Origin of the sequence: Serratia sp. CY44782 (genome assembly GCF_052168715.1) — a bacterium.
GTDB classification, from domain to species: Bacteria; Pseudomonadota; Gammaproteobacteria; order Enterobacterales; family Enterobacteriaceae; genus Serratia; species Serratia nevei.
Genome location: NZ_JBJNME010000007.1, coordinates 168711 through 224286, shown reverse-complemented (window position 1 = coordinate 224286; position 55576 = coordinate 168711). Strand labels below are relative to the sequence as shown.

At 59.6% G+C, this 55576-nt stretch carries 57 protein-coding genes and 1 other RNA gene (2 of these 58 only partly in view); 35 read left to right on the top strand and 23 right to left on the bottom strand.

Annotated features, from left to right (window positions below; genetic code table 11):
* Positions 1 to 98, bottom strand: the 5' portion of a protein-coding gene (locus tag ACJ8HT_RS15310; RefSeq protein WP_155296937.1) for a hypothetical protein. It extends 70 nt beyond the left edge of the window; 98 of the gene's 168 nt are visible here — the first part of the coding sequence; it begins with the start codon at positions 96 to 98; its stop codon lies off the left edge, out of view.
* A gap of 77 nt (positions 99 to 175) precedes the next feature.
* Here ACJ8HT_RS15310 and ACJ8HT_RS15305 point away from each other — a divergent pair, with 77 nt between their 5' ends.
* From ACJ8HT_RS15305 to ACJ8HT_RS15255, 11 genes are all read left to right on the top strand, one after another.
* Positions 176 to 1474 carry an MFS transporter gene (locus ACJ8HT_RS15305; protein WP_070915401.1) on the top strand — a complete coding sequence of 433 codons (1299 nt, stop codon included), beginning with the start codon at positions 176 to 178 and terminating at the stop codon, positions 1472 to 1474.
* 119 nt (positions 1475 to 1593) lie between these two features.
* Positions 1594 to 2370: a transcriptional regulator ExuR gene (exuR, locus tag ACJ8HT_RS15300; protein WP_033636102.1), complete on the top strand. Its 777-nt coding sequence runs from the start codon at positions 1594 to 1596 to the stop codon at positions 2368 to 2370.
* 186 nt (positions 2371 to 2556) lie between these two features.
* Positions 2557 to 3003, top strand: a complete 447-nt coding sequence (locus ACJ8HT_RS15295; RefSeq protein WP_194571712.1) for a hypothetical protein — start codon at positions 2557 to 2559, stop codon at positions 3001 to 3003.
* Positions 3004 to 3139: 136 nt separating this feature from the next.
* Complete coding sequence (locus tag ACJ8HT_RS15290) at positions 3140 to 3820, top strand: DedA family protein (protein ID WP_049198505.1); 681 nt, start codon at positions 3140 to 3142, stop codon at positions 3818 to 3820.
* A complete protein-coding gene (gene mzrA, locus ACJ8HT_RS15285; RefSeq protein ID WP_004937130.1) occupies positions 3817 to 4191 on the top strand; it encodes an EnvZ/OmpR regulon moderator MzrA in 375 nt (124 codons plus the stop codon). The genes ACJ8HT_RS15290 and mzrA overlap by 4 nt, the downstream gene beginning before the upstream one ends.
* Before the next feature lie 241 nt (positions 4192 to 4432).
* Positions 4433 to 4804: a DUF1090 domain-containing protein gene (locus ACJ8HT_RS15280; RefSeq protein WP_033636105.1), complete on the top strand. Its 372-nt coding sequence runs from the start codon at positions 4433 to 4435 to the stop codon at positions 4802 to 4804.
* A 164-nt stretch (positions 4805 to 4968) separates the two neighbouring features.
* Positions 4969 to 5274, top strand: coding sequence for a DUF883 family protein (locus tag ACJ8HT_RS15275; RefSeq protein WP_004937125.1), 306 nt, complete (start codon positions 4969 to 4971; stop codon positions 5272 to 5274).
* Between the two features lie 2 nt (positions 5275 to 5276).
* Positions 5277 to 5678, top strand: coding sequence for a phage holin family protein (locus ACJ8HT_RS15270; RefSeq protein ID WP_015379160.1), 402 nt, complete (start codon positions 5277 to 5279; stop codon positions 5676 to 5678).
* A complete protein-coding gene (locus ACJ8HT_RS15265; RefSeq protein WP_004937121.1) occupies positions 5675 to 5962 on the top strand; it encodes a YqjK-like family protein in 288 nt (95 codons plus the stop codon). The genes ACJ8HT_RS15270 and ACJ8HT_RS15265 overlap by 4 nt, the downstream gene beginning before the upstream one ends.
* 294 nt (positions 5963 to 6256) lie before the next feature.
* Positions 6257 to 6652 (top strand): DoxX family protein, encoded by a 396-nt coding sequence (locus ACJ8HT_RS15260; protein WP_004937119.1) that lies wholly within the window; start codon positions 6257 to 6259, stop codon positions 6650 to 6652.
* A gap of 70 nt (positions 6653 to 6722) precedes the next feature.
* Positions 6723 to 7709, top strand: coding sequence for a glutathione S-transferase family protein (locus tag ACJ8HT_RS15255; protein ID WP_049198508.1), 987 nt, complete (start codon positions 6723 to 6725; stop codon positions 7707 to 7709).
* 51 nt (positions 7710 to 7760) lie between these two features.
* Here the strand turns inward: ACJ8HT_RS15255 and ACJ8HT_RS15250 are convergent, their stop codons facing one another.
* A complete protein-coding gene (locus ACJ8HT_RS15250) occupies positions 7761 to 8657 on the bottom strand; it encodes a LysR family transcriptional regulator (RefSeq protein WP_004937113.1) in 897 nt (298 codons plus the stop codon).
* 107 nt (positions 8658 to 8764) lie between these two features.
* Between ACJ8HT_RS15250 and ACJ8HT_RS15245 the strand changes: the two genes are divergently transcribed.
* Positions 8765 to 9466 (top strand): pirin family protein, encoded by a 702-nt coding sequence (locus tag ACJ8HT_RS15245; RefSeq protein WP_060424694.1) that lies wholly within the window; start codon positions 8765 to 8767, stop codon positions 9464 to 9466.
* 57 nt (positions 9467 to 9523) lie between these two features.
* Here ACJ8HT_RS15245 and rnpB read toward each other — a convergent pair.
* An RNA gene (gene rnpB, locus ACJ8HT_RS15240) (RNase P RNA component class A) lies at positions 9524 to 9901 on the bottom strand.
* 41 nt (positions 9902 to 9942) lie between these two features.
* Positions 9943 to 10806, bottom strand: coding sequence for a 16S rRNA (cytidine(1402)-2'-O)-methyltransferase (gene rsmI, locus ACJ8HT_RS15235; RefSeq protein WP_074026945.1), 864 nt, complete (start codon positions 10804 to 10806; stop codon positions 9943 to 9945).
* A 62-nt stretch (positions 10807 to 10868) separates the two neighbouring features.
* Between rsmI and ACJ8HT_RS15230 the strand changes: the two genes are divergently transcribed.
* The 4 genes from ACJ8HT_RS15230 to dolP are packed head-to-tail and all read left to right on the top strand — an operon-like array spanning position 10869 to position 14485.
* Positions 10869 to 12908, top strand: coding sequence for a penicillin-binding protein activator (locus ACJ8HT_RS15230; RefSeq protein WP_197653034.1), 2040 nt, complete (start codon positions 10869 to 10871; stop codon positions 12906 to 12908).
* Entirely contained in the window at positions 12905 to 13258 is a 354-nt protein-coding gene (locus tag ACJ8HT_RS15225; RefSeq protein ID WP_197653035.1) for a YraN family protein, read from the top strand. The genes ACJ8HT_RS15230 and ACJ8HT_RS15225 overlap by 4 nt, the downstream gene beginning before the upstream one ends.
* Before the next feature lie 51 nt (positions 13259 to 13309).
* Positions 13310 to 13900, top strand: coding sequence for a DnaA initiator-associating protein DiaA (gene diaA, locus ACJ8HT_RS15220; protein WP_004937103.1), 591 nt, complete (start codon positions 13310 to 13312; stop codon positions 13898 to 13900).
* A gap of 9 nt (positions 13901 to 13909) precedes the next feature.
* Positions 13910 to 14485, top strand: coding sequence for a division/outer membrane stress-associated lipid-binding lipoprotein (gene dolP / locus ACJ8HT_RS15215; protein WP_126180312.1), 576 nt, complete (start codon positions 13910 to 13912; stop codon positions 14483 to 14485).
* Between the two features lie 40 nt (positions 14486 to 14525).
* On the opposite strand, the gene mtgA is transcribed toward dolP, so the two are convergent.
* The 4 genes from mtgA to ACJ8HT_RS15195 all read right to left on the bottom strand — a co-directional run bounded on the left by mtgA (position 14526) and on the right by ACJ8HT_RS15195 (position 19515).
* Entirely contained in the window at positions 14526 to 15257 is a 732-nt protein-coding gene (gene mtgA, locus ACJ8HT_RS15210) for a monofunctional biosynthetic peptidoglycan transglycosylase (protein ID WP_197653036.1), read from the bottom strand.
* Positions 15254 to 15907: an isoprenoid biosynthesis glyoxalase ElbB gene (elbB, locus tag ACJ8HT_RS15205; RefSeq protein ID WP_070915403.1), complete on the bottom strand. Its 654-nt coding sequence runs from the start codon at positions 15905 to 15907 to the stop codon at positions 15254 to 15256. The genes mtgA and elbB overlap by 4 nt, the downstream gene beginning before the upstream one ends.
* A 237-nt stretch (positions 15908 to 16144) precedes the next feature.
* Positions 16145 to 18484 (bottom strand): aerobic respiration two-component sensor histidine kinase ArcB, encoded by a 2340-nt coding sequence (gene arcB / locus ACJ8HT_RS15200; protein WP_197653037.1) that lies wholly within the window; start codon positions 18482 to 18484, stop codon positions 16145 to 16147.
* Positions 18485 to 18576: 92 nt separating this feature from the next.
* Positions 18577 to 19515 (bottom strand): TIGR01212 family radical SAM protein, encoded by a 939-nt coding sequence (locus tag ACJ8HT_RS15195; protein WP_197653038.1) that lies wholly within the window; start codon positions 19513 to 19515, stop codon positions 18577 to 18579.
* A 692-nt stretch (positions 19516 to 20207) separates the two neighbouring features.
* On the opposite strand from ACJ8HT_RS15195, the gene gltB reads away from it, so the two are divergent.
* The 3 genes from gltB to ACJ8HT_RS15180 all read left to right on the top strand — a co-directional run bounded on the left by gltB (position 20208) and on the right by ACJ8HT_RS15180 (position 26746).
* Complete coding sequence (gene gltB, locus ACJ8HT_RS15190) at positions 20208 to 24668, top strand: glutamate synthase large subunit (RefSeq protein WP_197653039.1); 4461 nt, start codon at positions 20208 to 20210, stop codon at positions 24666 to 24668.
* Between the two features lie 14 nt (positions 24669 to 24682).
* Entirely contained in the window at positions 24683 to 26101 is a 1419-nt protein-coding gene (locus ACJ8HT_RS15185) for a glutamate synthase small subunit (protein ID WP_063988608.1), read from the top strand.
* A 165-nt stretch (positions 26102 to 26266) separates the two neighbouring features.
* Positions 26267 to 26746 (top strand): hypothetical protein, encoded by a 480-nt coding sequence (locus ACJ8HT_RS15180; protein ID WP_049198519.1) that lies wholly within the window; start codon positions 26267 to 26269, stop codon positions 26744 to 26746.
* A gap of 64 nt (positions 26747 to 26810) precedes the next feature.
* On the opposite strand, the gene sspB is transcribed toward ACJ8HT_RS15180, so the two are convergent.
* The 5 genes from sspB to zapE all read right to left on the bottom strand — a co-directional run bounded on the left by sspB (position 26811) and on the right by zapE (position 30512).
* A complete protein-coding gene (sspB, locus tag ACJ8HT_RS15175) occupies positions 26811 to 27311 on the bottom strand; it encodes a ClpXP protease specificity-enhancing factor (RefSeq protein WP_194572151.1) in 501 nt (166 codons plus the stop codon).
* A 5-nt stretch (positions 27312 to 27316) separates the two neighbouring features.
* Complete coding sequence (gene sspA / locus ACJ8HT_RS15170) at positions 27317 to 27958, bottom strand: stringent starvation protein SspA (RefSeq protein ID WP_004937082.1); 642 nt, start codon at positions 27956 to 27958, stop codon at positions 27317 to 27319.
* A gap of 325 nt (positions 27959 to 28283) precedes the next feature.
* Positions 28284 to 28676 (bottom strand): 30S ribosomal protein S9, encoded by a 393-nt coding sequence (gene rpsI, locus ACJ8HT_RS15165; RefSeq protein ID WP_004937080.1) that lies wholly within the window; start codon positions 28674 to 28676, stop codon positions 28284 to 28286.
* Positions 28677 to 28691: 15 nt separating this feature from the next.
* The gene (gene rplM / locus ACJ8HT_RS15160; protein WP_004937079.1) at positions 28692 to 29120 is read right to left on the bottom strand and encodes a 50S ribosomal protein L13; all 429 of its coding nucleotides are present in this window, start codon (positions 29118 to 29120) and stop codon (positions 28692 to 28694) included.
* Between the two features lie 264 nt (positions 29121 to 29384).
* Positions 29385 to 30512 (bottom strand): cell division protein ZapE, encoded by a 1128-nt coding sequence (gene zapE, locus ACJ8HT_RS15155; RefSeq protein ID WP_197653040.1) that lies wholly within the window; start codon positions 30510 to 30512, stop codon positions 29385 to 29387.
* A 231-nt stretch (positions 30513 to 30743) separates the two neighbouring features.
* Between zapE and zapG the strand changes: the two genes are divergently transcribed.
* From zapG to ACJ8HT_RS15130, 5 genes are all read left to right on the top strand, one after another.
* Positions 30744 to 31145 (top strand): Z-ring associated protein ZapG, encoded by a 402-nt coding sequence (zapG, locus tag ACJ8HT_RS15150; protein WP_004937074.1) that lies wholly within the window; start codon positions 30744 to 30746, stop codon positions 31143 to 31145.
* Positions 31146 to 31326: 181 nt separating this feature from the next.
* On the top strand, positions 31327 to 32697 hold the full coding sequence (degQ, locus tag ACJ8HT_RS15145) for a serine endoprotease DegQ (RefSeq protein ID WP_049198522.1): 1371 nt from the start codon (positions 31327 to 31329) through the stop codon (positions 32695 to 32697).
* Between the two features lie 88 nt (positions 32698 to 32785).
* Entirely contained in the window at positions 32786 to 33844 is a 1059-nt protein-coding gene (gene degS, locus ACJ8HT_RS15140) for an outer membrane-stress sensor serine endopeptidase DegS (RefSeq protein WP_086580605.1), read from the top strand.
* A gap of 395 nt (positions 33845 to 34239) precedes the next feature.
* Positions 34240 to 35982 carry a ShlB/FhaC/HecB family hemolysin secretion/activation protein gene (locus ACJ8HT_RS15135; protein WP_341534860.1) on the top strand — a complete coding sequence of 581 codons (1743 nt, stop codon included), beginning with the start codon at positions 34240 to 34242 and terminating at the stop codon, positions 35980 to 35982.
* A 67-nt stretch (positions 35983 to 36049) separates the two neighbouring features.
* Complete coding sequence (locus ACJ8HT_RS15130; protein ID WP_197653041.1) at positions 36050 to 38842, top strand: two-partner secretion domain-containing protein; 2793 nt, start codon at positions 36050 to 36052, stop codon at positions 38840 to 38842.
* Positions 38843 to 38916: 74 nt separating this feature from the next.
* Here the strand turns inward: ACJ8HT_RS15130 and murA are convergent, their stop codons facing one another.
* The 7 genes from murA to mlaF form a co-directional block, all read right to left on the bottom strand.
* Positions 38917 to 40176 carry a UDP-N-acetylglucosamine 1-carboxyvinyltransferase gene (murA, locus tag ACJ8HT_RS15125; RefSeq protein ID WP_004937068.1) on the bottom strand — a complete coding sequence of 420 codons (1260 nt, stop codon included), beginning with the start codon at positions 40174 to 40176 and terminating at the stop codon, positions 38917 to 38919.
* Positions 40177 to 40231: 55 nt separating this feature from the next.
* Positions 40232 to 40486: a BolA family iron metabolism protein IbaG gene (gene ibaG / locus ACJ8HT_RS15120; RefSeq protein WP_004937066.1), complete on the bottom strand. Its 255-nt coding sequence runs from the start codon at positions 40484 to 40486 to the stop codon at positions 40232 to 40234.
* A gap of 140 nt (positions 40487 to 40626) precedes the next feature.
* Positions 40627 to 40929: a lipid asymmetry maintenance protein MlaB gene (gene mlaB / locus ACJ8HT_RS15115; RefSeq protein WP_194572447.1), complete on the bottom strand. Its 303-nt coding sequence runs from the start codon at positions 40927 to 40929 to the stop codon at positions 40627 to 40629.
* A complete protein-coding gene (gene mlaC / locus ACJ8HT_RS15110) occupies positions 40929 to 41558 on the bottom strand; it encodes a phospholipid-binding protein MlaC (RefSeq protein WP_038879639.1) in 630 nt (209 codons plus the stop codon). Before mlaC ends, mlaB begins: the two co-directional genes overlap by 1 nt.
* A gap of 14 nt (positions 41559 to 41572) precedes the next feature.
* Positions 41573 to 42121, bottom strand: coding sequence for an outer membrane lipid asymmetry maintenance protein MlaD (gene mlaD, locus ACJ8HT_RS15105; RefSeq protein ID WP_187321792.1), 549 nt, complete (start codon positions 42119 to 42121; stop codon positions 41573 to 41575).
* 4 nt (positions 42122 to 42125) lie between these two features.
* Positions 42126 to 42908, bottom strand: a complete 783-nt coding sequence (mlaE, locus tag ACJ8HT_RS15100; protein WP_004937059.1) for a lipid asymmetry maintenance ABC transporter permease subunit MlaE — start codon at positions 42906 to 42908, stop codon at positions 42126 to 42128.
* Between the two features lie 4 nt (positions 42909 to 42912).
* On the bottom strand, positions 42913 to 43728 hold the full coding sequence (gene mlaF / locus ACJ8HT_RS15095) for a phospholipid ABC transporter ATP-binding protein MlaF (RefSeq protein WP_038879647.1): 816 nt from the start codon (positions 43726 to 43728) through the stop codon (positions 42913 to 42915).
* Between the two features lie 303 nt (positions 43729 to 44031).
* On the opposite strand from mlaF, the gene ACJ8HT_RS15090 reads away from it, so the two are divergent.
* The 11 genes from ACJ8HT_RS15090 (at position 44032) to npr (ending at position 52066) form a co-directional block, all read left to right on the top strand.
* Positions 44032 to 45009, top strand: a complete 978-nt coding sequence (locus ACJ8HT_RS15090) for a calcium/sodium antiporter (RefSeq protein ID WP_004937053.1) — start codon at positions 44032 to 44034, stop codon at positions 45007 to 45009.
* A 16-nt stretch (positions 45010 to 45025) separates the two neighbouring features.
* Positions 45026 to 46012, top strand: coding sequence for an arabinose-5-phosphate isomerase KdsD (gene kdsD / locus ACJ8HT_RS15085; protein WP_038879650.1), 987 nt, complete (start codon positions 45026 to 45028; stop codon positions 46010 to 46012).
* Between the two features lie 17 nt (positions 46013 to 46029).
* Positions 46030 to 46584 (top strand): 3-deoxy-manno-octulosonate-8-phosphatase KdsC, encoded by a 555-nt coding sequence (gene kdsC, locus ACJ8HT_RS15080; RefSeq protein WP_021505108.1) that lies wholly within the window; start codon positions 46030 to 46032, stop codon positions 46582 to 46584.
* Positions 46581 to 47159: an LPS export ABC transporter periplasmic protein LptC gene (lptC, locus tag ACJ8HT_RS15075; RefSeq protein ID WP_004937047.1), complete on the top strand. Its 579-nt coding sequence runs from the start codon at positions 46581 to 46583 to the stop codon at positions 47157 to 47159. Before kdsC ends, lptC begins: the two co-directional genes overlap by 4 nt.
* Complete coding sequence (lptA, locus tag ACJ8HT_RS15070) at positions 47128 to 47667, top strand: lipopolysaccharide ABC transporter substrate-binding protein LptA (protein ID WP_025304377.1); 540 nt, start codon at positions 47128 to 47130, stop codon at positions 47665 to 47667. The genes lptC and lptA overlap by 32 nt, the downstream gene beginning before the upstream one ends.
* Positions 47668 to 47673: 6 nt before the next feature.
* Positions 47674 to 48399: an LPS export ABC transporter ATP-binding protein gene (gene lptB, locus ACJ8HT_RS15065; protein ID WP_004937040.1), complete on the top strand. Its 726-nt coding sequence runs from the start codon at positions 47674 to 47676 to the stop codon at positions 48397 to 48399.
* Between the two features lie 52 nt (positions 48400 to 48451).
* Complete coding sequence (gene rpoN / locus ACJ8HT_RS15060; protein ID WP_049198529.1) at positions 48452 to 49885, top strand: RNA polymerase factor sigma-54; 1434 nt, start codon at positions 48452 to 48454, stop codon at positions 49883 to 49885.
* 23 nt (positions 49886 to 49908) lie between these two features.
* Positions 49909 to 50196 (top strand): ribosome hibernation promoting factor, encoded by a 288-nt coding sequence (gene hpf / locus ACJ8HT_RS15055; protein ID WP_004937038.1) that lies wholly within the window; start codon positions 49909 to 49911, stop codon positions 50194 to 50196.
* Positions 50197 to 50351: 155 nt separating this feature from the next.
* The gene (gene ptsN / locus ACJ8HT_RS15050) at positions 50352 to 50813 is read left to right on the top strand and encodes a PTS IIA-like nitrogen regulatory protein PtsN (RefSeq protein ID WP_016930212.1); all 462 of its coding nucleotides are present in this window, start codon (positions 50352 to 50354) and stop codon (positions 50811 to 50813) included.
* Positions 50814 to 50942: 129 nt separating this feature from the next.
* Complete coding sequence (gene rapZ / locus ACJ8HT_RS15045; RefSeq protein WP_015379177.1) at positions 50943 to 51797, top strand: RNase adapter RapZ; 855 nt, start codon at positions 50943 to 50945, stop codon at positions 51795 to 51797.
* Entirely contained in the window at positions 51794 to 52066 is a 273-nt protein-coding gene (npr, locus tag ACJ8HT_RS15040) for a PTS phosphocarrier protein NPr (RefSeq protein WP_004937034.1), read from the top strand. The genes rapZ and npr overlap by 4 nt, the downstream gene beginning before the upstream one ends.
* Before the next feature lie 46 nt (positions 52067 to 52112).
* Here the strand turns inward: npr and ACJ8HT_RS15035 are convergent, their stop codons facing one another.
* The 3 genes from ACJ8HT_RS15035 to dagF form a co-directional block, all read right to left on the bottom strand.
* Positions 52113 to 54029, bottom strand: coding sequence for a BglG family transcription antiterminator (locus ACJ8HT_RS15035; RefSeq protein WP_194572448.1), 1917 nt, complete (start codon positions 54027 to 54029; stop codon positions 52113 to 52115).
* Between the two features lie 51 nt (positions 54030 to 54080).
* On the bottom strand, positions 54081 to 55295 hold the full coding sequence (locus ACJ8HT_RS15030; RefSeq protein WP_195873711.1) for a lactonase family protein: 1215 nt from the start codon (positions 55293 to 55295) through the stop codon (positions 54081 to 54083).
* An 87-nt stretch (positions 55296 to 55382) separates the two neighbouring features.
* On the bottom strand, positions 55383 to 55576 hold the 3' end of the coding sequence (dagF, locus tag ACJ8HT_RS15025; protein WP_194572449.1) for a 2-dehydro-3-deoxy-phosphogluconate aldolase. Its footprint extends 547 nt past the window's final position; only the last 194 of its 741 coding nucleotides appear in the window; the start codon falls outside the window, past its right edge — the gene reads right to left on this strand; the stop codon is at positions 55383 to 55385.

Here is a 55576-nt window from a genome sequence, read left to right as displayed (position 1 = left end):
TTTTCGCTCGTTTTTACGACAGATGTGCGGCATAAACGCCCTATTTCACCGGCGACAGTATCGCTCAGGCGAATAATTCCTTTTGTGATATCACTCAACTTTTAAACCTGTATGACAGGTTATTGTCTCGCCAGCCGCATCGCCGGCCATACCTTCAAACGGGGAGACATTTCGGATGCGTAAAATTAAAGGGTTACGCTGGTACATGATCGGGCTGGTGACCGTCGGCACCGTGCTGGGTTACCTGACCCGCAACGCCATCGCCGTGGCGGCGCCGACGCTGGAAGATACGCTGCACATCACCACCCAGCAGTATTCCTATATCGTCGCCGCCTATTCCGCCTGCTACACCGTGATGCAGCCGGTGGCGGGCTATGTGTTGGACGTGCTCGGCACCAAGGTCGGTTACGCCATGTTCGCCATTCTTTGGGCGGTGTTCTGTATGGGCACCGCGCTGGCCAACAGCTGGGGCGGACTGGCGTTGGCGCGCGGCGCGGTCGGCATGGCCGAGGCGGCGATGATCCCCGCCGGGCTGAAGGCCAGCAGCGAGTGGTTTCCGGCCAAAGAGCGTTCGATCGCCGTCGGTTATTTCAACGTCGGTTCGTCGATCGGCGGCATGATCGCCCCGCCGCTGGTGGTATGGGCCATCGTGGCGCACAGCTGGGAGATGGCGTTCATCATCACCGGCGTGCTGAGCCTGATCTGGGCCATCTGCTGGCTGCTGTTCTACAAGCACCCGAAAGATCAGAAGAAACTGAGCCAGGAAGAGCGTCGTTACATCCTCGAAGGCCAGGAAGCGCAGCACCAGACCTCAAACGCCAAAAAGATGTCCGCCTGGCAGATCGTGCGCAACCGCCAGTTCTGGGGCATCGCGCTGCCGCGCTTTCTGGCGGAACCGGCCTGGGGCACCTTCAACGCCTGGATCCCACTGTTCATGTTCAAGGCCTACGGCTTTAATCTGAAAGAGATCGCCATGTTCGCCTGGATGCCGATGCTGTTCGCCGATCTCGGCTGCATCGTCGGCGGCTACCTGCCGCCGCTGTTCCAGAAGTATTTCAAGGTCAATCTGATCGTCTCGCGCAAGCTGGTGGTGACGATGGGGGCGGTGTTGATGATCGGCCCCGGCATGATCGGCCTGTTCACCAGCCCTTATGCGGCTATCGCGCTGCTGTGCGTCGGCGGCTTCGCCCATCAGGCGCTGTCCGGCGCGCTGATCACCCTCTCTTCCGACGTGTTCGGCCGCAATGAGGTGGCGACCGCCAACGGCCTGACCGGCATGGCGGCCTGGACCGCCAGCACGCTGTTCGCCCTGGTGGTCGGCGCCCTGGCGGACACCCTCGGCTTCAGTCCGCTGTTCGCCGCGCTGTCGGTCTTCGACATTCTCGGCGCCATCGTCATCTGGACGGTGTTGCAAAACCGCCCGGCCGCCGAACCTCAACCCGCCACGCTGCAACCGTCCCCGGCGCGCAGCTGATCCCGCCGCCCGGCCGCCGGGCCGGGCCTTTTGCTCCTCTGGCAGCGGTGCCGAATAAGTGGTATAACAAATCCGATGGCCACGCGCCCCCTCCCACCGCACCGTATAGAGCATTCACTATGGAATTCACCGAAACCAGACGCCTGTATCAGCAACTGGCCGCCGAGCTTAAGCAACGTATCGAAAGCGGCCGCTACCCGGTAGGCGACAAGCTGCCGGCCGAGCGATACATCGCCGAAGAGATGAATGTCAGCCGCACCGTGGTGCGCGAAGCGATCATCATGCTGGAAGTGGAAGGCTATGTGGACGTGCGCAAGGGATCCGGGATCCACGTGGTGTCCAACCAGCAAAAACACCTGGTGGTGCCGGGCGACAGCATCGAGTTCGCCACCGCGGGCCCGTTTGAGCTGCTGCAGGCGCGCCAGCTGATCGAAAGCAACATCGCCGAATTCGCCGCCACCCAGGTGACCAAACAAGATATCGTGCAGTTGATGGAGATCCAGGAGCACGCCCGCAAAGAGGATCGCTTCCGCGACTCGCAGTGGGATCTGAAGTTCCACGTGCAGGTGGCGCTGGCCACCCAGAACACCGCCATGGCCACCATCGTGGAAAAAATGTGGGTGCAGCGGGTCAACAACCCTTACTGGAAGAAACTGCACGAGCATATCGACGAACGTTCGATCGCCAGCTGGTGCGACGATCACGATCAGATCCTCAAGGCGCTGATGCGCAAAGATCCTTACGCCGCCAAACTGGCGATGTGGCAGCACCTGGAAAACACCAAGCAGATGCTGTTTAACGCCACCAGCGACGACTTTGAATACAACGCCGATCGCTACCTGTTCGCCGAGAATCCGGTGGTGCATCTAGATGGCGTGAGCCACGAGCCGAAATAGCCCCGGCGGTCAAAAACCGTCGGCTTATGTCAGGTAATGTAAAATCCGCTGAATCGATGCCGGAACCGCCGTTTGCCGTGTACTATTTCACCGTCGGCAACGTAGATTTCCCTGTTGCCAATCGTGCTATTTTGGTAGAGTTAGCCCACTTTTTTACCCATTGCTGCGGGGGCGGGACGCGAATAAATGCGCTGGTTGTTTGCCATGCTGATTGCTGTTTTCTGCTGGACCGGTTCGGTCTCCGGCCAACAGCTATGCGTGGCGTCACCCAAGCCAACCCCCAGCGCGCTGAGCAGCCTGCCGCTGCTGGCGGAGCCGGCGCTTTCCCCCTATGATCATGTGTATCGGGCGCCGGCCGAAGCGCGCCGCAAAGCCCCCGGCAAGTTGCCGCTGCTGCTGCCCAGAGCGCACTCTTTCCCCGGTTCGCTGCTCGCGTCCTCCCTGCCGGCACCGGTCTATACCCTGGCCGCAGAGCCGGGCTACCGAATTCGTTTCCCCCGCCAGGACACCCCGGCCCCCAACCGGCTTGCCCAGGTCGACTGGACGCTGGACGCCTCCAGGCAACAGAGCCGGCAGGCCGGCTGGAAAGAAAGCAACATGCAGTACCGTGGCACGCTGACTTACCACCTATGACCGGTGTCGCACCGCTTAGAAATCTTAAAGCAACGCCGTTTCATCGTTATCAGCATTCAGGATCGCCGCGCGCTTTCAGCCCACGCCCGCTCCGCCGCTGAGATAAAAATAAACAATGACGTTTTAGGAACACCGGATGGATATCATTAAAGAACTGATACATGCCTTGTGGCAGCAGGATTTTGAGACGCTGGCGAACCCTTCGTTGGTGTGGACCCTCTACATTCTGCTGTTCATGATCCTGTTTTTGGAAAACGGCCTGCTGCCAGCCGCTTTCCTGCCGGGCGACAGCCTGCTGATCCTGGTTGGCGTGCTGATCGCCAAAGGCACCATGGGCTTCCCGCTGACCATCGTCATCCTGACCGTCGCCGCCAGCCTGGGGTGCTGGGTCAGCTATATACAGGGCCGATGGCTCGGCAATACGCGAACGGTGCAAGGCTGGCTTTCGCACCTGCCGGCCCACTACCATCAGCGCGCTCACAACCTGTTCCACCGCCACGGGCTTTCCGCCCTGCTGGTCGGCCGCTTCCTGGCCTTCGTGCGCACCCTGCTGCCGACCATCGCCGGCCTGTCCGGCCTGAGCAACGCGCGCTTCCAGTTCTTCAACTGGATGAGCGGCCTGCTGTGGGTCTTGATCCTGACGACGCTGGGCTTCGCGCTGGGGAAAACCCCGGTGTTCCGCAAGTATGAAGATCAGCTGATGTTCTGCCTGATGATGTTGCCGCTGGTGTTGCTGGTGGTCGGGCTGGTCGGCTCGCTGATCGTGCTGTGGCGCAAAAAACGCGCCGGCAGCCAGAATCCGGGGAAAGGGGCGTGACAGCAAAGCGCCCGCGCTGGCAATACGTCTTGATGATCGCGCTCGCCCTGCTGGCGTTGGCGACGCTGTTGGTGCCCTGCATGGTGCGCACCGAGAGCGAGCTGCGCATTCGCGCCAGCCAGCAAGGGCTGTCGCTGCCCGACGGTTTTTACGTCTATCAGCGCCTGGATGAGCGCGGCATCCGCATCAAAAGCATTACGCCGGAAGGCGATGGCCTGGTCATCCGTCTGGATTCGCCGGAGCAGCAATTGCTGGCGCGCGAAGCGCTGCAAACCATCCTGCCGCCCGGTTACCACATCGCGTTGAGCGAGTCCCCCGTGCCGTCGCATTGGGTACGCGAATTTGCGCGTTCCCCACTCAATCTGGGATAATCCCCTTCATATGAAGGGGTTTCCTTTCATTGCCATTATCTTCATTTTCATTCGCATCGATTAGCTCAAGAATTAATCAGTCGGCACTGAGTCACGGCTGATTCTTTGGGGGCACGCCGGTTTCATGACTATGCTGAAGGGTAACTTCAGCCGGCGATGAACGCCCTCCTCTCGCGCTGCCGCCTTCGGCAGTCAGGAAAGCGGATGCCTGTTCAGGCATCCCATGAAAAGGAACTGAAAGATGAAATTACGCCACTCACTGTTACTGCTGTTGCCACTCTGCACGCTGCCGGCGCTCGCTTCGGCCGCTGAGGGCGGCTGCGCCGCCAAAGCGCAAGACATCCAGCAGCAAATCGACTATGCCACCCAACACGGCAACACCCACCGCGTGGACGGGCTGAAAAAAGCGCTGAGCGAAGTGCAGACTCACTGTACCGAAGCCGGCCTGCAGGCCGAACGCCAGAAAAATATCGCGGAGAAGCAGCGCAAGGTCGACGAGCGCCGACAGGAGCTGAAAGAAGCGCAGCAAACCGGCAAGCTGGACAAGGTCGCCAAGAAGCAGCAAAAGCTGGCGGAAGCGCAGGCTGAGCTGAAACGCGCCCAGGCGGAATAATTTTTTTACACCAGCGGATTTATCGATGAGAGCCCCATCACACGGGATTTCTTAAGCATATGGAATTGATGTCTGGTGTTATCTGCTGGCCATCACCCCTTTGCTCCGGCGAAAAAATCCGCTATGTTAAAAGTCTGTCGAAATAAACGTTAAGGAATAATCACATGGCACATGATTCAAATGCAGAAAACTTACGCGCTGAACTGAAGTCCTTAGCCGATACGCTGGAGGAAGTGCTGAACTCCTCCACCGACAAGCCGAAAGCCGAGCTGGAGAAGCTGCGTTCGAAAGCGGAAGGCGCGCTGAAAGAGACCCGCGCTCGCCTGAGCGACGCCGGTGACAAGCTGGCTTCGCAAACCAAACAGATCGCCGGTCAGGCCGATGATTACGTGCGCGACAACCCGTGGACCGGCATCGGTATCGGCGCGGCGGTCGGCGTCGTGCTGGGCGTGCTGCTCGCGCGTCGTTAATCATGGCTGAACAACCGCAAGTGCGCGCGCAGGGCCCCGCTAAAGGGGTCCTGGATATCGGTCAGCGCATCATCACGATCCTGGTCGGCATGGTGGAAACCCGTGTCCGGCTGGCGGTGGTCGAGCTGGAAGAGGAGAAAGCCAACCTCATTCAGCTGCTGATCATGGCCGGTATGACGCTGCTGTTCACCGCCTTCGGTTTGATGAGCCTGCTGATCCTGATCTTCTGGGCCATCGATCCGGTCTACCGGCTGGTGGCGCTGGGCGCCACGACCGGCGTGCTGCTGTTCCTGGCCGTGGTCGGCACCATCTGGACGCTGGTCAAGGCCCGTCGCACCACGCTGCTCGGCGCCACGCGCAAGCAACTGGAACTCGACCGCGCCGAACTGGAGCGCGAGCCATGAGCCGCCGCCGCTACCTGGAATGGAAAAAAGAGAGGCTGATTCGCCAGATCCAGCAGCAACGCCTGGATCTGGCCGAACACAAGTCTCTGTGGTTGGAGAAGACCGAACGCATCGACCGCGGCTGGCAGACGGTGTTTGGCCTGCGTCGCTATCTGGTGCTCGGTTCCAGCGTCATGGCGCTGTACGGCATTCGCCACCCCAGCAAGATGATCCGCTGGTCGCGCCGCGCTTTCGGTGCCTGGAGCGCTATCCGCCTGTTTAAAAAGACCTTCTCCGCCAAGTAAGCCCCACGCCTTTCCTTCAAACATCCTGTTGCTCCGCCCTCGTTTTCCCCCTAAAACAGCGCTGCTTATCCCGAGGGCCGGGCAACCTGCTGACAAGCGTCAGTTTATTAGCACGCTAAAGATTCAGATTTTTTGAAAAATTACGACAGTTTTACTTGCTAACAACCTGAGCACTTCCCGCTTAACATTCACTCCATCAATACGATATGGGCCGGACAGGGTGAGAGACCCGATATACCGCCCGTTGATATGACTACCGCCGAACAGGCGCACAAAAACACTTTGGAGTAGATGATGAAAAAATTAGAAGATACAGGTTTGCTGGTTGCTCGTATTCTGATGCCAATCCTGTTTATCGTGGCAGGCTACGGCAAAATGGGTGACGCTTATGCCGGTACCCAACAGTACATGCAATCGATGGGCGTGCCTGGCTTCTTGCTGCCGCTGACCATCCTGCTGGAATTTGGCGGCGGTCTGGCGATCCTGTTCGGTTTCCTGACCCGCACCGTAGCGCTGTTCACTGCCGGCTTCACCATTCTGACCGCGCTGCTGTTCCACACTGACTTTGCGGAAGGCGTAAACCAGCTGATGTTCATGAAAAACCTGACCATCGCCGGCGGCTTCATCGTGTTGGCGGTTGCAGGCCCGGGCGGCTTCAGCATCGACCGTCTTCTGAACAAGAAATGGTAATCTAAACTGTCATTCAGGGCCCGGCATGCCGGGCCCTGTCGCTTTTCACTCGGACACCAAGGAGATTCCCATGGGACAACTCGTCGATGGCGTTTGGCAAGACATCTGGTATGACACGAAATCTACCGGCGGCCGTTTCAAACGTTCAACCGCTCAGTTTCGCAATTGGGTGACTGCCGACGGTCAGCCGGGCGAACACGGCGCGGGCGGCTTCCAGGCCGAAGCGGGCCGTTATCACCTGTACGTTTCTCTCGCCTGCCCCTGGGCGCACCGCACGCTGCTGATGCGCAAACTGAAGGGGCTGGAGCAGATCATTCCGGTCTCGGTGGTGCACCCGCTGATGCTGGAAAACGGCTGGACCTTCGGCCAGGATTTTCCTGAAACCACCGGCGATCCGCTGTATCACGCCGACTTCCTGTATCAGATCTACCTGCAGGCCGATCCGCACTACAGCGGGCGCGTGACCGTGCCGGTGCTGTGGGATAAACAGCGGCAAACCATCGTCAGCAACGAATCCGCCGACATCATCCGCATGTTCAACAGCGCGTTTGACGGCGTGGGCGCCCGCGCGGGCGATTACTACCCGGCCGAGCTGCGCGGCAAAATCGATGAGCTGAACGGTTGGATTTACGATCAGGTGAACAACGGCGTGTACAAGGCCGGTTTCGCCACCAGCCAGGAAGCCTATGACGAAGCGGTCAACGGGGTCTTCAACGCGCTGGAGCGCCTGGAGCAGATCCTGGGGCAGCACCGCTACCTGACCGGCGATCGGCTGACCGAAGCCGACCTGCGTCTATGGACCACGCTGGTGCGCTTCGATCCGGTGTACGTCACCCACTTCAAGTGCGATAAACACCGCATCAGCGACTACCTGAACCTGTACGGTTTCCTGCGCGACATCTACCAGATGCCGGGCATCGCCGAAACGGTCAGCCTGCCGCACATTCGCAACCACTACTATCGCAGCCACGCCACCATCAACCCGCACGGCATCATTTCCATCGGGCCGGCGCAGGATCTGGACGAGCCGCACGGCCGCGATCGGCTCTTCGGCTAAGGCAAAAAAAATCCCCTTGCCGCCCGGCAAGGGGATGTCATCCCACCGACGTTAGCGCTGCGCGAACAGGCGCGGAATTTCGCGCAGGAACCAGGCTTTCGCCTCCCCCATGCTGTCGCGCCGCCAGGCCATGATGATATCGGCTTCGCGGCTGTATTCCGGCCCCACCACGCGCAGCCGCCCGGCCTCGATATCTTTCTCCACCATCGGATACGGCATGGTCGCCACCCCCAGCCCGGCCAGCAGCGCCAAACGCTTGTCTTCGATGGTGCTCACCGTCAGACGCTGCTGCTTATCCAGCAGTTGCACGGTCAACACCGGGCGCTCGCGGGCGGTATCCGCCACCGCGATGCCGCGGTACTTCACCCGGGTCACCTCGGACAGCGGCTCCGGCTCCTGGTGGATAGGATGATCCGGCGCGGCGACGTAGACGCTCATCACCTTGTACAGTTTGCGGGTGTTGATCTCCGACGATGCGCGAAAATGCATATCCGGCGCGATCACGATGTCGGCGCGTCCCTGTTCCAACCGCTCCCAGGCGCCCGCCAGCACCTCGGTGAAAATCGACACCTGGGTGTTGGCCTTCAGCGCCAGCTTGTCCACCAGCGGAAACAGCAGGCTCGGCGGCGACAGCGCTTCGCTGACGATAGTCAGGTGGGTTTCCCAACCGCGCGCCAGCGCCTCGGCGTCGGTGGTCAGCTTGTCGGCCGCTTCCAGCAGCACCCGCCCGCGCTCCAGCAACATGCGCCCCACGTTGGTGAACTTGGTGCGGTGGCCCGAACGGTCGAACAGCACCACGTCCAATTCTTCTTCCAATTTTTGCATGGTGTAGCTGAGTGCCGACGGCACCCGGCCCAATTCGTCGGCGGCCGCGGCGAAGCTGCCGCGCCGGTCGATCGCGTCCATCACTCTCAGCGCCTCAAGCGTGAGCGCCCGATCTCTGGCCATCACATCCCTCTGTCAGGAAATTTGAATATGCCGACCAGATTAACTGGCTAACAATCCGGCGTCCAGATGCTTACCATTTGGATAATGAATTTAGAGAGCCGATTGCCATGATTACATGCAGAACAGCACAACAATGCGGGCAAGCTGACTTTGGTTGGCTGCAGGCTCGCTACACCTTTTCCTTTGGTCACTACTTCGATCCCAAACTGATGGGCTATGCGTCGCTGCGGGTGCTGAATCAGGAGGTGCTGGCGCCGGGCGCGTCGTTCCAGCCGCGCACCTATCCCAGCGTGGATATCCTGAACCTGATCCTGCAGGGCGAGGCGGAATACCGCGACAGCGACGGCAACGCCGCGCGCGCCAAAGCCGGCGAAGCGCTGCTGCTGGCCACCCAGCCGGGCCTGAGCTACAGCGAACAGAACGTCAGCAGCGATACGCCGCTGACCCGCCTGCAGCTGTGGCTGGACGCCTGCCCGGAACGCAACAACGAGCGGGTGCAGCGCCTGACGCTGCCGGCGGCGGGCAACCTGCTGCTGGCCTCGCCGGACGGTGCGCAGGGCAGCCTGCAGCTGCGCCAGCAGGTCTGGATCCACCATCTCGACCTGCAGCCGGGCGAAGAACAAACGCTGACGATTAACGGGCCGCGCGCCTATTTGCAGTCGATTCACGGCACCATCGCCGCCACCGGCGAGCGCCACGAAGCGCAGCGCCTGACCTGCGGCGACGGCGCCTTCGTGCGCGAGGAGAACCGCCTGACGATTCGCGCCGAGACCCCGCTGCGCGCGCTGCTGATTGACCTGCCGGTGTAAGCCGGCCGGAAAACGAAAAACCCCGCGCAACTTGCGTTGCGCGGGGTTTTCTTTTGTCGAGGGAGTTGACCGGTAAGCCGGGTTCTGTCGTGGACAGTCATTCCTCTAGGCCAGCAATCGCTCACTGGCTCAAGCAGCCTACCCGGGTTCAGTACGGGCCGTACCATGTGAACCCCTATTTGGCCTTGCTCCGGGTGGAGTTTACCGTGCCACGAACTGTTGCCAGCCGCGCGGTGCGCTCTTACCGCACCCTTTCACCCTTACCTGATCCCGCTTGCGCGGGCCATCGGCGGTTTGCTCTCTGTTGCACTAGTCGTAGGCTTGCGCCTCCCAGGCGTTACCTGGCACCCTGCCCTATGGAGCCCGGACTTTCCTCCCCTCCATCTGTCTCCCCGAAGAGGACGGCAATGAAGCGGCGACTGTCTGGTCAACTCCGGCGCGGATAGTAGCGTCGCGGCGGCGGCAGGTCAACCGCTTTACGGCTGTTGTTGCTCCAGCGCGTGCTTATACAGCGCATTTTTCTTCACGCCGTGGATTTCCGCCGCCAGCGCCGCCGCCTTTTTCAGCGGCAGCTCTTTTTGCAGCAGCGCCAGCGTGCGCAGCGCCTCGAGCGGCAGCGCATCCTCCTGCACCTTGTGGCCTTCGACGATCAGCACCATCTCGCCGCGGCGGCGCACTTCATCTTCCTGCACCCACGCCAGCAGTTCGCCCACCGGTGCGCCGTGGATAGATTCCCAGGTTTTGGTCAGCTCGCGCGCCAGCACCACATAGCGCTGCGGGCCCCAGACGGTGACCATGTCCTGCAGGCTTTCCAGCAGGCGGTGAGTGGATTCGTAGAAAATCAGCGTGCGCGGTTCCTCCGCCAGCGCCATCAGCGTATCCTTGCGCCCCTTGGTTTTCGCCGGAAGGAAGCCTTCGTAGCAGAAGCGGTCAGAAGCGACGCCCGCGGCGCACAGCGCGGTGGTGGCGGCGCAGGCGCCCGGCAGCGGCACCACGCGAATGCCGGCCTCGCGGCAGCGGCGCACCAGGTGATAACCGGGATCGTTGATCAGCGGCGTGCCGGCGTCGGACACCAGCGCGATGCTCTGGCCTTCCTGCAGTTTCGCCAGCAGCTGATCGGCCTTTTGCTGTTCGTTGTGGTCATGCAGCGCGAACAGACGCGCGTTGATCGCGAAGTGTTGCAGCAGCAATCCGGTATGGCGCGTGTCTTCCGCCGCGATCAGATCAACGCTTTTCAGTACCTCTAACGCACGGTGAGTGATATCGCCCAGATTGCCGATGGGGGTGGGCACCACATACAGCGTTGATGCAGAAATGACTGATTGTTGGTGTTGATTCATTGTTTCATCCGGGTTGCCGATTTAATATTGAGCATCTTGAAAAAAACATCACTGGATACAGTATGCTTTCCTCAACATTCGTTCGTACCAAAGCAGGGCGTTCCAAGCCTGTCCGACTTACCGCAGTCATCGCGGCCGCCCTTTTCCTGGCAGGCTGTCCAAGTCGGGCCCCGCAAACGCCGCCCGCCAATATACAGGACGAAGCGAGCGCCAGCTCCGATTACTACCTGCAGCAGTTGCAGCAAAGCAGCGATGATAACAAGGCTGACTGGCAATTACTTGCTATTCGCGCCTTGCTGCGTGAAGGAAAACTGCCGCAGGCCGGCGACCAGCTGAATCAGCTGCCGAAAAACCTCAGCGGTGCGCAGCAGACTGAACGCCAGTTGCTGACCGCCGAACTGCAGATCGCCAACAAGAGCTACGTCAGCGCCCGCAGCACGCTGGGCCATCTGGACAGCGGTTCGCTGTCGCCGAATCAGAAGGTGCGCTACTACCAGGCGCAGATTGCCGCCAATCAGGGCAAAGCGTCGCTGCCCTTGATCCGCGCCTATATCGCCCAGGAGCCGTTGCTGACCGGCAAACCGCACCAGGACAACCTGGATCAGACCTGGCAGGCGCTGCTGCAGCTGACGCCGCAGGAGATGAACAGCCTGGTGATCAACGCCGACGAGAACGTGCTGCAAGGCTGGCTGGATCTGCTGCGCGTCTATCAGGACAACAAGCAGGATCCCGATCTGCTGAAGGCCGGCATCAAAGACTGGCAGAACCGTTATCCGAAGAACCCGGCGGCCAAAACGCTGCCCGCTCGCCTGAACCAGGTGCTGAACTTCACCCAGGCCTCCACCTCGAAAATCGCCCTGCTGCTGCCGTTGAACGGCCAGGCGAAAGTGTTCGCCGACGCCATCCAGCAAGGCTTCGAAGCGGCGAAAAACGGCGGTTCCATGCCGGCGCCGCAGCCTCAAGCCGCGCAACCGGCCAGCGCACCGGCCCCAACGACGCCGGCCGATCAGGCCGCCACGGGTGACATCAACGCCAACGGCGCGGTCAGCCCTTCGGCGCAAGAGAGCCAGCCTGCCGTGACCGCCGCGCAACCGGCGGCGCCGTCCAGTGCGCCGATAACGCCGCTGCAGGCCGCTAACGCACAGGTCAAAGTGTACGATACCACCAGCCAGCCGCTGGCCGCCTTGCTGAGCCAGGCGCAGCAGGATGGCGCCACCCTGGTGGTCGGGCCGCTGCTAAAAGAGAACGTCGATCAGCTGTCCGCCAGCACCACCACGCTGAACGTGCTGGCGCTCAACCAGCCGGAAACGCCGAAGGACAACCTGAACATCTGTTACTTTGCCCTGTCGCCGGAAGATGAAGCGCGCGACGCCGCACGCCACATCTGGGAACAGCAGAAGCGTCAACCGCTGCTGCTGGTGCCGCGCGGCGCCTTCGGCGATCGCGTCGCCAAGGCCTTTAACCAGGAATGGCAGAAGCAAGGCGGGCAAACCGTGCTGCGTCAGGACATCGGCTCCGCCGGCGAACTGCGCCAGATGGTCAACAGCGGCGGCATCCGCATGACCGGCACGCCGATATCGAGCGCCCCGGCGCCGCAGAGCGTGACCATCGCCGGGCTGACTATTCCGGCACCGCCGAGCGACGTGCCCGCCGCGACCGGCGGCAGCGTCGACGCGGTGTATATCGTCGCCACCCAGTCTCAGTTGACGCTGATCAAACCGATGATCGACATGGCCACCAGCTCGCGCGGCAAGCCGGCGATGTACGCCAGCTCGCGCAGCTATCAGGCCGGTGCCGGCCCGGACTTCCGCCTGGAAATGGAAGGCCTGCAGTTCAGCGACATCCCGCTGCTGGCCGGTTCAAACCCTCAGCTGTTGCAGCAGGCCAGCGCGCGCTTCCGCAACGACTACTCGCTGGTGCGCCTGTATGCGATGGGGATGGATGCCTGGACATTGGCCAACCACTTTGCTGAAATGCGCCAGCTGCCGGGCTTCCAGGTTTCCGGCACCACCGGTACGCTGAGCGCGTCGCCGAACTGCGTGATCAACCGCAAACTGCCTTGGCTGCAATACCGTCAGGGTACGGTCGTTCCGGTCTCTTGAACTCACGCGCCTCAGGGGTGGGCTATGAGTTACTGGCCCGCCGTCACCTGGAATACGCCGGACTCACCTTCTGCGCCGCCAACGTCGCGGTGCGCGGCGGTGAGCTCGACCTCATCATGCGCGACGGCGCCACCTGGGTGTTCGTCGAAGTGCGCTACCGCCGCAACGACGCCTTCGGCGGCGCGGCCGCCAGCGTCACCTTTCGCAAACAACAGCGGTTGCTGCATGCCGCCGCCGTCTGGCTGGCGGGGCGCGGAGCCAGTTTTGACACATCATCTTGCCGTTTTGATGTTTTGGCCATTACCGGTAGCCAGTTAGAATGGATACCCAACGCCTTCAATGCGGATTAATCGGGGTTTTGCGGCGCAGACCGGCCCTTTGACTTAGTGGATTAATACAACGTGCTGGATAGAATTAAAGTCTGTTTTACCGAAAGCATCCAAACCCAGATCGCGGCGGCGGAAGCATTGCCGGACGCCATTTCCCGCGCTGCGATGACGCTGGTTCAATCCTTACTCAACGGCAACAAAATCCTGTGCTGCGGCAACGGCACCTCGGCGGCCAACGCGCAGCACTTCGCCGCCAGCATGATCAACCGTTTTGAAACCGAGCGCCCCAGCCTGCCGGCCATCGCCCTCAACGCCGACAACGTGGTGCTGACGGCGATCAGCAACGATCGGCTGCACGACGAAGTGTACGCCAAGCAGGTGCGCGCGCTCGGGCACACCGGCGACGTGCTGCTGGCGATTTCCACCCGCGGCAACAGCCGTGATATTGTGAAAGCGGTCGAGGCGGCCGTCACGCGCGATATGACCATCGTCGCGCTCACCGGCTACGACGGCGGCGAGCTAGCCGGGTTGCTCGGCCAGCAGGATGTCGAGATCCGCATTCCGTCGCACCGCAGCTCGCGCATTCAGGAAATGCATATGTTGACCGTAAACTGCCTGTGCGATCTGATAGACAATACGTTATTCCCCCACCAGGACGATTAAGGAACTGAGATGAAGCTAAAAGCCACATTTGCAGTGCTGTCCAGCGCCCTGCTGTTGCAAGGCTGTATCGCCGGCGTCGTCGTCGGCAGTGCGGCCGTCGCGACCAAAACCGCCACCGACCCGCGCAGCGTCGGGACCCAGGTGGATGACGGCACGCTGGAAGCCAGGGTCGAAAGCGCTCTGAGCAAAGACCAGCAGCTGAAGAAAGACGCCCGGGTGGTCGCCACCGCCTATCAGGGCAAAGTGCTGTTGACCGGCCAATCGCCTAATGCCGATCTCACCTCGCGCGCCAAGCAGATCGCCATGGGCGTGGAAGGCACGACCGAAGTGTATAACGAAATCCGTCAGGGCACGCCGGTCAGCCTGAGCACCGCGTCCTCCGACACCTGGATCACCACCAAGGTGCGTTCGCAGCTGCTAACCAGCGATACGGTGAAATCGTCCAACGTGAAGGTCACCACCGAAAATGGCGAAGTGTTCTTGCTGGGCCTCGTCACCCAACAGGAAGGACAGTCGGCGGCGCAGATCGCCAGCCAGGTCAGCGGCGTGAAGCACGTCACCACCGCCTTTACCTATGTGAAGTAATCCGTTCTGGCGGGAGCGGCGCCGTGCCGTTCCCGTCCGTTTAATCCAGCTTGTTCTCGCTTAAAAACGCTTCCCCGCCCAGCTGCCGCATCTGGCGCATGATCCACTGCTGTCGCTGTATCACATAACCGGAAGGCGCATCGGCCCTGAAGCGATGCGGATTCGGCAATACCGCCGCCAACAGAGCGGCCTCCGAGGCGGTCAGGCGCTTGGCCGGTTTATTGAAGTAGCGCTGTGACGCTTCCTCCACGCCAAACACCCCGTCGCCGAACTCGACGATGTTCAGATACACCGTCAGAATGCGCCGCTTGGTCCACACCAGCTCGATGCCCGACGTCAATCCGGCCTCCAGCCCTTTGCGTAGCCAGCTGCGGCCATCCCACAGAAACAGGTTCTTGGCGGTTTGCTGCGACAGCGTGGACGCGCCGCGGATGCGCGTCGGGCGCTTCTCGTTGTGGCTGAGCGCCTTTTCAATGGCCGCCACGTCGAAGCCCCAATGGTCTGGAAACTTCTGATCCTCCGCCGCCATCACCGCCAGCGCCATCTGCGGCGAGATGTCGTCCATCGACACCCAATCCGAATGGGCGACGTAGCCAAAGTCGCCGCTCAGCCAGGCGCTGACTTGCCGCTCCACCATCACGGCGGAAAACGGCACCGGCAGGAAGGCAAAGGCCACAATGCCCAACACCCACAGGCCGAGAATCGCGATGACCCCGCGCTTCAGCCAATACCACGGGCGCAGTCGCCGCCATCCGCCGAGCGATTTTCTCATTCAGCCATTTCCAGTACCCGCGCCACCAGCTTATCGATACCGAGGGCCGCCTGTGCGATAGACGGTGCCAGCATATAGGCCGGCGTGGTCACGACTTTGTGCTCGCTGTCCACCACGATGTCGTCCACCGGGCAAATCACCGGCTCGCCGCCCATGGCGTCAATCACTTCTCCCAGGTCCGGATCGTTGCCAATGGTCAGCCGCGCTTGTTGATCCAGCAGTTTCGGCAACAGCGCCGGCGCGATGCACATCAGGCCAATTGGTTTGCCGGCCTTATGCATCTCGCGCGTCAGACGCGCCAAATCCTCATCGACCCAACATTCCGCGCCGGCTTCGGCGAAATTGCTGAGGTTCTTGGCGGCGCCGAAGCCGCCGGGCACGATCAGCGCATCCAGCTGCGCGGCCTCCGCCAGCGCCAGCGGCTGCACCGCGCCGCGGGCAATGCGCGCCGACTCAATCAGAACATTGCGCGACTCCGCCATCTCCTCACCTGATAAGTGATTAATAACATGGCATTGTGGTTTATCGGGCGCAAAGCACACCGCCTGCGCGCCGGCACGGTCCAACGCCAGCAGCGTCAGCACCGCTTCATGGATCTCCGTACCGTCATAAACGCCGCTGCCGCTGAGGACGACACCCACCTTTTTCATCACTCTTACTCCTGTCGCTGCTGTCAACTGGTTCGTGCTCGGAGTTGACAAACACTAATCTACATCACACATTTTAATGAATCTTCTAACAAGAGCGCTTACATTTGCTATGTTGTTGGCTGTATGATGTTTAGGAATTCGCTACAACCTGCTCGACCAGAACACTGAAACCAATACGCAGGTTCACAATTTCCCTGGTGTTGGCGCAATATTCGCGCACCCCGGCTTAGGTCGGGGTCATTTTTTTTCAGCGTTCTCAACCCAAGCCCGCAGTACCTGCACGTCGTTGCGCCACTCTTGCTTCAACTCATCCACCCAATCCTGCACGTTATCCCACCAGGCCGGCAGCGTCGGCGTTTGAATCTGTTGCGCCAGCTGCTGCAGGTGACGCAGACCGACCGAACCGGCGGCGCCTTTGATCTTGTGCCCTTCCTCGGTGATGCCTTTCTGATCGCGCGCCGTCATGTTGGAGTCCAGCACCGCCAGATAGCCCGGCATCATCTGTTCAAACATCTCCAGGCTTTGGTGGATCAGCTGCGGGCCAACCAGGTCCATGTACTGTTCCAGCATCGCGGTATCGAGTAACGACTCATTAATCTGCATCGCCTTGTGCTCCGTTTTCTTTGAAGTGTGAGAAGGTTGATGATCCCAATAGTGTTTGATGACCTTAGTCAGCGCCGGCACCGACAACGGCTTGCTCAGCACATCGTCCATGCCCGCCTCGAGATACTCTTTTTTGTCTTTCAGCACGTTGGCGGTCAAAGCCACCAGCGGCGGCAGCGCCTGCCCGGCATAGCGTTCGCGCAGCGCCCGGGCGATATCCAGCCCGGTCATGTCCGGCAGTTGGATGTCCAGCAGTACCAGATCGAACTCGTCCGGGTCGAACATCGCCAGCGCATCGTGGCCGTTCATCGCCACATCGACGCTGTTGCCCAATTTCTCCAGCACCGATCGCGCCACGATCACGTTCAGTTCGATATCCTCCACCAGCAGGATGTGCAGCGCCGGCAACGGCAGCTCCTCTTCCTCCGATACCTCGCTGACGGCTTCCTGCACCGCCGGCGCCTGGATGGTCAGAGTGAAGCAAGAACCGTGCCCCTGTTCGCTGCGCACGGTGATGTCACCCCCCATGCTCTGCGCCAACCGCTTGGAGACCGCCAGCCCGATACCGGTGCCGGTGGCCGGACGGCCGCCGCGCTGATCTTTCACCTGGTAATACATGGCGAAGATCTTGTCCTGCTCGTCCTGCGGGATGCCCATGCCCGAATCTTCCACCTCGAACACCAACTTCTCCTGCGCCTCGCGCCGCACGCGCACCACGATTTTCCCCTGTTGGGTAAATTTCACCGCGTTGCCGATCAGGTTCCACAAGATCTGCCGCAGGCGCGTGCCGTCGGTCACGATCTGCTGCGGCAGCGGCGTCTGCGGATCCATGATGAACTGCAGCCCTTTCGGCTGCGCCAGCAGGCCGGAGAGGTTCTCCAGATCTGCCAGGAAACCGGTGAAGTCCACCGGCTGGTTGTCGAGCTGCACCTTGCGCCGCTCGAGCTTATCCATTTCGATAATGTCGTTGAAGATATTGCCGAGGGTGATGGCGCTGACGTGGATGGTCTTCAGGTATTTCAGTTGCTCGTCATTCAGCTCGGTATCGAGCAGGATGCGGCTCAGGCCGACGATGCCGTTAAGCGGCGTACGCAGCTCGTGGCTGATGGTGGAGATAAAGGTGGTCTTCTCCCTGCTGGCGTTCTCCAGCGCGTCCTGGTAGCGCTTACGCTCGGTAATATCGCGGCCGAAGCCCATCAGCCCGTGGCGTTTGCCCACCCGGTCGTAAAACGGGACCTTGCGCAGCTCGAAACAGGCCTTGCGGCCGTCGGGATACACCAGCCATTGTTCGTAGGTCAGCGAAACGTTGTGGCGGAACACCTTCTCGTCGGTCTCAATGACCTTTTCGGCGATCTCCTGGCCGTAGACGTCGAACGGCGTCAGGCCGATCAGCTGCTTCTCGCTTTTGCCGGTCAGCAGCTCCATCGCGCGGTTGCAGCCGGAGAACTCTTTGTCTTCGTTGCGGTAGTAGACCAGATCCGGCGAGGCATCGAGGAAGGAACGCAACAGCGCCGATTGCTGGCCCAGCTCAATCTGCGCCAGCTCGCGCTGTTCCATCTCTTCGGTCAGCTTTTCCATCACCTGCAGGCGCTCTTCTTCCGCCTTGATACGGTCGGCAATCTCCTGATTCAGCTGGCTGATATTGTCTTTGAGCTGCTGATTGAGCTCCAGATCGCGGTGGCGCATCTCTTCGAGCTTGTCCACCAGCCGCGCCAGCCGTTGGCGCGACTCTTCCAACTGTTCCACCACCACCGAGAGAAAATAGACCGCCCACGGGGTGATCAACAGGCCGAAGAAGATCGAACGCACCACGTCGATGCTTTCCACTTCGCCGCGCAGCAGCATGGTCACCGCCATCTGCACCACCATCGCCAGCACCACCAGCGCCGAGGCCAGCAGCAGCGAGAAGCGCACCAACCCCAGTTTCACCATTAAATCAACGTAGTACTGGGCCAACACCCGGATTTGCTTCATAGCGGCTCCCATCAGACACAATCTTTTGAATCATACCGTAAAACCGCGGTGAGATAAGGCGGCAAACGCCGAAGTGTGGCAAAGATTGCACTTCAGAGCGGCATTCCAGGGCGGTAGCGCCACTTTTCATCCAGCGCGCTGCCCTGCCCACCGCGCTGTTGCAGATAAGCACCGACCGCCTGCATGCCACTCCAGCGGTTTTCGCACCACAGCGGCGCCAGCAGCGTCGGCCGACGGGCGCTGGCGGAAAGACGGTGATACACCACCTCGCTCGGCGTGTGGCGGATCATCTCCCCGGCGCTGACGGCGTAGTCCTCCAACGCCAGTTCGGACAATCGCCCGGCGCGCCACGCGCGGGCCAGGGTACTGCCGGTAACGACGTGCAGCGGATGCAGTTTGATGCCATCCACGCCAGTCTCCACCACCCGCTGCAGCGTGAGCAGATGATCGCGCTGAGTTTCTCCCGGCAGCCCGACGATCAGATGGCAGCACACCTTCAGCCCGCGCTGCCGGGCCAGCCGCGCCGTCTGCTGATAACAGCGAAAATCATGGCCGCGATTGATGCGCTTCAGCGTTTTATCGTGCGCCGTCTGCAGCCCCAGCTCCAGCCACACTTCATAGCCTTGCTCGCGGTATCCCGCCAGCAGATCCAGCGCGGCGGGCGGCACGCAGTCCGGCCGGGTGCCGACGCACAGGCCGACCATGGCGCTCTGCGCCAACGCCTGCCGATACATCGACGCCAGCCGTTCGATCTGCGCATAGGTGCTGGTATAGGCCTGGAAATAGGCCAGATAGCGCCGCGCCCGGTTGACCCGCGCGGCCTGCTGCGCCAGCTGTTCGGCGATGCTCTGCCGCTGCATCGCCTCATCGGCGAACGACGCGACGTTGCAGAACGTACAGCCGCCACGCCCCAACGTGCCGTCGCGGTTAGGGCAGCTGAATCCGCCGTGCAGCGTGAGTTTATGGATCTTTTCGCCATAGCGGCGCTGGAGATCTGCGCCAAACATATTGACTAATTGCGGCAACTGCATAATCTTGGTGATTCTCTGTGTTCAAAGCCGCGATGCTAATAAGAAACGGCTTTTCCCGCGATGACAGAGATCAACGCTTTTCCCGCAAGGCGCCACCAGGCATAACTATTCATCATAAACGCAAATAAATTCACTATAATTCTAATGAATTATTCTAATCGTCGCGCAACCGTTAACGGCAATATGACAACACGGTGAAAAATAGTCATAAACATCAAGCAAGCAATATCTTATAGGATAAAACTCTGCAATTAACCCCCGCACTAGCATGGTGCAGAGATTAAGGGGTTGCACTATAGTGAGACAGCTCACACTTCTGTGGAGATCGGCGTTGCCCCACGATAGTGCAAAAACACATTAAAATACTTATTTTTCAAATAAATAAACATCATCAATTCGATAAGAATCTATCTTAAGCCCACATTTGACCTGCGAATTCTTTCTCGCTAAGTTGGAAGTCCGCTGGAAGCTTTCTGGACGGGCAAACGTCTCGTCATATTTATGCAGTAATTGAAGACTCCCTCTTAAAACAAGTCCTATACCACTTGTGAGACCGTCACGAGAGGCCATTGATGGAGGGCGGAAAAGCAGATTAGCGGGGTTAACTTGCTGATTGGACTTCTGCCTGAAATTGGGAAGCCCCCTCGCAGTAGGTTGTGAGAGTCACGCAGAGCCTGGGGAGGTTCACTGATATGTTGTACGATAAATCCCAAGAGAGGGACAACTGTGGTTTCGGCCTGATCGCCCACATAGAAGGCGAACCTAGCCACAAGGTGGTTCGCACCGCCATTCACGCGCTGGCCCGCATGCAACACCGCGGCGCGATCCTGGCCGACGGCAAGACCGGCGACGGCTGCGGCCTGTTGCTGCAAAAACCCGATCGCTTCTTCCGCATGGTGGCGGAAGAGCGCGGCTGGCGTTTGGCCAAGAACTACGCCGTCGGCATGATGTTCCTCAGTCAGAACGAAGAGGAAGCGCGCCTCAGCCGCCGCATCGTGGAAGAAGAGCTGCAAAACGAAACGCTGTCGATCGTCGGCTGGCGTGAAGTGCCGACCAACCCGGACGTGCTGGGTGAAATCGCCCTCTCCTCCCTGCCACGCATCGAGCAAATCTTCGTTAACGCCCCGGCCGGCTGGCGCCCGCGCGATATGGAACGCCGCCTGTTCGTGGCGCGCCGCCGCATCGAGAAACGCGTGCAGGACAACAGTTTCTACGTCTGCAGCTTCTCCAACCTGGTGACGATCTATAAAGGCCTGTGCATGCCTGCGGATCTGCCGCGCTTCTATCTCGATCTGGCGGACCTGCGCCTGGAGTCGGCCATTTGCCTGTTCCACCAGCGCTTCTCCACCAACACCGTGCCGCGCTGGCCGCTGGCGCAGCCGTTCCGCTACCTGGCGCACAACGGCGAAATCAACACCATCACCGGCAACCGTCAGTGGGCGCGTGCCCGTACCTACAAATTCCAAACGCCGCTGATCCCGGATCTACAGGCCGCCGCGCCGTTCGTCAACGAAACCGGCTCCGACTCCAGTTCGCTGGACAACATGCTGGAGCTTCTGCTGGCGGGCGGGATGGATCTCATTCGCGCCATGCGTCTGCTGGTGCCGCCGGCCTGGCAGAACAACCCGGACATGGACGGCGATCTGCGCGCCTTCTTCGACTTCAACTCGATGCACATGGAGCCGTGGGACGGCCCGGCCGGCATCGTGATGTCCGACGGCCGCTACGCCGCCTGTAACCTCGATCGCAACGGCCTGCGCCCGGCGCGCTATGTGATCACCAAAGACAAGCTGATCACCTGCGCCTCCGAAGTCGGCATCTGGGATTACCAGCCGGACGAAGTGGTGGAAAAAGGCCGCGTCGGCCCCGGCGAGCTGATGGTGATCGACACCCGCAGCGGCCGCATCCTGCACTCGGCGGAAACCGACAACGATCTGAAAAGCCGCCATCCGTATAAAGAGTGGATGGAGAAAAACGTCAAACGTCTGGTGCCGTTCGAAGATCTGCCGGACGATCAGGTCGGCAGCCGCGAGCTCGACGACGCGCAGCTCGAAACCTACCAGAAACAGTTCGGCTACAGCAGCGAAGAGCTGGATCAGGTGATCCGCGTGCTGGGCGAGATTGGCCAGGAAGCCACCGGTTCGATGGGCGACGATACCCCGTTCGCCGTGCTCTCCAGCCGGCCGCGCATCGTTTACGACTATTTCCGCCAGCAGTTCGCGCAGGTCACCAACCCGCCGATCGATCCGCTGCGCGAAGCGCACGTCATGTCGCTGGCCACCAGCATCGGGCGTGAAATGAACGTGTTCTGCGAAGCCGAAGGCCAGGCGCACCGTCTGAGCTTCAAATCGCCGATCCTGCTGTACTCCGATTTCAAACAGCTCACCACGCTGGAAGGCGAATACTATCGCGCCGAGCCCCTCGATCTGACCTTCGACCCGCAGCAGCAGGATCTGGAGCAGACCATTCGCGCCCTGTGCGACGAAGCGGAACGCAAGGTGCGCGAAGGTGCGGTGCTGCTGGTGCTGTCCGACCGCGCCATCGCGCCCGGCCGCCTGCCGGTACCGGCCCCGATGGCGGTTGGCGCCGTGCAAACCCGCCTGGTGGAGAAAAGCCTGCGCTGCGACGCCAACCTGATCGTTGAAACCGCCAGCGCCCGCGATCCGCACCACTTCGCCGTGCTGCTCGGCTTCGGCGCAACCGCTATCTACCCGTATCTGGCCTATGAAACCCTGGCCAAGCTGGTGGACAGCCAGGCGATCGACAAAAAATACCGCGACGTGATGCTGAACTACCGCAACGGCATCAACAAAGGCTTGTACAAGATCATGTCCAAAATGGGCATCTCGACCATCGCCTCTTACCGCTGCTCCAAGCTGTTCGAAGCGGTCGGCCTGCACCGCGATTTGGCGGATCTCTGCTTCCAGGGCGTGGTCAGCCGCATCGGCGGCGCCAGCTTCAGCGATTTCCAGCAGGATCTGCAGAACCTTTCCAAGCGCGCCTGGCTGAAACGCAAACCGCTGGAGCAAGGCGGCCTGCTGAAGTTCGTGCACGGTGGCGAATACCACGCCTACAACCCGGATGTGGTGAACTCGCTGCAAAAAGCGGTGCACAGCGGGGAATACCGCGACTATCAGGCTTACGCCAAGCTGGTGAACGAGCGGCCGGTCGCCATGCTGCGCGATCTGCTGGCCATCACGCCGAAAGGCGAACCGATCCCGGTCGATCAGGTTGAACCGGCGGAGTCGCTGTTCAAACGCTTCGACACCGCGGCGATGTCGATCGGTGCACTGAGCCCGGAAGCGCACGAGTCGCTGGCGATCGCCATGAACGGCCTCGGCGGCTTCTCCAACTCCGGCGAAGGCGGCGAAGATCCGGCGCGCTACCGCACCAACAAGGTGTCGCGCATCAAACAGGTGGCCTCCGGCCGCTTCGGCGTGACGCCGGCCTACCTGGTGAACGCCGACGTGATCCAGATTAAGGTGGCGCAGGGCGCCAAGCCGGGCGAAGGCGGCCAGCTGCCGGGCGACAAAGTCACTCCGTACATCGCCAGATTGCGTTATTCAGTGCCGGGCGTGACGCTGATCTCCCCGCCGCCGCACCACGACATCTACTCGATCGAAGATCTGGCACAGCTGATCTTCGATCTGAAGCAGGTCAACCCGAAGGCGGTGATCTCGGTAAAACTGGTGTCCGAACCGGGCGTCGGCACCATCGCCACTGGCGTGGCGAAGGCCTATGCCGATCTCATCACCATCGCCGGTTACGACGGCGGCACCGGCGCCAGCCCGCTGTCCTCGGTGAAATACGCCGGCTGTCCGTGGGAGCTGGGCCTGGTGGAAACCCAGCAGGCGCTGGTGGCCAACGGCCTGCGCCACAAGATCCGCCTGCAGGTGGACGGCGGCCTGAAAACCGGCGTGGACATCGTCAAGGCGGCGATCCTGGGCGCGGAAAGCTTCGGCTTCGGCACCGGGCCGATGGTGGCGCTGGGCTGTAAATACCTGCGCATCTGCCACCTCAACAACTGCGCGACCGGCGTCGCGACTCAGGACGACAAGCTGCGTCGCGATCACTACCACGGCCTGCCGGAACGCGTGACGAATTACTTCCAGTTTATCGCGCGTGAAACCCGCGAGATCATGGCGCAGCTGGGCGTGAGCCAACTGGTGGATCTGATCGGCCGCACCGAGTTCCTGACCGAGCTGGACGGCATCTCGGCCAAGCAGAACAAGCTGGATCTGTCGCCGCTGCTGAAAACCGCCACGCCGCATCCGGGCAAAGCGGTGTACTGCACCGAAAGCAGCAACCCGGCGTTCGACAAGGGCCTGCTGAACAAAGAGCTGCTGGCGCAGGCGCAACCGTACATCGAAGCGAAGCAGGGTAAAACCTTCTACTTCGACATTCGCAACACCGACCGCTCCGTGGGCGCCATGCTGTCCGGCGCTATCGCCGACGTGCACGGCGATCAGGGCATGGCGGCCGATCCGATCAAGGCGCACTTCTCCGGCACCGCCGGGCAGAGCTTCGGCGTCTGGAACGCCGGCGGCGTCGAACTGACCCTGACCGGCGACGCCAACGACTATGTCGGCAAAGGCATGGCCGGCGGCAGCATCGCGGTGCGTCCGCCGATCGGCTCCGCCTTCCGCAGCCATGAAGCCAGCATCGTCGGCAACACCTGCCTGTACGGCGCCACCGGCGGCAAGCTGTTCGCCGCCGGCCGCGCGGGCGAACGCTTCGCGGTGCGCAACTCCGGCGCCATCACCGTGGTGGAAGGCATCGGCGACAACGGCTGCGAATACATGACCGGCGGCATCGTCTGCGTGCTGGGTAAAACCGGCATCAACTTCGGTGCGGGCATGACCGGCGGCTTCGCCTACGTGCTGGACGAAGACGGCGAGTTCCGCAAGCGCGTGAACCCGGAGCTGGTGGAAGTGCTGGATGTCGATCAGCTGGCGATCCATGAGGAGCACCTGCGCGGCCTGATCACCGAACACGTGCAGGCGACCGGTTCTTCCCGCGCGGAAGAGATCCTGGCCAACTGGCCGGAGTGGGCGACGAAGTTCGCCCTGGTCAAACCGAAGTCCAGCGATGTCAAAGCGCTGTTGGGTCACCGTAGCCGTTCCGCAGCCGAGCTGCGGGTGCAGGCGCAGTAAGAGGTAGGTCATTAATGAGCCAGAACGTTTACCAATTTATCGACCTGCAGCGTGTTGATCCGCCAAAGAAACCGCTGAAGATCCGCAAAATCGAGTTCGTCGAGATCTACGAACCGTTTTCGGAAACCCAGGCCAAGGCCCAGGCGGACCGCTGTCTGTCCTGCGGTAACCCGTATTGCGAGTGGAAGTGCCCGGTCCACAACTACATCCCGAACTGGCTGAAACTGGCCAACGAAGGCCGCATCATGGAAGCGGCGGACCTGGCGCATCAGACCAACAGCCTGCCGGAAGTGTGCGGCCGCGTGTGCCCGCAGGATCGCCTGTGCGAAGGCTCCTGCACCCTGAACGACGAGTTCGGCGCGGTCACCATCGGCAATATCGAGCGCTACATCAGCGATAAGGCCATCGAAATGGGGTGGAAGCCGGACATGTCGCACGTGCAGCCGACCGGCAAGCGCGTGGCGATCGTCGGTGCCGGCCCTGCCGGGCTGGCCTGCGCCGACGTGCTGACCCGCAACGGCGTCAAGGCGGTGGTGTATGACCGTCATCCGGAGATCGGCGGCCTGCTGACCTTCGGCATCCCGGCCTTCAAGCTGGAAAAGGAAGTGATGGTCAAACGCCGCGGCATCTTCAGCGAGATGGGCATCGAGTTCCAGCTGAACACCGAAGTGGGCAAAGACGTCAGCATGGAGACCTTGCTGAGCGAGTACGATGCGGTATTCCTCGGCGTCGGCACCTATCAGTCGATGCGCGGTGGCCTGGAGAACGAGGAAGCGCAGGGCGTGTACGATGCGCTGCCGTTCCTGATCGCCAACACCAAGCAGCTGATGGGGTATGAAACCGAGCAGCACGAGCCTTACGTCAGCATGGAAGGCAAGCGCGTGGTGGTGCTGGGCGGCGGCGATACCGCCATGGACTGCGTGCGTACCTCGGTGCGCCAGGGCGCGACGCAGGTCATCTGCGCCTACCGCCGCGACGAAGCCAACATGCCGGGTTCCAAGCGCGAAGTGAAGAACGCCCGGGAAGAAGGGGTGGACTTCCAGTTCAACCTGCAGCCGCTGAGCATCGAGCTGAACAGCGCCGGCCGCGTGGCCGGGGTGAAAATGGTGCGCACTCAGCTGGGCGCACCGGATGCCAACGGCCGTCAGGCGGCGGAGCAGGTGCCGGGTTCCGAACACGTGATCGACGCCGACGCGGTGGTGATGGCGTTCGGCTTCCGCCCACACCGTATGGACTGGCTGGCGGCGCACGACGTGCAGCTCGATAAGCAGGGCCGCATCCTGGCGCCGGAAGGCAGCGACAACGCGTTCCAGACCAGCAACCCGAAAATCTTCGCCGGCGGCGACGCGGTGCGCGGTTCCGACCTGGTGGTGACGGCGATCGCCGAAGGCCGCAAGGCGGCAGACGGCATCATGAACTACCTGGAAGTGTAAACCTTCCGTACCGCCAGAGGCCCGGCACATTGCCGGGCCTCTGTTTTTAGCCTGCCATGCTTTGTAACAACCTCCCCTCACCTCACCGCTTCAACGCGCTATAGTATTGAGTTAGCACCATTGCGGGGCGCGGCTGCGCCTGACACCGAGATAAGGATAGCGAACATGAAATGCTCCATTTCCCTGTTGGCCGGCGCACTGCTGGCCGTCAGTTTCAGCGCTTCAGCCATGGCGCTGGATTCGCAGGAGGTCGGTTACAATATCGAAGCGCGCGGCGCGCGGCCGGTCGTGGCACAGTTGGGCAAGGCCGGGCAGTTCAGCGCCGTGGAAAACAGCATCCGGCTGGGGGACGACAGCTGGATTGCCCTGGCGCCCAAGCTGGCCGGCGGCGGCAATGCCGGCTTTACCGCCGGTATCAAATCGGCGCTCTCCGCAGCCCTGATTTACAATCCGGCGGCGGTGTTGCAGGCGCTCAACAAAGGTAACGATCTGCCGCTCAATGACATTTGCACCGCGCCGCCGGAAGTGCAAGGCGACACCGCCATCACCAGTTTCCGCCAGCGCGCAACCCGCGCCTTGTCCACCGTACGCGTAGGCGATCTCAGCGCACCGCGCGATGCCTGCATTGCCGCCTTGAAAGGCTGATCCGCTTCTGCCGGGCAAAAAAAAAGCACCCCATAGGGTGCTTTTTCGTTTGTTCGCGCAGGGATTACTTCACCACGCGCAGCGCCGGGCGGCCACCGCGCGGCGGCTGCGGCGGCTCGTCGTCCGGGCCGTTATCTTCCGCGGTATCCGGGCGATCGCCGTCGATCACCGACATCAGGGTTTCCGAAGGGATCGTCTCATTGTCCAGGCCTTCGAACACGCCTTCGCTCTCGTCGTAGGCGGCTTCCGGTTCGAACATGGTGCCGGCACCATTTTCGCGAGCATAGATCGCCAGCACGGCGGCCATCGGCACCGAAACCTGACGCGGCACGCCGCCGAAGCGCGCATTAAACTGCACGCCTTCGTCGCCCAATGCCAAATTGCCCACCGCGCGCGGCGCGATGTTCAGCACGATCTGGCCGTCACGCGCGAACTCCATCGGCACCTGCACGTCCGGCCGAGTCACATCAACCACCAGGTGCGGCGTCAGCTGGTTATCCAGCAACCAGTCATAAAACGCCCGTAGCAGATATGGCCGGCGTGGGGTCATTTGAGACATGTCCATCGCGCTTAGCCCCGGGTCTGCAGGCGCATTTCACGCTCGGCTTCGGTCAGGGAAGCCAGGAAAGCGTCGCGTTCGAAGACGCGGGTCATGTAGCCTTTCAGCTCTTTGGAGCCGGCACCGCTCAATTCAATGCCCAGCTGCGGCAGACGCCACAACAGCGGCGCCAGATAGCAATCCACCAGGCTGAACTCTTCGCTCATGAAATACGGCGCCTGGCCGAAGATCGGTGCGATCGCCAGCAGCTCCTCGCGCAGTTGGCGACGGGCGGACTCCGCTTCCTGACCGCTGCTCTTCTCGATCTTGTCCATCAGCGAGTACCAGTTCTTCTCGATGCGCAGCATCATCAGACGGCTCTCGCCACGGGCAACCGGGTAAACCGGCATCAGCGGCGGGTGTGGGAAACGCTCATCCAGGTATTCCATGATGATGCGGGATTCATACAGGGTCAGTTCGCGATCGACCAGCGTAGGCACCGTCTGGTAAGGGTTGAGGTCAATCAGATCTTGCGGCAGGTTATCCATTTCGACCTGCTCGATCTCGACGCTGACACCTTTCTCCGCCAGTACGATACGTACTTGATGGCTAAAAATGTCGGTCGGGCCAGAGAACAGCGTCATTACCGAACGTTTGTTGGCAGCGACAGCCATGAAAACCTCCAAGTTATCTAGAAAATACTGCGAATAGCCAACTGACAGGCTGCTATCCTGAATAATCTTGCCGCAGGCCGGCAGCACGCAGCGCGACCCGAGCCCATGAAAAACCGGCCCAGGAGGTCAACTGCACGGCGAACAGGCGCAAAAGTGGGTGATAGTTTACCAGATTTTGCTTGTTTTGTGGGGACGGTGCGGTGAATTCATGTTGAATTGTCTGATCTGCCACAGATTTTAGTCGGGGACGGCGGATTTCAGGCATAAAAAAACCCGGTGAAGCACCGGGTTTTTTGCGTAAATCGCACTGCCGAAGCAGCGAAAATTAACGCTTGGAGAACTGCGGACGACGACGTGCTTTACGCAGGCCGACTTTCTTACGTTCAACCTGACGAGCGTCACGGGTGACGAAGCCAGCTTTACGCAGTTCAGAACGCAGAGTCTCATCGTACTCCATCAGTGCACGGGTGATACCGTGACGGATAGCGCCAGCTTGACCGGAGATACCACCACCTTTAACGGTGATGTACAGGTCCAGTTTGCCAACCATGTCGACCAGCTCCAGCGGCTGACGAACTACCATGCGGGCAGTTTCGCGACCGAAGTACTGTTCCAGGCTGCGCTGGTTGATAACGATGTTACCGTTGCCCGGCTTGATGAAGACGCGAGCGGCGGAGCTTTTGCGGCGACCAGTGCCGTAGTATTGATTTTCAGCCATTGCCATTAATCCCGATTAAATGTCCAGAACTTGCGGTTGCTGTGCCGCGTGATTGTGCTCGGTGCCCGCGTAAACTTTCAGTTTACGGAACATAGCACGACCCAGCGGGCCCTTTGGCAGCATGCCTTTAACCGCGATTTCAATCACGCGCTCAGGACGGCGGGCAATCATCTCTTCAAAGGTCGCTTGCTTGATACCACCGATGTGGCCGGTGTGGTGGTAGTACACTTTGTCTGTACGCTTGTTGCCGGTTACAGCAACTTTGTCAGCGTTCAGAACGATGATGTAATCACCGGTATCCACGTGCGGGGTGTATTCCGCTTTATGCTTGCCGCGCAGGCGACGAGCCAGTTCAGTAGCGAGACGGCCTAAAGTTTTACCATCTGCATCAACAACGTACCAGTCGCGTTTTACGGTTTCTGGTTTAGCTGTAAAAGTTTTCATTAGAAAGCTTACCCAATAATTAGTTACACGTTGGTGAACACCCAAACGCTCGAAAACAGTTGAGGCTCACACGACCATACAAGTCCAGCAAACCTACCCCTTCGAATAGCCATTGCCGGCACTATAAAGTTTTTGGGAAAAAAAACTTTGTTGTAACGTGGGGTCGCAAGATTATAGAGAAGTCGCTCACAAAGATCGAACGGTTTTTGAATGGAAAATAAATTTATCGCCGGCGGCAGGCAACCGGCGATAGGCCCGGCGGACTCAGGGCAGATGCGGCAGCTTGAGGTACTCTTCGCTCTGCATTTCCTGCAGGCGCGACAGGCAGCGCTGGTACTCGAACCTCAGCCTCTCCCCCTGGTAGATCTCGAACATCGACGCCTCGGCGCCGATCACCAGCTTGACGTGTCGCTCGTAGAATTCGTCCACCAGCGCCAGGAAGCGGCGCGCGGTATTCTCTTTCAGCGGCCCCATCACCTGCACATTATACAGGATCACGCTGTGATACAGCCGTGACAGCGCAATGTAGTCCAGCTGGCTGCGCGCCTCTTCGCACAGCGTGTGGAAATCCACCGCCAGCACGCCGTCCACCGAACGGATCGCCTGCAGCGGCCGATGGTTGATCTGCAGCACCGGCGCGTCCTCCCCCGCCTTGCCCGCCAGCTTGACGAACATCCGATCCAGGGTCGCGCGCGTCTGGTCGTTCAGCGGCGTCAGGTAGAGGTGCGCCTGGGTCAGGGTACGCAGACGATAGTCGATGCCGGCGTCGACGTTCATCACGTCGCAGTACTCATTGATCAGATCGATAGCCGGCAGGAAACGCGCCCGCTGCAGGCCGTTGCGGTACAGATCGTCCGGCGGGATGTTCGACGTGGCCACCAGCGTGATGCCGCGGGCGAACAGCGCCTGCAGCAGCGTGGCCAGCAGCATGGCGTCGGTGATGTCGGACACGAAGAATTCGTCGAAGCACAGTACGTCGGTTTCGGCCTTGAAGCCGTCGGCGACGATTTCCAGCGGGTTTTCCCGCCCTTGCAGTTCAGTCAGCTCTTCATGCACCCGCAGCATGAAGCGGTGGAAGTGCAGACGCATTTTGCGATCGCCCGGCAGGCTGTGGAAGAACATGTCCATCAACCAAGTTTTGCCGCGCCCGACGCCGCCCCACATATACAGCCCCTGCACCGGACGCTGCGGCGCCGTTTCGCCGCCCTTGCCCAACAAACGGCTGAGCTTGCCGCGCAGCCCGCCCGCAGGCGCGCTCGCCGCGGGCTTTTGCAGCAGAGCCTGATAAATGCGATCCAGTTGAGCAACGGCCCGGCGTTGAACCTCATCGGCCTGATATTCCCCCGCGTCCAGCGCCTGCTGGTAGCGAGATAACGGTGATAGTGCCTGCATCTGTTCGATGTTCCCTAAGAACGCTTAGAAATTATTTAGCCAACGTTGGCGGCAAGTTGATGCCGATTCGCACCGTTATCGCCACAAATGCCCGCTGCGGGCGCCGTTGAAAACCCTGTAAACACTGGGTGGAAGCGCATCAGGATTCCACTCGGACAAGGTTAACGGTTATAGTGGATATTATTAAGTGAAAAATCCCTGCGGAACAACGAAGTCAAAATAGGAGTCATCATGACCTGGGAGTATGCGCTGATTGGTTTGGTCGTCGGTATCGTGATTGGTGCGGTGGCGATGCGTTTTGGCAACCGTAAATTACGTCAACAACAAGTCCTGCAGAACGAGCTGGACAAGAGCAAAACCGAGCTGGAAGAGTACCGCCAGGAGCTGGTCGGCCACTTCGCCCGCAGCGCCGAGCTGCTGGACAACATGGCTCGCGATTATCGCCAGCTGTATCAGCACATGGCGAAAAGCTCCAACAACCTGCTGCCGGATCTGCCGATGCAGGAGAACCCGTTCCGCTATCGCCTGACCGAAGCGGAAGCGGACAACGATCAGGCGCCGGTGGAAATGCCGCGCGACTATTCGGAAGGCGCCTCCGGTCTGCTGCGCGGCCAAAGCGCGCGTCGCGACTGATATCCCTTCTTCGCCCGCGGGGCCACCCGCGGGTTTATTCCCCCTTTGTGCCTTCTTGCCCCTCCTTTGCATTACCTTTACTGAACTTTGCACGCAAATTCACGGTCTTACCCTTCACTATGACAAGGTGATTGCCTTATCATCAAATTTTCATCGGCAGGTATTGAGAGAGTTATCATCAATGAAGAAAAAGTCTTTAATTCTTAGCGCATTGGCAATGAGCCTCGGCCTGGCGCTCAGCTCTGTACCGGTGGCCAACGCGGCCCTGCCCGTTGCCGTTCAGGGGCAGCCGCTGCCGAGCCTGGCGCCGATGCTGGAAAAAGTCTTGCCCGCCGTAGTGAGCGTGCATGTCGCAGGCACCCAGGTGCAGCGTCAACAGTTGCCGGAAGAGTTCAGACGCTTCTTCGGCCCCAACTTCCCGGGCCAACAGCAGAGTTCCCGCCCGTTTGAAGGGCTGGGTTCCGGCGTCATCATCGACGCCGCCAAAGGCTACGTGCTGACCAACAATCACGTCATCAACAACGCCGATAAAATCCGCGTGCAGTTGAACGACGGCCGAGAACTGGACGCTAAGCTGGTTGGCCGCGATGAACAATCCGACATCGCCCTGCTGCAGCTCAGCGACACCAAAAACCTGACCGCCATCAAGATGGCCGATTCCGATCAGCTGCGCGTCGGCGACTTCGCCGTAGCGGTCGGCAACCCGTTCGGTCTGGGCCAAACTGCCACCTCCGGCATCATCTCGGCGCTGGGCCGCACCGGCCTGAATCTGGAAGGGCTGGAAAACTTCATTCAGACCGATGCCTCAATCAACCGCGGCAACTCCGGCGGCGCGTTGGTTAACCTGAACGGTGAGCTGATCGGCATCAATACCGCCATTCTGGCGCCGAGCGGCGGCAACGTCGGCATTGGCTTCGCCATTCCGAGCAATATGGCGCAGAACCTGAGTCAGCAGTTGATCGAATTCGGTGAAGTGAAACGCGGCCTCTTGGGTATCAAGGGCAGCGAAATGACCCCGGACATGGCCAAAGCCTTCAACACCGACGCGCAGCGCGGCGCCTTCGTCAGCGAAGTGCTGCCTAAATCCGCTGCCGCCAAGGCCGGCATCAAAGCCGGAGATATTCTGGTTTCCGTCGACGGCAAGCCGGTGAGCAGCTTCGCCGAGCTGCGCGCCAAAGTCGGCACCACTGCGCCGGGCAAAACCCTCAAAGTGGGCCTGCTGCGCGATGGCAAACCGCAGGAAGTCTCGGTCACGCTGGACAACAGCGAGAGCGCCTCGACCAACGCCGAAACGCTGTCGCCGGCGCTGCAGGGCGTTTCCCTCAGCAACGGCGCACTGCCGAGCGGCGACAAGGGCGTGAAGGTGGAGAACGTAGATAAAGGCTCGACGGCGGCGCAAATCGGCCTGCAAAAAGGCGACGTGATCATTGGCGTCAACCGCCAGCGCGTGGACAGCATCACCGCGCTGCGCAAGGTGCTGGAAGCCAAGCCACCGGTGATGGCACTCAATATCGTGCGCGGTAACGAAACCATTTATCTGCTGCTGCGTTAATTTGTGCAAAAACCGGGCTCGGTGACATACTGCGCCCGGTTAACTCATGCTATCCTCCGAACATCGTTCACCACACCACGAAAACTCCATGTTTGCTAAGCTCTTGCGTTCTGTCGTTATCGGTCTCATCGTTGCCGGCCTGCTGTTGGCCGCCCTGCCCATGCTGCGCTCTTCCAACGGCCTGTTTGCAGAGAAAACCGAGAATACCAGCGACGAAACGCCGGTGAGCTACAACAAGGCGGTGCGCCGCGCCGCGCCCGCCGTGGTGAACATCTACAACCGCAACCTGAACGGCGCCGCCAACGTGCTGTCGCTCGGTTCCGGCGTGATCATGAACGAGCGCGGCTATATCATCACCAACCGCCACGTGATCAAAGACGCCCAGCAGATCACCGTAGTGTTACAGGATGGCCGACGCTACGAAGCGCTGCTGGTCGGCTCCGACGGCCTGACCGATTTGGCGGTGCTGAAGATCGATCCCGGCAACCTGCCGGTGATCCCGACCAACAAAAACCGCGTTGCACACGTCGGCGACGTGGTGCTGGCGATCGGCAACCCCTATAACCTGGGGCAGACCGTCACTCAGGGCATCCTCAGCGCCACCGGGCGCATCAGTATGAGCACCACCGGCCGGCAGACTTTCCTGCAGACCGACGCCTCAATCAACCGCGGCAACTCCGGCGGAGCGCTGGTCAACTCGCTGGGCGAGCTGATCGGCATCAACACCCTGACCTATGACAAAATCACCGACGGCGAAACGCCGGAGGGCCTCGGCTTCGCCATTCCAATTGAACTGGCCACCAAAATCATGGACAAGCTGATCCGCGACGGCCGCGTGATCCGCGGCTATTTCGGCATTCAGGGCAAAGAGATCATTCCGCTGCGCTCGTCCAATTCCGGCATCGATCGCCTGCAGGGCATCATCGTGACCGAGATTACGCCGAACGGCCCGGCGAGCAGCGCCGGTTTCCAGATCAACGACATCATCATCAACGTGGATAACAAACCGGCGGTGTCCGTGCTGGAAACCATGGACCAGGTGGCGGAGATCAGGCCGGGCACCGAGATACCGGTTATCGTGCTGCGCGACGGTAAGCGCATTACGTTGAAAATGACGGTGGGTGAATTCCCGGAAGACAATAACTAGTCAATGACGCCAGGCCACATTACCAATCCGCGGGAAAACCAAGATAAACCTATCTAAGATGAAATGAGCAAGTGCTGCAGGTTTGCAGCCCTTCCTTCTTCCCCCCTGACTATCAAAATAATGACGGTTAGCCTGACTTATTTAATCCCCATTACAATCAAGAATATTCTCAAAATATAAAAAAATCAAATAAACAAAATAAAAACATACTCAATTAAAATAAAACAAAACAAAACATAAAATACAAATCAACAAATAAATAAATTACCAAATTAAAAAACTTACGCTAAACTCACCCAGATAAAATACAGACATCATTATCACCCGTCATCTTTAGCCATGTCTTAGTTGTCCAATATTAAATTTTAATTGTATTTAAAAATGGAATTTCCCTAGTGAATATAAGAAAAGACAGCAAAAGCCGTTTAAATAGCAATGATGATTCTCTCTCTATTTATCATTGTATTTTGTCGTTGCTGCTCTTGGTCGGTTTGGCGGTGTTTTTCATTGTTTTTTTATTTGCCTCTATAGGCCATGCCGCATTACCCAGTGCGGGTCAAGCTATCCGTGATCTTGAGAATGCCCGTCCCACGCTGCCAGCCCCCGTTAGCCTAAAAAATCCGTCGCCGGTAACGGAGAAAATGACTTCGCCAGCAGATGATAAGGACCTACCGCGTCTCTTGGTAAAGGGATTCGTCATCACAGGTAACAGCAGCATCCCCACCCCGAGGATATCGCCGTTGCTGAATGATTTTAAAGAAGAACAGCTCACGCTACCGCAAATAAAGGAAGCGGCAAGGCGCGTGGCTGAATACTATCATAAGTTGGGATATATCTTAGCAACAGCCTATTTACCCAGGCAAGAAATCACTAATGGCCAGGTTCGTATAGAAGTAAACGAAGGTCGTTATGGGCAGATACGGTTGAATAACCGTTCCCGTATTAAAGACAGCGTGCTACAGCAATCATTATCGGCTGTCAAAAGCGGCATGCCGGTCATCGGCCCCCCGTTGGAGCGCAGCTTGCTGTTATTAAATGATACGCCTGGGGTAAAAATTAACAGCATCCTGACGCCGGGCACACAGCCTGGCACTACAGATTGGCAAATAAACGCACTCCCCGGCCCATGGTTCAGTGGTTCACTGCAGGCAGACAACTATGGCGATACCTACACCGGTCAATATCGCGGCGGAGCGGCATTTAGCGTCAACAGCCCGTTACGGCTTGGCGATCTGCTAGACCTCCGGCTACTGAGCAGCAATAAACATCAACGTTACTACCGCGCTGCCTACCAACTCCCCATCGGCCCACTCTCGACGCGTGTCGGAGTCGCACATTCTTATATGAACTATCGGCTGGGAAAGGATTTCAGTGAATTGCAGGCACACGGTAACGCCAGTATTAGCAGCGCATTCATTTCCCAGCCGCTTTTGCGTAGCCGAACATTGAATGTTAACACTCAGTTGCAGTTCGACGGTAAAGCGCTGCGGGACGATATCGACCTGTTCGACAATCGCAACCGAAAACGCATTGATCTGTGGACTGCCGAAGTTAGCGCGAATATGCAAGACCGCCTGTTTGGTGGGGGGCAAAGCGCTGCCTCACTGGCTTATAGCGTCGGCAATTTACACATTGGAGATCCCCGTGCCCGCCAATGGGATCGATTGACGGCAGCGGCAGAGGGCCAATTCAGCAAACTGACGCTGAGCGCTCTGCGGCTGCAAAATTTGAACGACAGTCTCCAGCTCTATGCCCAATTCAATGCTCAATGGGCTCCCGGCAATTTGGACTCCTCAGAAAAATTTAATATCGGCGGCCCCTATGGCGTGCGCGCCTATGCGCCCGGCAGCGGCAACGGCGATTTGGGCTGGCAATCCAGCTTGGAGCTACGCTATGCCTTGCGAGCCGGTTGGCAACTCAGCCCCTTTATCGATCATGGGCAAGTGCGCATCAACAAACAGCCGTGGACTCAGGAAAAAAACGTCGCCCATATGTCCGCCGGCGGAGCGGCATTAGCCTGGAGAGGCGCCAGTCATCAAGTATCGCTGACCGTCGCCTGGCCGCTATCAGACTCAGGGGTAAGTGACACGACGGCGAAATCACCACGAGTTTGGCTTCAGGCTGCCAGATATTTCTGAGCATCTGATGACAAAACCACGCTGCCTGGAAGGTAGCAGAACACAATGCCAATAAGGAAATACGAATATGAATAAAATCTATGCGCTCGTCTGGAATCCCACACAAGATTGTTGGAATGTGGCCAGCGAAAACTGCAGCAGGAAAGGCAAACAGACCAATAAGCGTCGTTTGGCTGTGGCGCTATCGCTGTTGAGCCTGGCAGCTCTGGAACCCGCCCATGCTCTGCCGAACGGGCAAAATATTGTTGCCGGCCAAGGGAGTATCACCGCTAATGGCCAACATATGACAGTCAGCCAGCAAAGCGACAAACTCATCACCCAGTGGGATAATTTCAACGTCGGTGCCGCCGAAAGCATCACGTTCCAACAACCGGGTAGCAATTCCGTGGCGCTGAACCGCGTGATGGGCGTTAACGGCAGTGATATTCAAGGAAAAATAGACGCCAATGGCAAAGTCTTTATCGTTAACCCTAACGGCGTGGTGTTTGGCAAGAATGCCCAGGTGAACGTCGGTGGTCTGGTGGCCTCTACGCGTGATATCAGCAATGCCGACTTCCTGGCCGGGAAAAACCGCTTCACAGGTAAATCTCAGGCTGAAGTGCGCAACGAGGGGACTCTGACCACCGCTCAGTCCGGCAGCGTTGCCTTACTCGGCGCCCAGGTCAACAACCAGGGGGTGATCCTGGCAAAAATGGGCAGTATTGCACTTGGAGCCGGGGATGACATTACGCTTAACTTCGATGGCAACAAGCTGTTGAGCCTACAGGTGAACAAAGCGGCTGTCGATGCGTTGGTGCAAAACGGCAGCCTGCTGAGGGCTGAAGGCGGCCAGGTCTTGATGACGGCCAAAGCTGCCGGTGATGTGCTGAAAAACGTAGTGAACAACCAGGGAGCCATTGAAGCCAACACGCTGAATAACCAGGCGGGCCGCATTGTGCTGGATGGCGGTGACAGCGGTGTGGTCAACGTCGCCGGGCGTTTAAACGCCAATGCCGATACCCTCGGCGATGGCGGTACCATTGAAACCCGAGGTAAACACATGAAGGTAAACCTTGGGACTCAGGTGGCTACCCGAGCGGCATCCGGCAAAACCGGTACCTGGAAGCTGGCAACTGCCGAAGTTAACGTTGGCGATGCAGCTACCGTGACGATGAAAGCGGATACCTTGATGTCTGCACTGGAAAACAGCAACGTGGCTTTGACCAGCACCCGGGGCGATGTTGCCGTTTCCGCGCCGATAACCTGGAAGAGCGCCAATCAGTTGTCGTTAACGGCCGAACGCGCAGGGATCAATCTTAGCGCACCGTTGAAATCTACCGGCACTGGCGGTGGATTGGCGCTTAATCACAAAACAGGGTATGCCCTGAACAATGACACCTCTCTCACTCTGTCCGGTGCAGGCGCCTCATTCAGCATCAACGGTGACAGTTACAAGGTGATTCAAAGCCTGGCTCAATTACAGGAAATCAATCAGGATTTAAACGCGCGTTATGTTTTGGGCAACAACATCTCTTCCTATAGCCGTATCAACGCCATTGGAGGCAGTACAACGTTCAACGGCAGCTTCGATGGATTGGGCAACACCGTTCATGGCCTGACCATCGTCAATAATGGGCCTTTCGTTGGGCTGTTTAACTCTTCCGCCGGGCACCTCAGCAACCTGAAACTGGACTCGCTGCAATTGGCCGCCGGTGATAAGGCGATGTATTCAGGCGCGCTGACTGGCATAAATCTCGGCACCATTTCCAATGTAAAAGCAACGAACATCAGCATTAGCGGCGTTGGCGAGGTTGGGGGCCTGATTGGCGTCAATTTTGGCGCACTGGCGCACTCTTCGGCATCCGGCAAGATCACAGGCAACAGCAACAATTACGCTGTCGGCGGCCTGGTTGGCACCAATTACGGCGACGTACTTGATAGCCAGGCTAATGTTGCTATAACGAGTACCGCTAACAGCATTGGCGGGCTGGTTGGACGTAACGCAGGTCTGATTGCCGATTCTTCCAGCCGAGGAAAAGTCAGCGCTTCAGGCTATGAGGCCAATATCGGAGGACTCGTCGGCATTAATGAAGGCGAGATTCATCACGCATCCAGTGAGAGTCAGGTTATCGGTTACCGCACTGGCGCAATCGGCGGGTTGATCGGATACAACTATGGCATTCTGAATAATGCAGATGCCAGTGGTGAAGTTACCGATAATAGCGGCCGCAACATCGGCGGATTGATCGGTATTAATGATAAAAATGCACAAGTGCATACGGTCCGGGCAGCGAACCACGTTACCGGTGGCAATAATGCCAATATTGGCGGGCTCATTGGGCAAAACAATGCTCGTGAACTCGTCAATGCTTTTACTAATAACAGCAAGGTAAAAGGAGGAAGCAGTAGTCAGATCGGTGGCCTGATTGGCCATAACCAAGGCGCGATTTCTCAGGTGACTGCAATAAGCGACGTGGAAGGAGGCGCCAACAGCAACGTGGGTGGTTTAGTTGGCCTCAACGATATCACCGCAACCGGTGGTATTGAATTCGCTACCGCATCAGGCAATGTTGTCGGCGGTACAGGAAGTGCCGTTGGCGGGCTGGCAGGCAGCAACGCCAGCGTCATTCGCAGTTCCTCAGCCTCCGGTAGAGTTAACAGCCTCGGCGTATCGCAGCGCGGCGGTTTGGTCGGCGTCAATATCGGCCTGCTCACCGATTCATCCTTCTCTGGTACCGTGATGCCGAAGTCAATCACAGGTCAATGGGTCGGTAGCCTGGTCGGGATAAATATCAAGGGGGTAGCGCGCAATAATACCGCCTATAATGCCCCGGCAGGCCAGCCACTGGTCGGCCAAAATCTGTATGGCATTGTCGAGTAAGTAAAAACAAAACGGCTTCCTTCTTGGAAGCCGTTTTTGATCTATAGGCAGAAGTACCGACTGTCAGTACGCTGTTACTCGCCTTTCACACGCTCGATGTTCGCACCCAGCGCGCGCAGCTTGTCTTCGATACGCTCATAGCCGCGATCGATGTGATAGATACGATCGACGACGGTCACGCCGTCGGCGATGCAGCCGGCGATCACCAGGCTGGCGGAAGCGCGCAGATCGGTCGCCATCACCTGAGCGCCGGACAGCTGCTCAACGCCGTGGCAGATTACGGTGTTGCTCTCGATTTCCGCGTGCGCGCCCATGCGGATCAGTTCTGGCACGTGCATGAAGCGGTTTTCGAAGATGGTCTCAGTGATGACGCCGGTGCCTTCCGCCACCAGGTTCAACAGGCTGAACTGGGCCTGCATGTCGGTCGGGAAGCCCGGGTGCGGCGCGGTGCGCACGGTGACCGCTTTCGGGCGTTTGCCGTGCATGTCCAGGCTGATCCAGTCTTCACCCACTTCGATATCGGCACCGGCTTCGCGCAGCTTGGCCAGCACCGCATCCAGCGTGTCCGGACGGGTGTTGCGGCACATCACTTTGCCGCCGGAAACCGCGGCGGCGATCAGGAAGGTACCGGTCTCGATGCGGTCAGGCAGCACGCGGTACACGCCGCCGCCCAGACGCTCGACGCCCTCGATGGTGATTTTGTCACTGCCGGCGCCGCTGATCTTCGCGCCCAACGTGTTGAGGAAGTTGGCGGTATCGACAATTTCCGGCTCACGCGCGGCGTTTTCGATAACGGTGGTGCCGGTCGCCAGGGTCGCGGCGCTCATGATGGTCACGGTCGCGCCCACGCTCACCTTGTCCATGACGATGTGCGCGCCCTTCAGGCGGCCCTCGACGGACGCCTTGACGTAACCTTCTTCCAGCTTGATCTCGGCACCCAACTGCTCCAGGCCGGTGATGTGCAGATCGACCGGACGCGCGCCGATCGCGCAGCCGCCCGGCAGGGAAACCTGGCCGCGGCCGAAGCGCGCCACCAGTGGCCCCAGCGCCCAGATGGATGCGCGCATGGTTTTCACCAGATCGTAAGGGGCACAGAACTCGTTCACACCGCTGGCGTCCACGAAGACCGAACCGTTACGCTCAATCTTGGTACCCAACTGGTTGAGTAGTTTAATGGTGGTGTCGATGTCCTTCAGCTTAGGGACATTCTGCAGCTCGACCGGCTCTTCCGCCAACAGGGCGGCGAACAGGATCGGCAGGGCGGCGTTTTTGGCCCCGGAAATAGAGACTTCACCGCTCAGGCGAGTCCGACCCTGCACACGAAATTTATCCATCTGACTACTCTCTGTTATCTAATCTGAAGCTGCCCGCCCGGCAGGGCAAACAGCCTTAAAATCCGTTGAGTTTGCGGTCTCGCTGCCACTCTTCAGGGGTGTACGCCTTGATAGACAAGGCATGAATGCGGTTGTCCGCAATGTATTCCATCAGCGGTGCGTAAACCGTCTGCTGTTTTTTGACGCGGCTCATACCGGCGAACAGTTCACCGACCACGATCGCCTGAAAATGGCTGCCGTCGCCCGTCACATGTACTTCATCCAGTGCCAATGCCTGCATCAGCACGTCTTTAATCTCGTTGGTTTCCATAGTATCCAGTTCTGCCGCTAAAGGATCATAAACAGCCTAGTATCTTAGTGGAATACGATGTTTTCTTAAACTAAAGAAAAAGCCCCTGCATAACAGGGGCTTTGTATCGTTTTACCACGCAAGGGCGGCGTAAAACGCCGCTAACCGGCGGTATCGACAGGCATTATCGCCTGCAGGTTGTAGAGCGCGATCAGCGTTTTCAGGCGCTCGGTGGCGCCGAAAATTTTTAGCGCTACGCCGCGCTCGCGCTGCTGTTCCTGCAGATGCAGCAACAGCGCCAGCCCGGCGGAGTCCACGCGCTCCAGTTGCGCCACGTCGATCGCGGTTTTATCCGCCATCAGCGCGTCGCGCTGCCGCCACAGCGGCTGCAGCGTTTCCCGGTCCAGTTCACCGCGCAGGATCAGCGTCTGCTGCTCTGATTCGAAGCTGAGCGCTGCCGACATCAGTTTTTCTTGTCCAGCGTAATAGGCTGCGCGGCGGCGGCCTGCAGCTGTTTGGTCAGGCCATCGATGCCCTGAGTACGCAGCGTGGACGCCCACTCGTTCTGCTTGGTGGTGATCATGCTGACGCCTTCGGCGATCATGTCATATGCCTGCCAGTAGCCGGTTTTGCTGTTCTTGCGCCATTGGAAATCCAGACGCACCGGCGGGCGGCCGCCGTTGTCGATGATGGTGACGCGAATGGCCACGATGTCGGCATTGCCCAACGGCTGTTCAGGCGCGATCTGGTAAGTCTGGCCGTGGTACATCGCCAGCGCCTGGCCGTAAGCCTGCTCCAGGTAAGCCTGGAAGGCGGTGAAGTAGGCTTCGCGCTGCGCAGGCGTCGCGTCTTTGTAGTAACGGCCCAGCACCAACGCGCCGGCGTATTTCACCTGCACAAACGGCATCAGTTCCTGATGCACGATGGAGCGCAGGTAGTTCGGGTCCTGCTTGATCTTTGGCTGTTCGTTCTTCAAACGGCTAAAGGTCTTCTGCGCCGCGTCTTGCATCATGCTGTAAGGATTGGTTTGGTCGGCCGCGCTCGCCAGCGGTGCAACCACCAGCAGAGCCACCATCAGTAAACGTTTGAACATGCAGGTATCCTCTCTTAATGATTTGGAACAGCGGGTTGCGGTGCGGCGCCGGCAGCCGGCTCAGCGGCCGCGTCTCCCGGTTTGGCGCTGTCCTGACCGCCGCTTTTATACAGGAACTGGCCGATCAGATCTTCCAGAACCATGGCTGATTTGGTGTCCTGGATGGTGCCGCCGTCTTTCAGAATGGTGGTGCCCATATCAGGATCTTCGAAGCCCACGTTAAGCGCCAGATATTGCTCGCCCAGCAGGCCGGAGGTGCGGATCGCCAGCGAGCTGGTATCCGGGATTTGGTCGTACTTTTTCTGGATATCCAGCGCCACGCGCGGCGTGTAGGTTTTCGGATCGAGCTCGATGTCCGCCACGCGGCCGATCACCACGCCACCGATCTTCACCGGCGAACGCGGTTTCAGGCCGCCGATGTTGTCGAACGTCGCGTAAATGCGGTAAGTCGGCTCGCTGCCGATCGATTTAAGGTTCGCCACCTGCAGGCAGATAAACACGATGGCGCACAGCGCGATCAGCATAAATGCCCCAACCCAGATTTCACTCTTCTTCGTTTGCATCGAATCAATTCCCAAACATCAGTGCTGTCAGCACGAAATCCAATCCCAACACCGCCAGTGACGAATGCACCACGGTACGCGTCGTCGCCCGGCTAATCCCTTCAGAGGTAGGCACGGCGTCGTACCCGTTGAAAATGGCAATCCAGGTTACGGTAATGGCGAATACCACGCTTTTGATCAGGCAGTTGAGCAGATCTTTTTTCCACTCCACGGCGCCCTGCATCGCCGACCAGAAGAAGCCGCTGTCGATGCCCTTCCAGTCCACGCCGACCACCGAGCCGCCCCAGATGCCGATCGCCACGAAAATGATGGTCAACAGCGGCATGCTGATGAGCCCCGCCCAGAAACGCGGCGCCACGATGCGCCGCAGCGGATCAACCGCCATCATTTCCAGGCTGGAGATCTGCTCCGTCGCCTTCATCAGGCCGATTTCCGCCGTAAGCGCGGAGCCGGCGCGGCCGGCGAACAGCAGCGCCGTCACCACCGGCCCCAGTTCGCGCAGCAGCGACAGCGCCACCATCATGCCGAGGCTGGCCTCGGCGCTGTAGGTGGTGAGCACGATATAGCCCTGCAGGCCCAGCACCATGCCGATGAACAACCCGGAGACCATGATGATCAGCAGCGACTGCACGCCGACGCTGTAGAGCTGTTTCAACAACAGCGGCCACTGCTTGCCGGGTTCCGGCCGGCCAATCAACGCGTTGAACAGCATCAACCCGGCGCGGCCGAAGCTGGCGCTGGTGTTGATGCCACTGCGCCCCAAGGACGCTAACGCTCTTAATAACATGAGCTTATTTACTCCCTAAGCCTAGCAGTTCGGTCTGATAATCCCCGGCCGGGTAACGGAACGGCACCGGCCCATCCGCTATACCATCCAGGAACTGGCGCACGCGCGCATCAGGATTGTTCTGCAATTGCTGCGTGGTGCCTTCGGCGATCACTCGGTGATCGGCCACGATGTAGGCGTAGTCGGCGATGCTCAGCACCTCCGGCACGTCGTGCGACACCACGATGCAGGTAATGCCCAGCGCATGGTTCAGCTCATCGATCAGCTTGACCAGCACCCCCATGGTGATCGGATCCTGGCCGACGAAGGGTTCGTCGAACATGATCATCTCAGGGTCCAGCGCGATCGCGCGCGCCAACGCCGCCCGGCGCGCCATGCCGCCGGAAAGCTCATTGGGCATCAGCTGGGCCGCGCCGCGCAGCCCTACCGCCTCCAGCTTCATCAGCACCGTGCTGCGCAGCAGGGGTTCAGGCAGGTTGCTGTGCTCGCGCAGCGGGTAGGCCACGTTTTCGAATACGGTCAAATCGGTGAACAGCGCGCCCGACTGGAACAGCATGCTCATCTTTTTGCGCGCGTCATATAACTGACGGCGGGACAACGCGGGAATGTTGTCGCCGTCGAACCAAATCTCCCCGCTGTCCGGCGTCAGCTGGCCGCCTATCAGGCGCAGCAGCGTGGTTTTGCCGATGCCCGATGGCCCCATGATTGCCGTGACCTTGCCTCGGGGCACCGTCAGGTTGATGTCTTCAAATATCCGCCGGTCGCCGCGCGAGAAGCTCATGTCGCGCACTTCGACCAAATTATCTGCCTTATGGAGCATGTTAATGGACCCTTTACGACTCATCTGTTGCTGAATCTACCCGTGATGTTAAAGCAATGGGCGCAATCCGTCTCATCTTTACAAAAACTTACTGCCATTTCGCGCCCAATGGTGCCATTGGTTTTACTTTTCCGCGCCACCCGGTCAAAATTGGCGCCATAACGAAAAAAAACGAAACTGTTCAACTATTAGCCGGGAAAAACCGTTGCTGTGGCTCTAACGCACGCAACGGAGGGCAAGCAATACCGCCGCATTGACGGCTTTAACCAACGAACCGGGATAATACCCGACAAAGGACCCTGCATGTTTCTCGCGATAGCATTATTAATCGTTGGTTTATTTCTACTGGTGTATGGTGCAGACCGCTTAGTTTATGGTGCTGCCGTGATTTCCCGCTCGCTCGGCGTCCCGCCGTTGATCATCGGCATGACCATCGTCGGCATCGGCACTTCGCTGCCGGAGCTGATCGTGTCCACCACCGCCGCGCTGAACGGGCAGATAGATATGGCCGTTGGCAACGTATTAGGTTCCAACATTACCAACATTTTATTGATCCTGGGCGTGGCGGCGCTGATTCACCCGCTGGCCGCGCGCTCCGAGATACTGCGGCGCGAACTGCCGCTGATGTTAGCGGTCACAGTATTGTGCGGTTTCGTGTTGATGGACGGCACCCTGAGCAGGCTGGACGGCGTACTGCTGCTGGCCGCCGCCGCCGGCTTCATCCTGCTGATGCTGAAAATCGCCCGGCTGGCACAGCGCGAGGGCAGCGACAGCCTGACGATGGAGCAGATCGCCGAGCTGCCGCAGGACAGCAGCAACACCGTGGCGGTGCTGTGGCTGGTGTTGGCGTTTATCATTCTGCCGCTCTCTTCCAGGATGGTGGTCGATAACGCGACGGTGATTGCGCACTATTTCGGCCTGAGCGAACTGGTGGTCGGCTTGACCATTATCGCCATCGGCACCAGCCTGCCTGAACTGGCCACCTCCATCGCCGGGGCGCTGAAGGGCGAGGATGATATGGCGATTGGTAATATCATCGGCTCCAATATTTTCAACACGGTGATCGTGCTGGGCGTCCCCGCCCTGCTGTCGCCGGGTAGCGTGGACACCGCCGCCTTCCAGCGCGATTACTGGGTGATGCTGGCGGCCAGCGTGCTGCTGAGCGTGCTGTGTATCGGCCGCAAACACCGCATCGGCCACCTGGCGGGCGCGCTGTTATTATGCGGCTTTATTGCGTATCTTGCGGTGCTGTTCTTTAACCCTTTCAGTACTTTCGGCTAAACCGACGGGAATGAGTATGTCGAACATTGAGTTGCAACCGGGCTTCGATTTTCAGCAGGCCGGCAAAGAAGTGCTTCAGATAGAGCGCGAAGGGCTGGCTCAGCTCGACAGCTACATCAACGCAGACTTCACCCGCGCCTGCGAAACGATCGCCGCCTGCGGCGGCAAAGTGGTGGTGATGGGCATGGGCAAATCCGGCCATATCGGCTGCAAGATCGCCGCGACCTTCGCCAGCACCGGCACCCCCTCATTCTTCGTTCACCCGGCGGAGGCCAGCCATGGCGATTTGGGCATGGTCACCCCACAGGACATCGTGCTCGCCATCTCCAACTCTGGCGAGTCCAGCGAGATCCTGGCGCTGATCCCGGTATTGAAACGCCAGCAGATCACCCTCATCTGTATGACTAACAATCCGGAAAGCTCGATGGGCAAAGCGGCGGATATCCACCTGTGCATCAAGGTGCCGCAGGAAGCCTGCCCGCTGGGGCTCGCACCGACCACCAGCACCACCGCCACGCTGGTGATGGGCGATGCGCTGGCCGTCGCGCTGCTGAAAGCGCGCGGTTTCACGCCGGAGGATTTCGCGCTGTCGCATCCGGGTGGCGCACTCGGCCGCAAACTGCTGCTGCGAGTTAGCGATATCATGCACAGCGGCGACGAAATGCCCCACGTCAGCGCCGACGCCTCGTTGCGCGACGCGCTGCTGGAAATTACCCGAAAAAATCTGGGCCTGACGGTGATTTGCGACGATCTGATGAAAATCGCCGGCATCTTCACCGATGGTGACCTGCGCCGGGTGTTCGACATGGGCATCAACCTGCACGAGGCGAAGATCGCCGACGTCATGACGCCGGGCGGCGTGCGGGTGCGCCCCAATATTCTGGCGGTCGATGCATTGAACCTGATGCAACAACGCCACATCACCGCGCTGCTGGTTGCCGATGGCGACCAGTTGCTGGGTGTGGTACATATGCATGACATGCTGCGCGCCGGCGTCGTTTAATTAAGGAATAGAACGGAATGGGTATGGTAGAAACCTGCTACGGGCCGGTAGAACAAGAGGTTATGGCGCGTGCCGGGAACATCCGCCTGTTGATTTGCGACGTTGACGGCGTGCTGTCGGACGGCCTGATCTTCATGGGCAACAACGGTGAAGAACTGAAGGCGTTCAACGTGCGCGACGGTTACGGCATCCGCTGCTTGAAAACCTCGGACATCGAAGTGGCGATCATCACCGGCCGCTCCGCCAAGCTGCTGGAAGACCGCGCGCAGACGCTCGGTATCACCCATCTGTATCAGGGGCAATCCGATAAGCTTTTGGCCTTCCGCGAACTGTTGGATAAACTGTCGTTAACGGCGGATCAGGTCGCCTATATCGGCGATGACCTGATCGACTGGCCGGTGATGGCGCAGGTCGGCCTGGCGGTCGCGGTGGCGGACGCCCACCCGCTGCTGACGCCGCGCGCCCACTACGTCACCCGCATTGCCGGCGGCCGCGGCGCGGTGCGCGAACTGTGCGACATCATTCTTTTGGCTCAAAATAAGCTGGAGGACGCCAAAGGGCTGTCGATATGAGTAAAACCAAACTGTGGATCACCATCCTGTTGACGGTGATCGTTCTGGCATTGATCGGCTGGAACATGACGGACTTCAGCGACGACACGGCCCCTGGCCCGGTCAACGATCAGGATCCGACTTACCAGAGCCAGCACACGGTCACCGTGGTGTACAACCCGGCCGGCAAGCTGAATTACAAACTGGTGGCGGAAGACGCGAAGTATTACACCGCCGGCGAGCTGAGCTGGTTCACCCAGCCGGTGATGACGCTGTTCGATGAGAATGCGGTGGCCACCTGGTCAGTTCGCGCCGATCGCGCCAAACTGACTAAAGACCGGATGCTGTATCTGTATGGTCACGTCGAGGTAAACAGCCTGACCACCACCTCGCAGCTGGAAAAAATTAAGACGGACAACGCTCAGGTAAACCTGGTCACCCAGGACGTCACCTCCGATGACGAAGTCACGCTTTACGGGACCAATTTTACCTCTAACGGCATGAAAATGCGTGGGAACCTGCGGACCAAAACCGCTGAGCTGATTGATAAGGTTAAGACCAACTATGAAATTCAGAACCAAAAACCAACTCCGTAACCTGTTGCTCGGCAGCTTAGTTTTGGCCGCCAGCGCCCCCGCTCTGGCGCTGAAATCCGACTCCAGCCAGCCGGTGAGCATCGACTCGCTCAAGCAGTCGTTGGACATGCAAAGCAACGTCAGTACCTTCACCGACAACGTGGTGATCAAGCAAGGCACCATCGATATTCGCGCCGACAAGGTGGTGGTCACCCGCCCGGGCGGAGATCAGAATAAGACCTATATTGAAGCGTTCGGCAACCCGGTAACCTTCTACCAGATGCAGGACAGCGGCAAGCCGGTCAAAGGCCACGCGCAGAAAGTGCGTTACGACGTGGCGACCCAGCTGGTGACCCTGACGGGCAACGCCTATCTGGAGCAGCTCGACAGCAACGTGAAAGGCGATCGCATCACTTATCTGGTGCAACAGCAGCAAATGCAGGCGTTCAGCGATAAAGGCAAACGCGTGACAACGGTTCTGGTACCGTCGCAGTTGCAAGACAAAAACGGGCAAAAAAAGAGTAATTAATCACTTATGGCAACACTCATCGCAGAAAACCTGGCGAAAGCCTACAAGGGCCGTAAAGTTGTCGAAGACGTCAGCCTGAAAGTGAAATCCGGCGAGATCGTCGGCCTGCTCGGGCCGAACGGCGCCGGTAAAACCACCACCTTCTACATGGTGGTCGGCATCGTGCCGCGCGACGCCGGGCGCATCGTGATCGACGAAGAAGACATCAGCCTGCTGCCGCTGCACGCCCGCGCGCGCCGCGGCATCGGTTACTTGCCGCAGGAAGCGTCGATCTTCCGCCGCCTGAGCGTGTACGACAACCTGATGGCGGTGCTGGAGATTCGCCCCGACCTCACCAGCGAACAGCGCGAAGACCGCGCCAAAGAGCTGATGGAAGAGTTTCACATCTCCCATCTGCGCGACAGCCTCGGCCAGGCGCTGTCCGGCGGTGAACGCCGCCGCGTCGAAATCGCCCGCGCGCTGGCGGCCAACCCGAAATTCATTCTGCTGGACGAACCCTTCGCCGGGGTGGATCCGATTTCCGTTATCGACATCAAAAAAATCATCGAGCACCTGCGTGACAGCGGCCTGGGCGTGCTGATCACCGACCACAACGTGCGCGAGACGCTGGACGTATGTGAACGCGCCTACATCGTCAGCCAGGGCAAACTGATTGCCCACGGCACGCCGGATGCTATTCTGGCCGACGAGCAGGTAAAACGCGTTTATCTGGGCGAAGAGTTCCGCCTCTGAGCGCCGGCGCGCCCTGCGGGGCGACACCGTTAACGGAAGTAGACAGAAGACTATGAAGCAAGGTTTGCAACTCAGGCTCAGCCAACAGCTGGCCATGACTCCTCAGCTCCAGCAGGCAATCCGCCTGCTGCAGTTGTCCACGCTTGAGCTTCAGCAAGAGATCCAGCTGGCGCTCGAGAGCAATCCGCTGCTTGAACAGACCGATCTGCACGACGAAATCGACGCTAAAGAAACCCAGGAGACCGAAGGGCTTGATACCCGCGAGGCGCTGGAACAGAAAGACATGCCGGAAGAGCTGCCGCTGGACGCCACCTGGGATGAGATCTACACCGCCGGTACGCCGTCCGGCACCGGCACCGATTACAGCGACGACGAGCTGCCGGTCTATCAGGGCGAGACGACCCAAACGCTGCAGGATTACCTGATGTGGCAGGTGGATCTGACGCCGTTCTCCGATACCGACGCCGCCATCGCGACCTCCATCGTCGATGCGGTGGACGATACCGGCTATCTCACCGTGCCGCTGGAAGACATTCTGGAAAGCCTGGGTGACGAAAACGTGACCCTCGAAGAAGTCGAAGCGGTATTGAAGCGCGTGCAGCGTTTCGATCCGATCGGCGTCGCCGCGCGCGATCTGCGCGATTGCCTGCTGGTGCAGCTCTCCCAATACGCTAAAGACACCCCTTATCTGGCCGAAGCGCGGCTGATCATCAGCGACCATTTGGATTTGTTGGCCAACCACGACTTTCGCAGCCTGATGCGATCAACCCGGCTAAAAGAAGATACACTGAAAGAAGCGATGCTGCTGATTCAGTCGCTCGATCCGCGCCCGGGGCAGTCGATCAATACCGGCGAATCGGAGTACGTGATCCCGGACGTGCTGGTGCGCAAGACGCAGAACACGTGGACGGTCGAGCTCAACGGCGACAGCATACCGCGTTTGAAGATCAATCAGCAGTACGCCGCGCTGGGCAACAGCGCCCGCAGCGAAGCCGACGGCCAGTTCATCCGCAGCAACCTGCAGGAAGCCAAGTGGCTGATTAAAAGCCTGGAGAGCCGCAACGAGACGCTGCTGAAGGTCACCCGCTGCATCGTCAGCCAACAGCAGGCGTTCTTCGAGCAAGGCGAAGAGTTTATGAAACCCATGGTGTTGGCGGATATCGCCCAGGCCGTGGAGATGCATGAATCGACGATCTCGCGCGTCACCACGCAGAAGTTTCTGCACAGCCCGCGCGGCATTTTCGAATTGAAATATTTCTTCTCCAGCCACGTGAATACCGACAGCGGCGGCGAAGCCTCCTCGACGGCGATCCGCGCGTTGGTGAAGAAATTGATTGCGGCGGAAAACCCCGCCAAACCACTCAGCGACAGCAAGCTGGCCACCCTGCTTTCCGATCAGGGGATCATTGTGGCGCGGCGCACCGTCGCCAAGTACCGAGAGTCTTTGTCCATCCCGCCGTCGAACCAACGTAAACAGTTGGTTTGACCTCTATTGAGAAGGAAGACACTATGCAGCTCAACATTACCGGACACCACATCGAAATCACCGATCCGTTGCGCGAGTTCGTGAACAACAAGTTCGCCAAACTCGAACAGTATTTTGATCGCATCAATCAGGTGTATGTTGTATTAAGTGTGGAAAAAGTGCAGCAAATTGCGGAAGCAACGGTGCACGTGAATGGAGGCGAGTTGCACGCCACCTCGGAAGACGAGAATATGTATGCCGCAATTGATACGCTGATCGACAAATTGGCACGTCAATTGAACAAACATAAAGACAAATTGAAGCAACACTGACACCCTAACCCATTCCGTGAGGTTGCCTCCGTCGCAGCCTCGCCCTTCGGCGCGTGACCCGCATGGGTGACGCGCCGAACGGTAATCAGGGTTAAAACCGACGAAAAACCGCCTTGCCGGGTGCGCCCGGCGGCGCGGTTTTAAGTGAAGATGAGATGAACAACGAATATATGCAATTAAGCTCGGTGTTAAACATCGAGTGCACCAAAAGCTCGGTACACTGCACCAGCAAGAAGCGGGCTTTGGAAATTATCAGCGAACTGGCCGCCAAACAGCTCAATCTGCCTTCGCAGGTGGTGTTTGACGCGGTTCTCACCCGGGAGCGCATGGGCAGCACCGGTATCGGCAACGGTATCGCCATTCCCCACGGCAAACTGGAAGAGGACACACTGCGGGCCGTTGGCGTGTTTATCCGTCTCGACCAACCCATCGCTTTCGACGCTATCGACAACCAGCCGGTCGACCTGCTGTTCGCGCTGCTGGTGCCTGCCGATCAGTGCAAAACCCATTTGCATACCCTGTCGCTGGTCGCCAAACGCCTGGCCGACAAAACCGTATGCCGCCGCCTGCGCGCCGCGCAGAGCGACGAAGAGCTTTACCAAATCATCACCGAGTGAGGCCCGGCCGGCGTGACTTCCAGCCCGGATAACGCTACTGTTTCACGATGATGGATCCGGCTGCGGCCGGAATAACAAAGTTTCCACCGGTGGCGATGAACGCCGCCGCGATGCCAGGGGAGTTGCCACATGGTGCTGATGATTGTCAGCGGCCGTTCCGGTTCCGGAAAATCCGTCGCCTTGCGGGCGCTGGAAGACATGGGTTTTTACTGCGTTGACAACCTGCCGGTGGTGCTGCTGCCGCAGCTCGCCAACACGCTGGCGGAACGCAATATCTCCGCGGCGGTCAGCATCGACGTGCGCAACATGCCGGAATCGCCGGAAGTGTTCGAATACGCGATGACTCAGCTGCCGGACAGCTTCTCGCCGCAGCTGCTGTTCCTCGACGCCGATCGCAACACGCTGATCCGCCGTTACAGCGACACCCGCCGCCTGCATCCGCTCTCCAGCAAAAACCTGTCGCTGGAAAGCGCCATTGACGAAGAGAGCGATCTGCTCGAACCGCTGCGCTCGCGGGCTGACCTGATTATCGACACCTCGGAAATGTCGGTGCACGAACTGGCCGAAATGCTGCGCACCCGCCTGCTGGGTAAGCGTGAGCGTGAGCTGACCATGGTGTTCGAATCCTTCGGCTTCAAGCACGGCATTCCGATCGACGCCGACTACGTGTTCGACGTGCGCTTCCTGCCTAACCCGCACTGGGATCCGAAGCTGCGGCCGATGACCGGTCTGGACAAGCCGGTCGCGTCGTTCCTCGATCGCCATACCGAAGTGCACAACTTCATCTACCAGACCCGCAGCTACCTGGAGCAATGGCTGCCGATGCTGGAAACCAACAACCGCAGCTACCTGACGGTCGCCATCGGCTGTACCGGTGGTAAACACCGCTCGGTGTACGTGGCGGAACAGCTGGCCGATTACTTCCGCTCGCGCGGCAAGAACGTACAGTCGCGCCACCGCACGCTGGAAAAGCGCAAACAATGACGGTCAAACAGACGGTTGAAATCAAAAACAAGCTGGGCATGCACGCGCGCCCGGCGATGAAATTGTTCGAGCTGGTGCAAAGCTTCGACGCCGAGGTGATGCTGCGCAACGAAAGCGGCACCGAAGCCGAAGCCAGCAGCGTCATCGCGCTGCTGATGCTGGACTCCGCCCAGGGCCGGCATATCGAAGTCGAAGCGACCGGCCCCGACGAAGTCAACGCGCTGGCGGCGGTGGTCGAGCTGTTCAACTCCGGGTTTGATGAAGATTAGCCGCTGAGGGCGCGCCTTTGCGCCCAATCCCCCATATCCTTTCCCCTTAACTCCGGCTCAGGCAGTCCAGCGCCACCGCTTTAAAGCTGTCGAAGCTGTCGCTGCCCAACAGGCGGCTCATTGAGCGTTCACGCACGAAGGTGACGAACAGCTCGTAGATCGCCATCGCCTCTTCATAGTCGCTCTTGCTGATCGCCAGCAGGAAAATCACGTGCGCGACCTCGCCTTCTCCCCAGGCGACGCCCTGCGGCGCCAGCAGCGTCACCACCACAGTCTTTTTGGCCAGTAGCCCCAGCGAGTGCGGCAGCGCGATGCCCTCGCCCAGCAGCGTGGAAACGATCGCCTCGCGTTCGACCAGCGACGGATAGAAGTCCGCGCCGACGTACCCCTCCCGCTCCAGCTGGCCGCACACCCGGCTGAACAGCTCCGCCTGCGTCAACGGCTCGTTGAGCACCATGAAATGCTCGGCGTCGAAGAACTTCTCCAGCATGTACGGTCGGGTGCGATCCACCAGCACCAGCTTGCCCAGTTGCTCCAGCTGGTAATCGGTCGGGAACGGCGACATCACCACCACCGGCTTGTTCTTTTCGCCGATGCGGGCGTTGGAAATCACGAAGTCTTCGTCGATATGTGCAAGCATCTCGTAATCGCGCAGCGAGACGATGCGCGTCATCACCAGCTGCGGATATTTGCGCGCAATCTGCGCCTGGATCATGCGCACCGTCGAGTTGCCGGTATCGCACACCAGCATCACCTGCGGGTGGCGTTCATAACCGATGTTGTAATGCCGCTCCAGCCCCACGCCGATGTGCAGCACCAGATAGCCTATCTCGTTCTCGCTCAGGGTATAGGGGGTGTATTTGCCCCAGCTGGAGACCGCCGCCAGCGTCACGTCATAAGCCATCGGATAGTGCTGCTTGATGTTGGCCAACAGCGGATTGGGGATATTGATCTGGTATTTCACCCGCGTAATCATGGTCTTGATATGGGTGAGCAGATCGGCCCGCAGCTGCTCGTCGCCCTGCAGGTTGTAGTTATAGTGTGCGTTGATGTAGGACAGGATGTAGTCCACCAGCGCTTCTTCATCGTCGGCGTTGATCTCGGTCGGCTGCACGTCCTGCACGCGCCGCGCGGCAATGTTGACCCGCAAATAGGCCTCTTCGGCCATCGAGATCTCTTTACCGGAGGCCGAACGCAGCTCCGCCGCCAGGCGGGTCGACACCTGACGCACCGCGTCGTCGCCGTCTTCCACCTCGAAGTCCGGCAGCGGATAGCCGTCGTTGATGCGCCGCAGCGCCACCGCGCAGTAGAAGATCAGGTACTGCTCGCCCTCGTCGGTCAGGCGAATGGCATATTGCGACAGCAGCGGGTGCAGCAATCCGGCGAACGCCGCTACCTGCGGCTGCAGCAGGATCTCGTTGTTGAGCAGCGGGTTCTCGGCGTCGGCCAGCTGCAGCTGGAACAGCAGATCGGTGAGACAGGCGCGGATCGCCATCTCGGCGCCGAACAGCTTCATGCCGTAGCGCGGCTTGGTTTCGATCGTCAATTGATAGTGCGCCAGGCGCTCTCTCACCTCAGCCATGTCGTTTTGCAACGTACCGCGGCTGACGAACCACTCGTCGGCCAAATCTTCCAGTTTAAGGGAGAAGGCTGAGGTCAAAAAACGCACCAGCAGATAATGCACTCGCTCCTGCGCGCTGCGCGGGGTGGCGTGCTTGCGGCGATCCTGATGCTGCAGGGCGCTGAACAGCGCGGCGTTATCGACCTGCAGGCGATAGCCGGCCCCGCGGCTATGCACGAAACGCGCGCCGTATTTGTCCAGAATCTCGTTCAGCGCGGTGATGTCCGCCCGCACCGTGCGGGTGGACACGGCGAAACGCTTCGCCAGCTCATCCTGCGGCAAAGTCTCGGTTTGCAAAGCATCGAACAAGTAAGCCAAACGCGGGTAAGGAAATCGCACCATTCTGTGTCCGTCAATCAGGCAACCCGCCCGGTGAACCGGGCGGGCCACGGGTTACTTCGGCGGCGGCAGGAACGCCATTTGCGAGGGGCTGCCGATCGGCAGATAGCCGCCCACAAAGCTGAGTTTGCCGTCCGTCGGGTTTACGCTGAAACGGGTAACGTTATCGCTGCGCTGGTTCAACGCATACAGATAGCGGCCATCCGGGCTCAGCGCCAGCGAACGCGGGTAATCGCCACGCGTCCAGGTTTCCGCCACCGGCTTCAACTCACCGCCGGCGCCCACACTGAACTGGGCAATGCTGTTATGCAGCCGGTTGGCGACGTACAGCGTGTCGCCGTTCTTGCTGAGCGCCAGCCCCGAAGCGAAGCTGGTGCCCTGATAGTCGGCGGGCAGTGCGGAAACCGCATGCAGTTGTTTCAGAGTACCTTTTTGGCGATCAAAACGGTAGCTGGTCAACGTCGAGGCCTCTTCGTTCACCAGCAGCACGGTTTCGCCGTCCGGATGGAACACAAAGTGACGCGGCCCCGCGCCGGCGGAAGAGGCGGCGATCCACGGCGGATCGTTCGGCGTCAGCCGGCCGCTCGCGGCGTCAAAGCGCCATTGGTAGATGCGATCCAACCCCAGATCGGTGGAGAACACGAACTTGCCGCTCGGATCGCTGGCGATCATATGGGCATGCGGGCCGTTGTGATCGCTGATGGCGAAGCTGCCGTTCACCGCCGCCGCCGGTTTGGCCGCGCCCGCCGGGCCCTGCTGTTGCTGCACCGAGCTGGCGGCGCCCAGGCTGCCGTCCGCTTCAATCGGGAAAGCCGCCACGCTACCGCTGACGTAGTTGGCCACCAGCAGATGCCGCCCGTCCGGCGTCGATGAGAGATACACCGGCCCCGCTCCCTGCGAATCCACCTGGTTGAGCTGCGTCAGGTCGCCGTCGGCCGGATTGACCCGGTAAGCGGTGATGCCGCCGTGTTTGCCGCCGTTGAAATCGGCCACTTCGCTGGCGACATACAGCGTCTTGCCATCGGCGCCCAGCGTCAGCTGCGCCGGATTCGGCACTTTGCTGACCAGCGTAGTGTGGCTCAGCGCGCCGCTGGCCGGATCGACCTGCACCCGGTAAACGCCTTCGCCGTTGGGATTGTAGGTGCCGATATAGGCGAAATGAGATGACGTGGAATTCATTGCATCCTCAGCATGCAGCGCCGGGCCGGTCACGGCCAGCAGCGCCAGGAACAACGCGGTGCGTCGGGTTGGAACCTGCCAGTTTCGCATAGTAATCCTCAGTATAGGTAACGGCGCGGCATGCCGCGCCACGGGAAAACCTTCGCCTCCCAGCGTTTACCTCATCCCATTGCGCGTTCAGCCCACCAGCTTTTTGGTCATCGCCAGCAGGGTTTTCACGTCCTGCGGACGCGTGTCGCCGCTGGCGGCGTCGATGATCGAGCTGTAGATATGCGGGATCACGCGTTTCACGCCGGCCGCCAGCGCGATCTCGACGATCGGCTCGTAATTCTCCAGATCGATGCCGCCGGTCGGCTCCAGCATAAAGTCAT

Bases quoted from the DNA above. Each gene is read 5' to 3' on its own strand.
- ACJ8HT_RS15180 (WP_049198519.1), top strand. From the start codon at position 26,267: ATGAAATGCTCCATTTCCCTGTTGGCCGGCGCACTGCTGGCCGTCAGT.
- ibaG (WP_004937066.1), bottom strand. From the start codon at position 40,486: ATGGAAACCAACGAGATTAAAGACGTGCTGATGCAGGCATTGGCACTG.
- kdsD (WP_038879650.1), top strand. From the start codon at position 45,026: ATGTCGAACATTGAGTTGCAACCGGGCTTCGATTTTCAGCAGGCCGGC.
- mlaD (WP_187321792.1), bottom strand. From the start codon at position 42,121: ATGCAAACGAAGAAGAGTGAAATCTGGGTTGGGGCATTTATGCTGATC.
- ACJ8HT_RS15280 (WP_033636105.1), top strand. From the start codon at position 4,433: ATGAAATTACGCCACTCACTGTTACTGCTGTTGCCACTCTGCACGCTG.
- lptB (WP_004937040.1), top strand. From the start codon at position 47,674: ATGGCAACACTCATCGCAGAAAACCTGGCGAAAGCCTACAAGGGCCGT.
- zapG (WP_004937074.1), top strand. From the start codon at position 30,744: ATGACCTGGGAGTATGCGCTGATTGGTTTGGTCGTCGGTATCGTGATT.
- rpsI (WP_004937080.1), bottom strand. From the start codon at position 28,676: ATGGCTGAAAATCAATACTACGGCACTGGTCGCCGCAAAAGCTCCGCC.
- ACJ8HT_RS15030 (WP_195873711.1), bottom strand. From the start codon at position 55,295: ATGCGAAACTGGCAGGTTCCAACCCGACGCACCGCGTTGTTCCTGGCG.
- zapE (WP_197653040.1), bottom strand. From the start codon at position 30,512: ATGCAGGCACTATCACCGTTATCTCGCTACCAGCAGGCGCTGGACGCG.
- sspB (WP_194572151.1), bottom strand. From the start codon at position 27,311: ATGGACATGTCTCAAATGACCCCACGCCGGCCATATCTGCTACGGGCG.
- ACJ8HT_RS15270 (WP_015379160.1), top strand. From the start codon at position 5,277: ATGGCTGAACAACCGCAAGTGCGCGCGCAGGGCCCCGCTAAAGGGGTC.
- rplM (WP_004937079.1), bottom strand. From the start codon at position 29,120: ATGAAAACTTTTACAGCTAAACCAGAAACCGTAAAACGCGACTGGTAC.
- mtgA (WP_197653036.1), bottom strand. From the start codon at position 15,257: ATGAGAAAATCGCTCGGCGGATGGCGGCGACTGCGCCCGTGGTATTGG.
- mlaB (WP_194572447.1), bottom strand. From the start codon at position 40,929: ATGTCGGCAGCGCTCAGCTTCGAATCAGAGCAGCAGACGCTGATCCTG.
- dolP (WP_126180312.1), top strand. From the start codon at position 13,910: ATGAAGCTAAAAGCCACATTTGCAGTGCTGTCCAGCGCCCTGCTGTTG.
- ACJ8HT_RS15290 (WP_049198505.1), top strand. From the start codon at position 3,140: ATGGATATCATTAAAGAACTGATACATGCCTTGTGGCAGCAGGATTTT.
- ACJ8HT_RS15185 (WP_063988608.1), top strand. From the start codon at position 24,683: ATGAGCCAGAACGTTTACCAATTTATCGACCTGCAGCGTGTTGATCCG.
- ACJ8HT_RS15195 (WP_197653038.1), bottom strand. From the start codon at position 19,515: ATGCAGTTGCCGCAATTAGTCAATATGTTTGGCGCAGATCTCCAGCGC.
- npr (WP_004937034.1), top strand. From the start codon at position 51,794: ATGACGGTCAAACAGACGGTTGAAATCAAAAACAAGCTGGGCATGCAC.
- ACJ8HT_RS15275 (WP_004937125.1), top strand. From the start codon at position 4,969: ATGGCACATGATTCAAATGCAGAAAACTTACGCGCTGAACTGAAGTCC.
- ACJ8HT_RS15305 (WP_070915401.1), top strand. From the start codon at position 176: ATGCGTAAAATTAAAGGGTTACGCTGGTACATGATCGGGCTGGTGACC.
- hpf (WP_004937038.1), top strand. From the start codon at position 49,909: ATGCAGCTCAACATTACCGGACACCACATCGAAATCACCGATCCGTTG.
- elbB (WP_070915403.1), bottom strand. From the start codon at position 15,907: ATGAAAAAGGTGGGTGTCGTCCTCAGCGGCAGCGGCGTTTATGACGGT.
- mlaF (WP_038879647.1), bottom strand. From the start codon at position 43,728: ATGCTCCATAAGGCAGATAATTTGGTCGAAGTGCGCGACATGAGCTTC.
- ACJ8HT_RS15295 (WP_194571712.1), top strand. From the start codon at position 2,557: ATGCGCTGGTTGTTTGCCATGCTGATTGCTGTTTTCTGCTGGACCGGT.
- gltB (WP_197653039.1), top strand. From the start codon at position 20,208: ATGTTGTACGATAAATCCCAAGAGAGGGACAACTGTGGTTTCGGCCTG.
- ACJ8HT_RS15130 (WP_197653041.1), top strand. From the start codon at position 36,050: ATGAATAAAATCTATGCGCTCGTCTGGAATCCCACACAAGATTGTTGG.
- rapZ (WP_015379177.1), top strand. From the start codon at position 50,943: ATGGTGCTGATGATTGTCAGCGGCCGTTCCGGTTCCGGAAAATCCGTC.
- ACJ8HT_RS15255 (WP_049198508.1), top strand. From the start codon at position 6,723: ATGGGACAACTCGTCGATGGCGTTTGGCAAGACATCTGGTATGACACG.
- ACJ8HT_RS15090 (WP_004937053.1), top strand. From the start codon at position 44,032: ATGTTTCTCGCGATAGCATTATTAATCGTTGGTTTATTTCTACTGGTG.
- ACJ8HT_RS15035 (WP_194572448.1), bottom strand. From the start codon at position 54,029: ATGGTGCGATTTCCTTACCCGCGTTTGGCTTACTTGTTCGATGCTTTG.
- arcB (WP_197653037.1), bottom strand. From the start codon at position 18,484: ATGAAGCAAATCCGGGTGTTGGCCCAGTACTACGTTGATTTAATGGTG.
- lptC (WP_004937047.1), top strand. From the start codon at position 46,581: ATGAGTAAAACCAAACTGTGGATCACCATCCTGTTGACGGTGATCGTT.
- murA (WP_004937068.1), bottom strand. From the start codon at position 40,176: ATGGATAAATTTCGTGTGCAGGGTCGGACTCGCCTGAGCGGTGAAGTC.
- degQ (WP_049198522.1), top strand. From the start codon at position 31,327: ATGAAGAAAAAGTCTTTAATTCTTAGCGCATTGGCAATGAGCCTCGGC.
- mlaE (WP_004937059.1), bottom strand. From the start codon at position 42,908: ATGTTATTAAGAGCGTTAGCGTCCTTGGGGCGCAGTGGCATCAACACC.
- ACJ8HT_RS15250 (WP_004937113.1), bottom strand. From the start codon at position 8,657: ATGGCCAGAGATCGGGCGCTCACGCTTGAGGCGCTGAGAGTGATGGAC.
- kdsC (WP_021505108.1), top strand. From the start codon at position 46,030: ATGGGTATGGTAGAAACCTGCTACGGGCCGGTAGAACAAGAGGTTATG.
- ACJ8HT_RS15260 (WP_004937119.1), top strand. From the start codon at position 6,257: ATGAAAAAATTAGAAGATACAGGTTTGCTGGTTGCTCGTATTCTGATG.
- ACJ8HT_RS15230 (WP_197653034.1), top strand. From the start codon at position 10,869: ATGCTTTCCTCAACATTCGTTCGTACCAAAGCAGGGCGTTCCAAGCCT.
- ACJ8HT_RS15245 (WP_060424694.1), top strand. From the start codon at position 8,765: ATGATTACATGCAGAACAGCACAACAATGCGGGCAAGCTGACTTTGGT.
- exuR (WP_033636102.1), top strand. From the start codon at position 1,594: ATGGAATTCACCGAAACCAGACGCCTGTATCAGCAACTGGCCGCCGAG.
- rsmI (WP_074026945.1), bottom strand. From the start codon at position 10,806: ATGAATCAACACCAACAATCAGTCATTTCTGCATCAACGCTGTATGTG.
- lptA (WP_025304377.1), top strand. From the start codon at position 47,128: ATGAAATTCAGAACCAAAAACCAACTCCGTAACCTGTTGCTCGGCAGC.
- rpoN (WP_049198529.1), top strand. From the start codon at position 48,452: ATGAAGCAAGGTTTGCAACTCAGGCTCAGCCAACAGCTGGCCATGACT.
- ptsN (WP_016930212.1), top strand. From the start codon at position 50,352: ATGAACAACGAATATATGCAATTAAGCTCGGTGTTAAACATCGAGTGC.
- degS (WP_086580605.1), top strand. From the start codon at position 32,786: ATGTTTGCTAAGCTCTTGCGTTCTGTCGTTATCGGTCTCATCGTTGCC.
- mlaC (WP_038879639.1), bottom strand. From the start codon at position 41,558: ATGTTCAAACGTTTACTGATGGTGGCTCTGCTGGTGGTTGCACCGCTG.
- ACJ8HT_RS15265 (WP_004937121.1), top strand. From the start codon at position 5,675: ATGAGCCGCCGCCGCTACCTGGAATGGAAAAAAGAGAGGCTGATTCGC.
- sspA (WP_004937082.1), bottom strand. From the start codon at position 27,958: ATGGCTGTCGCTGCCAACAAACGTTCGGTAATGACGCTGTTCTCTGGC.